Source organism: Alkalispirochaeta americana (assembly GCF_900156105.1).
In the GTDB taxonomy this organism is placed as follows: domain Bacteria; phylum Spirochaetota; class Spirochaetia; order DSM-27196; family Alkalispirochaetaceae; genus Alkalispirochaeta; species Alkalispirochaeta americana.
This window is the reverse complement of sequence record NZ_FTMS01000012.1, coordinates 1-57,421: the sequence shown is the minus strand read 5'-3', so window position 1 is coordinate 57,421 and position 57,421 is coordinate 1. Positions and strand designations below refer to the sequence as shown.

53 protein-coding genes (1 of these 53 cut by a window edge) are annotated in these 57,421 nt (G+C 59.1%); 23 read left to right on the top strand and 30 right to left on the bottom strand.

Annotated elements, in window-relative coordinates; all coding sequences use genetic code 11:
- Positions 1 to 826, bottom strand: the 5' portion of a protein-coding gene (locus BW950_RS09920; protein ID WP_159438776.1) for a S8 family peptidase. 611 nt of this gene lie to the left of the window's left edge; only the first 826 of its 1,437 coding nucleotides appear in the window; it begins with the start codon at positions 824 to 826; its stop codon lies beyond the left edge, outside the window.
- Positions 827 to 873: 47 nt separating this feature from the next.
- Positions 874 to 2,085 (bottom strand): OmpA family protein, encoded by a 1,212-nt coding sequence (locus BW950_RS09915; protein ID WP_076489145.1) that lies wholly within the window; start codon positions 2,083 to 2,085, stop codon positions 874 to 876.
- Between the two features lie 190 nt (positions 2,086 to 2,275).
- On the opposite strand from BW950_RS09915, the gene BW950_RS09910 reads away from it, so the two are divergent.
- Positions 2,276 to 3,364: a DbpA RNA binding domain-containing protein gene (locus tag BW950_RS09910; RefSeq protein ID WP_083943914.1), complete on the top strand. Its 1,089-nt coding sequence runs from the start codon at positions 2,276 to 2,278 to the stop codon at positions 3,362 to 3,364.
- A 52-nt stretch (positions 3,365 to 3,416) separates the two neighbouring features.
- Here the strand turns inward: BW950_RS09910 and BW950_RS09905 are convergent, their stop codons facing one another.
- Entirely contained in the window at positions 3,417 to 4,307 is an 891-nt protein-coding gene (locus tag BW950_RS09905; RefSeq protein ID WP_076489143.1) for a hypothetical protein, read from the bottom strand.
- Positions 4,308 to 4,349: 42 nt separating this feature from the next.
- On the opposite strand from BW950_RS09905, the gene BW950_RS09900 reads away from it, so the two are divergent.
- Entirely contained in the window at positions 4,350 to 5,036 is a 687-nt protein-coding gene (locus BW950_RS09900) for an MBL fold metallo-hydrolase (protein ID WP_076489142.1), read from the top strand.
- 15 nt (positions 5,037 to 5,051) lie between these two features.
- On the opposite strand, the gene BW950_RS09895 is transcribed toward BW950_RS09900, so the two are convergent.
- Entirely contained in the window at positions 5,052 to 5,456 is a 405-nt protein-coding gene (locus tag BW950_RS09895) for a hypothetical protein (RefSeq protein ID WP_076489141.1), read from the bottom strand.
- 126 nt (positions 5,457 to 5,582) lie between these two features.
- Positions 5,583 to 5,939: a TraR/DksA family transcriptional regulator gene (locus BW950_RS09890; RefSeq protein ID WP_076489140.1), complete on the bottom strand. Its 357-nt coding sequence runs from the start codon at positions 5,937 to 5,939 to the stop codon at positions 5,583 to 5,585.
- A gap of 191 nt (positions 5,940 to 6,130) precedes the next feature.
- Between BW950_RS09890 and infA the strand changes: the two genes are divergently transcribed.
- The gene (gene infA / locus BW950_RS09885) at positions 6,131 to 6,349 is read left to right on the top strand and encodes a translation initiation factor IF-1 (protein WP_018526106.1); all 219 of its coding nucleotides are present in this window, start codon (positions 6,131 to 6,133) and stop codon (positions 6,347 to 6,349) included.
- Here infA and BW950_RS09880 read toward each other — a convergent pair.
- The 10 genes from BW950_RS09880 to BW950_RS09835 are packed head-to-tail and all read right to left on the bottom strand — an operon-like array spanning position 6,334 to position 16,433.
- Entirely contained in the window at positions 6,334 to 6,726 is a 393-nt protein-coding gene (locus BW950_RS09880; RefSeq protein WP_234969084.1) for a Smr/MutS family protein, read from the bottom strand. The two genes, infA and BW950_RS09880, sit on opposite strands and share 16 nt — an antisense overlap.
- Positions 6,716 to 8,836, bottom strand: a complete 2,121-nt coding sequence (locus BW950_RS09875) for an SH3 domain-containing protein (RefSeq protein ID WP_083943913.1) — start codon at positions 8,834 to 8,836, stop codon at positions 6,716 to 6,718. Before BW950_RS09875 ends, BW950_RS09880 begins: the two co-directional genes overlap by 11 nt.
- Positions 8,785 to 9,390, bottom strand: a complete 606-nt coding sequence (locus BW950_RS09870; RefSeq protein ID WP_076489138.1) for a tetratricopeptide repeat protein — start codon at positions 9,388 to 9,390, stop codon at positions 8,785 to 8,787. The genes BW950_RS09875 and BW950_RS09870 overlap by 52 nt, the downstream gene beginning before the upstream one ends.
- The gene (locus BW950_RS09865; RefSeq protein WP_076489137.1) at positions 9,387 to 10,376 is read right to left on the bottom strand and encodes a vWA domain-containing protein; all 990 of its coding nucleotides are present in this window, start codon (positions 10,374 to 10,376) and stop codon (positions 9,387 to 9,389) included. Before BW950_RS09865 ends, BW950_RS09870 begins: the two co-directional genes overlap by 4 nt.
- Positions 10,373 to 11,374, bottom strand: coding sequence for a VWA domain-containing protein (locus BW950_RS09860; protein WP_076489136.1), 1,002 nt, complete (start codon positions 11,372 to 11,374; stop codon positions 10,373 to 10,375). The genes BW950_RS09865 and BW950_RS09860 overlap by 4 nt, the downstream gene beginning before the upstream one ends.
- Positions 11,361 to 12,371 (bottom strand): hypothetical protein, encoded by a 1,011-nt coding sequence (locus BW950_RS09855; protein WP_076489135.1) that lies wholly within the window; start codon positions 12,369 to 12,371, stop codon positions 11,361 to 11,363. Before BW950_RS09855 ends, BW950_RS09860 begins: the two co-directional genes overlap by 14 nt.
- A gap of 48 nt (positions 12,372 to 12,419) precedes the next feature.
- Positions 12,420 to 13,319, bottom strand: coding sequence for a DUF58 domain-containing protein (locus BW950_RS09850; RefSeq protein ID WP_083943911.1), 900 nt, complete (start codon positions 13,317 to 13,319; stop codon positions 12,420 to 12,422).
- An 8-nt stretch (positions 13,320 to 13,327) separates the two neighbouring features.
- On the bottom strand, positions 13,328 to 14,356 hold the full coding sequence (locus BW950_RS09845) for an AAA family ATPase (protein ID WP_076489134.1): 1,029 nt from the start codon (positions 14,354 to 14,356) through the stop codon (positions 13,328 to 13,330).
- A 48-nt stretch (positions 14,357 to 14,404) separates the two neighbouring features.
- Positions 14,405 to 15,820, bottom strand: a complete 1,416-nt coding sequence (locus BW950_RS09840) for a bifunctional ornithine acetyltransferase/N-acetylglutamate synthase (protein ID WP_083943910.1) — start codon at positions 15,818 to 15,820, stop codon at positions 14,405 to 14,407.
- Positions 15,777 to 16,433, bottom strand: coding sequence for a bifunctional 4-hydroxy-2-oxoglutarate aldolase/2-dehydro-3-deoxy-phosphogluconate aldolase (locus BW950_RS09835; RefSeq protein WP_076489133.1), 657 nt, complete (start codon positions 16,431 to 16,433; stop codon positions 15,777 to 15,779). The genes BW950_RS09840 and BW950_RS09835 overlap by 44 nt, the downstream gene beginning before the upstream one ends.
- A 65-nt stretch (positions 16,434 to 16,498) precedes the next feature.
- Between BW950_RS09835 and BW950_RS09830 the strand changes: the two genes are divergently transcribed.
- Positions 16,499 to 17,365 carry a uracil-DNA glycosylase family protein gene (locus BW950_RS09830; RefSeq protein WP_200796818.1) on the top strand — a complete coding sequence of 289 codons (867 nt, stop codon included), beginning with the start codon at positions 16,499 to 16,501 and terminating at the stop codon, positions 17,363 to 17,365.
- Here the strand turns inward: BW950_RS09830 and BW950_RS09825 are convergent.
- The gene (locus BW950_RS09825; protein ID WP_076489132.1) at positions 17,326 to 18,477 is read right to left on the bottom strand and encodes an endonuclease/exonuclease/phosphatase family protein; all 1,152 of its coding nucleotides are present in this window, start codon (positions 18,475 to 18,477) and stop codon (positions 17,326 to 17,328) included. The genes BW950_RS09830 and BW950_RS09825 overlap by 40 nt on opposite strands.
- A gap of 141 nt (positions 18,478 to 18,618) precedes the next feature.
- Positions 18,619 to 19,233: an ATP-dependent Clp protease proteolytic subunit gene (locus tag BW950_RS09820; RefSeq protein ID WP_076489131.1), complete on the bottom strand. Its 615-nt coding sequence runs from the start codon at positions 19,231 to 19,233 to the stop codon at positions 18,619 to 18,621.
- Between the two features lie 101 nt (positions 19,234 to 19,334).
- Here BW950_RS09820 and era point away from each other — a divergent pair, with 101 nt between their 5' ends.
- On the top strand, positions 19,335 to 20,249 hold the full coding sequence (gene era / locus BW950_RS09815) for a GTPase Era (protein ID WP_076489130.1): 915 nt from the start codon (positions 19,335 to 19,337) through the stop codon (positions 20,247 to 20,249).
- Positions 20,250 to 20,356: 107 nt separating this feature from the next.
- Here era and BW950_RS09810 read toward each other — a convergent pair whose 3' ends face one another.
- The 4 genes from BW950_RS09810 to BW950_RS09795 all read right to left on the bottom strand — a co-directional run bounded on the left by BW950_RS09810 (position 20,357) and on the right by BW950_RS09795 (position 25,831).
- The gene (locus BW950_RS09810) at positions 20,357 to 22,300 is read right to left on the bottom strand and encodes a methyl-accepting chemotaxis protein (RefSeq protein WP_076489129.1); all 1,944 of its coding nucleotides are present in this window, start codon (positions 22,298 to 22,300) and stop codon (positions 20,357 to 20,359) included.
- Positions 22,301 to 22,546: 246 nt separating this feature from the next.
- A complete protein-coding gene (locus BW950_RS09805) occupies positions 22,547 to 22,741 on the bottom strand; it encodes a YwbE family protein (RefSeq protein WP_076489128.1) in 195 nt (64 codons plus the stop codon).
- A gap of 91 nt (positions 22,742 to 22,832) precedes the next feature.
- Positions 22,833 to 25,304 carry a heavy metal translocating P-type ATPase gene (locus BW950_RS09800; RefSeq protein WP_076489127.1) on the bottom strand — a complete coding sequence of 824 codons (2,472 nt, stop codon included), beginning with the start codon at positions 25,302 to 25,304 and terminating at the stop codon, positions 22,833 to 22,835.
- On the bottom strand, positions 25,301 to 25,831 hold the full coding sequence (locus BW950_RS09795; protein WP_076489126.1) for a Fur family transcriptional regulator: 531 nt from the start codon (positions 25,829 to 25,831) through the stop codon (positions 25,301 to 25,303). The genes BW950_RS09800 and BW950_RS09795 overlap by 4 nt, the downstream gene beginning before the upstream one ends.
- 186 nt (positions 25,832 to 26,017) lie before the next feature.
- Between BW950_RS09795 and BW950_RS09790 the strand changes: the two genes are divergently transcribed.
- The 4 genes from BW950_RS09790 (at position 26,018) to putP (ending at position 31,356) form a co-directional block, all read left to right on the top strand.
- Positions 26,018 to 27,055, top strand: coding sequence for an iron ABC transporter substrate-binding protein (locus BW950_RS09790; RefSeq protein WP_076489125.1), 1,038 nt, complete (start codon positions 26,018 to 26,020; stop codon positions 27,053 to 27,055).
- Positions 27,056 to 27,080: 25 nt separating this feature from the next.
- Complete coding sequence (locus BW950_RS09785; RefSeq protein ID WP_076489124.1) at positions 27,081 to 28,688, top strand: ABC transporter permease; 1,608 nt, start codon at positions 27,081 to 27,083, stop codon at positions 28,686 to 28,688.
- The gene (locus BW950_RS09780) at positions 28,685 to 29,767 is read left to right on the top strand and encodes an ABC transporter ATP-binding protein (RefSeq protein WP_200796817.1); all 1,083 of its coding nucleotides are present in this window, start codon (positions 28,685 to 28,687) and stop codon (positions 29,765 to 29,767) included. Before BW950_RS09785 ends, BW950_RS09780 begins: the two co-directional genes overlap by 4 nt.
- Positions 29,768 to 29,877: 110 nt before the next feature.
- Positions 29,878 to 31,356, top strand: coding sequence for a sodium/proline symporter PutP (gene putP / locus BW950_RS09775; protein ID WP_076489123.1), 1,479 nt, complete (start codon positions 29,878 to 29,880; stop codon positions 31,354 to 31,356).
- A gap of 118 nt (positions 31,357 to 31,474) precedes the next feature.
- Here the strand turns inward: putP and ilvD are convergent, their stop codons facing one another.
- Positions 31,475 to 33,313: a dihydroxy-acid dehydratase gene (ilvD, locus tag BW950_RS09770; RefSeq protein WP_076489122.1), complete on the bottom strand. Its 1,839-nt coding sequence runs from the start codon at positions 33,311 to 33,313 to the stop codon at positions 31,475 to 31,477.
- A gap of 83 nt (positions 33,314 to 33,396) precedes the next feature.
- On the bottom strand, positions 33,397 to 33,879 hold the full coding sequence (locus tag BW950_RS09765) for a DUF4168 domain-containing protein (RefSeq protein WP_076489121.1): 483 nt from the start codon (positions 33,877 to 33,879) through the stop codon (positions 33,397 to 33,399).
- A gap of 169 nt (positions 33,880 to 34,048) precedes the next feature.
- Between BW950_RS09765 and BW950_RS09760 the strand changes: the two genes are divergently transcribed.
- From BW950_RS09760 to BW950_RS09745, 4 genes are all read left to right on the top strand, one after another.
- Complete coding sequence (locus BW950_RS09760) at positions 34,049 to 34,975, top strand: RHS repeat domain-containing protein (RefSeq protein WP_076489120.1); 927 nt, start codon at positions 34,049 to 34,051, stop codon at positions 34,973 to 34,975.
- 3 nt (positions 34,976 to 34,978) lie between these two features.
- A complete protein-coding gene (locus tag BW950_RS09755; RefSeq protein WP_076489119.1) occupies positions 34,979 to 35,668 on the top strand; it encodes a response regulator transcription factor in 690 nt (229 codons plus the stop codon).
- Positions 35,669 to 35,699: 31 nt separating this feature from the next.
- Positions 35,700 to 37,133, top strand: coding sequence for a sensor histidine kinase (locus BW950_RS09750; RefSeq protein ID WP_076489118.1), 1,434 nt, complete (start codon positions 35,700 to 35,702; stop codon positions 37,131 to 37,133).
- An 84-nt stretch (positions 37,134 to 37,217) separates the two neighbouring features.
- A complete protein-coding gene (locus tag BW950_RS09745; protein WP_094336518.1) occupies positions 37,218 to 39,467 on the top strand; it encodes a methyl-accepting chemotaxis protein in 2,250 nt (749 codons plus the stop codon).
- 135 nt (positions 39,468 to 39,602) lie between these two features.
- Here BW950_RS09745 and BW950_RS09740 read toward each other — a convergent pair whose 3' ends face one another.
- Positions 39,603 to 40,910: a hypothetical protein gene (locus BW950_RS09740; protein WP_076489116.1), complete on the bottom strand. Its 1,308-nt coding sequence runs from the start codon at positions 40,908 to 40,910 to the stop codon at positions 39,603 to 39,605.
- 258 nt (positions 40,911 to 41,168) lie between these two features.
- Between BW950_RS09740 and BW950_RS09735 the strand changes: the two genes are divergently transcribed.
- The 7 genes from BW950_RS09735 (at position 41,169) to nfo (ending at position 48,727) form a co-directional block, all read left to right on the top strand.
- Entirely contained in the window at positions 41,169 to 42,545 is a 1,377-nt protein-coding gene (locus BW950_RS09735) for a sensor domain-containing diguanylate cyclase (protein WP_076489115.1), read from the top strand.
- A gap of 95 nt (positions 42,546 to 42,640) precedes the next feature.
- A complete protein-coding gene (locus tag BW950_RS09730) occupies positions 42,641 to 43,933 on the top strand; it encodes a sensor histidine kinase (protein WP_076489114.1) in 1,293 nt (430 codons plus the stop codon).
- Complete coding sequence (locus tag BW950_RS09725; protein WP_076489113.1) at positions 43,930 to 44,565, top strand: response regulator transcription factor; 636 nt, start codon at positions 43,930 to 43,932, stop codon at positions 44,563 to 44,565. The genes BW950_RS09730 and BW950_RS09725 overlap by 4 nt, the downstream gene beginning before the upstream one ends.
- A 108-nt stretch (positions 44,566 to 44,673) precedes the next feature.
- Positions 44,674 to 45,936 carry an ABC transporter substrate-binding protein gene (locus BW950_RS09720; RefSeq protein WP_076489112.1) on the top strand — a complete coding sequence of 421 codons (1,263 nt, stop codon included), beginning with the start codon at positions 44,674 to 44,676 and terminating at the stop codon, positions 45,934 to 45,936.
- A 79-nt stretch (positions 45,937 to 46,015) separates the two neighbouring features.
- Complete coding sequence (locus BW950_RS09715; RefSeq protein WP_076489111.1) at positions 46,016 to 46,942, top strand: carbohydrate ABC transporter permease; 927 nt, start codon at positions 46,016 to 46,018, stop codon at positions 46,940 to 46,942.
- Positions 46,943 to 46,944: 2 nt separating this feature from the next.
- Positions 46,945 to 47,778, top strand: coding sequence for a carbohydrate ABC transporter permease (locus tag BW950_RS09710; protein ID WP_076489110.1), 834 nt, complete (start codon positions 46,945 to 46,947; stop codon positions 47,776 to 47,778).
- Positions 47,779 to 47,854: 76 nt separating this feature from the next.
- Complete coding sequence (nfo, locus tag BW950_RS09705) at positions 47,855 to 48,727, top strand: deoxyribonuclease IV (protein ID WP_076489109.1); 873 nt, start codon at positions 47,855 to 47,857, stop codon at positions 48,725 to 48,727.
- Between the two features lie 51 nt (positions 48,728 to 48,778).
- Here the strand turns inward: nfo and BW950_RS09700 are convergent, their stop codons facing one another.
- Together BW950_RS09700 and BW950_RS09695 are read right to left on the bottom strand one after the other, a co-directional pair.
- Entirely contained in the window at positions 48,779 to 50,050 is a 1,272-nt protein-coding gene (locus tag BW950_RS09700) for a THUMP domain-containing class I SAM-dependent RNA methyltransferase (protein WP_076489108.1), read from the bottom strand.
- Positions 50,035 to 50,241 (bottom strand): hypothetical protein, encoded by a 207-nt coding sequence (locus BW950_RS09695; protein WP_076489107.1) that lies wholly within the window; start codon positions 50,239 to 50,241, stop codon positions 50,035 to 50,037. The genes BW950_RS09700 and BW950_RS09695 overlap by 16 nt, the downstream gene beginning before the upstream one ends.
- 101 nt (positions 50,242 to 50,342) lie before the next feature.
- Between BW950_RS09695 and BW950_RS09690 the strand changes: the two genes are divergently transcribed.
- Complete coding sequence (locus BW950_RS09690) at positions 50,343 to 51,326, top strand: M15 family metallopeptidase (protein WP_076489106.1); 984 nt, start codon at positions 50,343 to 50,345, stop codon at positions 51,324 to 51,326.
- An 83-nt stretch (positions 51,327 to 51,409) separates the two neighbouring features.
- On the opposite strand, the gene BW950_RS09685 is transcribed toward BW950_RS09690, so the two are convergent.
- The 4 genes from BW950_RS09685 to BW950_RS09670 form a co-directional block, all read right to left on the bottom strand.
- Positions 51,410 to 52,906, bottom strand: a complete 1,497-nt coding sequence (locus tag BW950_RS09685) for a tripartite tricarboxylate transporter permease (RefSeq protein ID WP_083943907.1) — start codon at positions 52,904 to 52,906, stop codon at positions 51,410 to 51,412.
- 16 nt (positions 52,907 to 52,922) lie between these two features.
- On the bottom strand, positions 52,923 to 53,456 hold the full coding sequence (locus BW950_RS09680) for a tripartite tricarboxylate transporter TctB family protein (RefSeq protein WP_159438775.1): 534 nt from the start codon (positions 53,454 to 53,456) through the stop codon (positions 52,923 to 52,925).
- Between the two features lie 167 nt (positions 53,457 to 53,623).
- Positions 53,624 to 54,637 (bottom strand): tripartite tricarboxylate transporter substrate binding protein, encoded by a 1,014-nt coding sequence (locus tag BW950_RS09675; RefSeq protein WP_076489104.1) that lies wholly within the window; start codon positions 54,635 to 54,637, stop codon positions 53,624 to 53,626.
- A 281-nt stretch (positions 54,638 to 54,918) separates the two neighbouring features.
- A complete protein-coding gene (locus BW950_RS09670) occupies positions 54,919 to 56,034 on the bottom strand; it encodes a DHH family phosphoesterase (protein WP_076489103.1) in 1,116 nt (371 codons plus the stop codon).
- 206 nt (positions 56,035 to 56,240) lie between these two features.
- Here BW950_RS09670 and BW950_RS09665 point away from each other — a divergent pair, with 206 nt between their 5' ends.
- Positions 56,241 to 56,879 carry a hypothetical protein gene (locus BW950_RS09665; protein WP_076489102.1) on the top strand — a complete coding sequence of 213 codons (639 nt, stop codon included), beginning with the start codon at positions 56,241 to 56,243 and terminating at the stop codon, positions 56,877 to 56,879.
- A 5-nt stretch (positions 56,880 to 56,884) separates the two neighbouring features.
- On the top strand, positions 56,885 to 57,421 hold a 537-nt coding region (locus BW950_RS09660), incomplete at its 3' end, for a DUF47 domain-containing protein (protein ID WP_076489101.1).

Below are 57,421 nucleotides of genomic sequence, written 5' to 3'. Positions count from 1 at the left end.
CTTCACCGTAATGGGAAAAACTGGCCCGGTTATCGTCCCGGTCAAGAGCTCCCACGGCGACCACCTCGGGAAACCGGGCCGGATAATCAACCCGGGACAGGCCGCCCGCCGGGTTGTTTCCCGCAGCAGCCACAAGAACCACATCCTTCTCAGCGGCAAAACGGATCGCCCCGTGGAGAGCTTCCCGGGACGTTCCCCAAAGAGAGGCTATGCCCAAGCTCAGGTTGATCACCCCCGCCGGGCGGGCCGGCCTGGCCCCAGAAGCCCCCGGGCGGCCGCCGGCGGCGTAATAGATCCCCTCCACCAAATCGCTCAGGGAGCCCTCGCCCGTTTCGGAGAGAACCGTCACGGGCAAAAGGGGCACCAGGACCCGACGGTACCCGTTAAAGGCGGCCCCCACTACCCCTTTCTCGTTGCCCCCCAGGGCACCGGCAAGGCCGGCCACGTGGGTGCCGTGATCATGAGGATCAGCAGATGGATCATCCCCGAGGAAGACCGCACCCTCCTCGCTGATAACAGCATGGAGATCCTCGTGGTCCTGATCGAGGGCGCTGTCCACCACGGCCAGGACCACCGGAGAAACCCGACCGAGCGCCTCCCGCTCTGCCACCAGCCGCCACGCCCGGGGAGCGTTGATCCGGTCCAGGTGCCAGAGCTCCCCCTGCTTATACCGAACTTCATCGGGCTCCACCGAAACAGGCGTTCCCGAAAACTGATCACCCGCAGAAAAAGGGAGGTCCCGGCACCCGCCGATCCCGGGAAGAAGCAACACGAGGAAGATCCATGGAAGCAGAGCCTGGGCGGGGCGATCAGGATTCAGTCTCACCCCTTTAATATACGACGCAGGAAGGGACCGAACACCCCCCGGAGGGGCTAATTCTCCAGAATCGTGATCTCCACGCGGCGGTTTCGGCGCCGCCCCTGGGGAGTATCCTCGGAGGATATCGGATTCCGGGCGCCCTTGCCCTGGTACAACAGTTGTTCCCGGGTTCGAACCCCCCGGCCCAGGAGAAACTGCCCCACCGCCTGGGCACGCTCTTCGCTCAATCGCTGACGCCCCTCTTCGGTACCGGCACGGGCGGTATGGCCCGTGATAAGCACATCCCGATCGGGGTGGTCCTTGAGGATCTCCGCCAACCATTCAAGTTTTTCCAACTCCGAATCCATAATCTCTGCCGAGTCGGGAGCAAACCGGATGTCCTCCAGGGAGATCGTCACCCCCTGCTGATCGGAGCGAACCGTGGTGTCCCTCACGTTTCGATCGCGCATCGATTGCTCGATATCGTCACGAAGACGGTCCCGTTCCAGAGGGGGCGCGTCCAGGACCCGCCCATCGGCAACTCCCCGCAGCTCCACTCTGGTCCCGTCTGCAAACTGAATAAAATGGGTGTAATCCTCTTCGTAATAATGGGGTCGTCCCGCCACCTCATCCCAGAGGAGCCGCTGGCTAAACTGGCCCGTCATGAGGCGAAGTTCCCGGGCCTCGGCGGTCTCCCGGGAGGGTCGAAAAAAAACGCTGTACCGAATAAGCACCTCGGGAAAAGAGGCGCCCTCGAACTCCCGCATGCCCTGGTAGGTATAGGAAACGCGAATGGGCAAAACCAGGGGATCCGAAACCCCCAGGCCCTCCCGAAAATCGTAGACCTCCTGTCCGGGCATCTCCCAGGTCTCGCCCGGCAGAACCGCTCCCTCGGGAAAGGAAGGAACATCCCGCACCTGGGGGATGAAGGAGGAAGCAGGCACCTCCTGCGGTCCCAGGGGATGCTGGATAAAGGAGACCTCCTCTTCCCGGTCCATGGCAAAGATGGAGGTTCCCAGGTCGGTCTCCTCGGAGATCTGGTAGTGTCCGTGGACCCGCCAATCCTCCTCCAGACGAACCCGGAGGCGAGTGAGAATTTCTGTCGTGCCGAGAGATTCACCGTTCAGAAAAATCTCCTGGCGATTTACACCCACAATGCGATACTGCTCGCCTGGCCGGTGGGCGTAGCGAAACAGGCGCGCTTCCTCAGCGGCCAGAACCGCCGATCCTGTCCATCCAAGGACCAGAATCACCCAGACAACCCGGGAAAATCGAGAGACCATCATACATCTAACGGTCGGCTTCAGGGCTGCCTTTCTTGATGGACCTGACCAGGGTTTTCTGCAAAGCCCCCTCTGGTGACCACCTGACAGGGCTCATAGCTGCTCATATGACAGCCCTCCTGGCAGTACACCTGTCAGGAGACAGCCCTCGGGGCCGTGCAATTCTTGACAAAGCCTGCGCTAGACACATACCATGCCATCGGTGAACGTTGCAGAGGCGCATACATTACCATGGATCGGCGGTCGTGCCGCAGTACTCACCGCTCCCGAGGGTGAGTCAGAGCAGGTACTCCCGGCGCTCCTGCCCCGAAGGACTCGCTGGAGTCTTCGGGACAAGTTCGTTCTTGTTCTCTCCCGAGATGAGGAGTGGCTGAGGAAGGCCCGGACCCTGATCGAGACACCCGCTGGAAATCCCCAAGGGAGACCCGGCGAGGTTTCCCGGTCATCACCGGAGATTTCCTTTGCCACACCCGGGATGATCATTGACGGAGTCCGCCGCCAGGAGGTCGATCTTTCCGGGATCACCCACCTTGTAGCGCATGTGCCTCCCGACGAAGAGATATCGTTTTCTGCCGATGTGGGGTTTATCATCTCCCGCATTCGCCGCCGCCCCCGGACGGTCCTGATCGCCGAAAAACCCCTGGCGGAAGAGGCCCGCCGTCGGCTGCCGTACCACCGGTGGAACGCTCTCGATCTTCACCGATTACATCGACCCCCGAAAGGAAGTGCCCCTATGGCGAGATACAAAAACATCAGAAACCCCGAAGAACTTCAGCAGACGGTCAAGGCGATCATCCAGGACATCCATGACGAGGCTGACCCCCTCGAGATGAACGATTACCGCCGGTTTATCAAGAAAAACGTCTCCATTTTCAACCGGGCCTATTTCACGGCATGGCTCCTGAAGCAGCTCACCGAATCAGGCCGCGGAGGCTATCAGCCCCGGACACGCCCCGCCCAACCGAGACGGACCAAAGGGGCCGAGAAGGCCAGCGCCAAGTTCGTCGAGAGCCAGGATGGAGGCGACCCCATCGAGGGAGACACCCAAACCCTCTTTGTGAGCATCGGCAAAAACCGCAGGGTCTTCCCCAAGGACTTTATCGCTCTCCTCACGGAAATCGACGGCATAACAGGCGAGCAAATCGGCCAGATAAAGATCCTCGACAGCTACTCCTTTGTAGAGGTCAATACCGATGTTGCCGATCGTGTAATCTCCCAGTGTAACGGCCTGGAGTACCGGGGCCGAAAACTAACGGTCAACTACGCCCGAAGCAAGAAATGATGATCCCGCCAGAGATATCAGCCTCCAGGGATATCAGCTTCGGAACATTCGGCTAGGGAGCAAAGAGCGTGATCGCCAGCACCAGGGCGATCACGCCGCTGTTTATCCCCACCCCCAGAGCCAGAATACTCACCGCCCCCAGCTCCCGAAGCCACACCCAGGCACCCACCCGGGCCGAGACCTCCTCAAACCCGCAAAAACGGGAGGCATCACGGATTGCCCGTCGGCGTCGCGCCTCCTCCCAGACCTTCCGGTACAGGTAGTACCCTCCCGCTCCGGGAGGCATCAAAGGCGTAAGGGGAACCAGGGCAAGAACAATTGCAAACCGGGCGGCTTCCGGCGCCACCGGCAGAGCCGCCAGAGCTACCAGCAGCTGAGCCAGAAACCCTCCCGTGAGCGCACCAGGTGTCACGGCGTTCCAGTATTCGTTGCGTTGTCGCCCCGCCCAGATCACCCGTTTTAAAAGCCCCTGGGGGGAACCTTCGTACATTATTATCAGAGGGAAGATCCCCTGCCGTTGACGAAACACCATTTGCCCCGATTCCTGCCGGGCAATGCCGGCAACATAGAACTGGGTTCCTTCGGCGAGGGCCAGCATTTCGTGCCAGAATACCGCCTTGGGAGGTTCTTTCGGTCGCCGGGCGCCACGACCCCGACCGGGAAACAGAAACAGGGGGGTATCTTCCACAACGACCCCCACCGAACCGGCTCCGGAATCGAGCCACAGAAGGTCTTCACCCTGAAGCGATTCCAGCCGCCCAAAGAGCTGATACCACCCCTCCTGGTGAGTGTCGCTCAGGAGCAAGGGGAGAGACGCGCCACGAGAAACGGCATGCCGAAACCGTCGCCACCGCCGCCGAACCCAAAATGCCCCCGCCCCCGGGAGAAGAAGATAGAAGAAAAGCGCCGTGAGGGCGGCGAGAATCGCATATTGGCTGGCCATCACCGTTGAATCCTCCTCGCTATTTTGCTACCTTGAGGCATCATGCTCACACATCGCGTTATCGTCGGGTCCATGTTTACCAATACCTACATTGTCGCCACGGGAAAGAAGGAGTGTCTTCTGATCGATCCCGGGGCTGAAGGCGCTACGATCATCAAACGTCTGGAGGTGATGAATCTTGTGCCCAAGGCAATTGTATTTACCCACGGCCACATTGACCATACCTCGGCGACCGCAACAATCCTGCAGCACTATGCCGAACGGGGCCACGAAATTTCCCTGGGGATTCATCAGGATGACCGTCCCTTTCTCGGCGCTGACGGCCACCAACGCAACCAGGATCTCTTTTCGCACTTTGGAGAACTCGCCCTGGAAGCCTTTGACAGCTTTGAACAGGAGGTACCCGAGGCGGAGTTTTGCTTCTCTGAAGGGGATCACATTCTGGATACCGATCTGGTGGTGCTCCACACGCCGGGCCACAGCCCGGGCAGCAGCTGCTTCTACAGCGAACCCCGGGGAATTCTTTTTACGGGGGACACCCTCTTTTTTAATACAATCGGCCGAACAGACCTTCCCGGAGGTGATCAGGATCAGGTCCTCAAGGCTGTGACGGAGCGCCTCTTTGAACTCCCCCCGGAGACACGGGTCTTCCCTGGCCACGGTCCCCTGACAACAATAGAGCGGGAGGCCCAGAATAACCCCCTGGAAAGCAAGGGCGCCACGATCTGATCCGATGGCCCCGGCTCACGCGCTTATATCGACGAGGAATCCCTGGGCCAGGTCCGGAACGAGCGACCTGCCCTCAATGCCCCGAAGGAACTCCTCGGTCATCTCCGACAAGAGTTTCTCCTGTCGCTCAAGAGAATCGGTTATGTCCATGTCCTGGGCAAGAACCGCCTCCTGAGATCCCCGAATCCGGGTGATCAGCGCATCCAGAGCCCTGAGCCGCGAGAGCGGGTGGCCCTGATGGCCCTGAAGGGGGGGGATGCCCCGCACGTGTTCCAGGCGGGTATACATTGAGCCCGTTACAGGGATCGAGACCGGATGAGACCGCAGGCTGGCCCGTACCAGATCGGTCAGCGGAACCGTGCCGTTGCGAACCTGCGCCGCCTGCGCGGTGGTGTGAGCAAGAGCCTGTGAAGTATCCATACCACGCCTCCCTGATATATATATCGGAAGAGACGCGGCCTCAATTTAGCCTGATCCCTCGGGACCAGCCCGTTTCTTTGTGTACCGGCCAGGCAATCTGCAGACACCATCGGTGTCTGCGGAAGCTTACCGGTTTCTGCGTTCGATCTCGCTCTGGTATTCCACGCGATAGAGCGCATAGGGGATCGCTTCAAGACGCTCCCGGGGAATGGGCTTTCCGCTCTTGAGGCAGAGACCGTATTTCCCGCTGTCGATTCGTGCCAGAGCCGACTCGATCAGCCGGAGCTTCTTTAATTCCTGATCGCCCAGGGCACTGAGAATCTTTTTATCAATATCATTGCTTGCAACATCAACCAGATCCTTGGTATCGCTTGAACCAGCCATCGCCCGGAACTCTTCGTCTTCCGTAACTAACTGGTGCAGAATCTCGGACCTCATAGTCTCGAGCCGTTTTTTCATTGTTGCGACAAACACTTGGTCCATGGGAGCCCTCCTGGAATCTAAACGACAAAGTCCGATGAAATATAAGTATGGAGCAAAAAAAGTCAAGACCTTCTCGATCAATCCCGGGCCAGCCACATTGACACGGCCCCGAAAAGCGCCTACCATGGGTCCAGTTCGTATCTCGTTCGCCGAGAGCAAATTATAGAAAAGAATACAGGCAAGGAGTTGCTGTGGCAAAAGAAGAAGCCATTGAGGTAGAAGGAGTTGTCAAGGAATCGCTCCCCAACACCATGTTCCGGGTTGAGCTGAAGAACGGTCATGTCATCCTCACCCACCTTTCAGGCAAGATGCGCAAGCACTACATCAGAATTGTACCGGGAGACCGTGTAAAAGTCGCACTCTCGCCTTACGACCTCACCCGAGGCCGGATCATTTATCGCGAACGCTGACGGACGATCGCCCAGGTTGCACCCGTACCGCCCTCCTGAGCAGAGGGGGTTCCCGTGGCACCCACCGACCGATCGGCCTCCAAATAGCCCTGAACAAGACGTCGGAGCACCCCGCCTGTCTCTCCGTGTGTTCCCTTTCCGTGGATTATCAGCACTTTCCTGATCCCTTCGGCCCGGGCGGTCGCCAAGAAACGCCCCAGCGAGAGCCGGGCCTCTTCCTGGGTCATTCCGTGGAGATCCAGTGTTCGCTCAACCGGAAGACGCCGTGGAGCAAGCCGTTGTCGCAGATCCTCTTCCTCATCCATGTCCTTCATGCCTGTCGCCGATGCGCAGGGGGGATACCGCTGAAGGTACAGTTCCATGGGGTCAGGCTTCATCGTCTGCTCCTAAACGCCATATATCCAGTTTTGGGACCCACCCGGATAGTCCGGATCCGGTCCGTATAAGATAAAATTGATCGTAGGATAATTCAATCTTTACCGGTTGGGCCGGCTGGATTTCCACCCAGGGGTCGGCCGATTCATCGGGAATGCGACGGACCGCCACGGTTGCCGTGGCCACCCCTTCAGGGGCCTTCTCTGCCCCCAAAGACCAGACAAGCCCCGCCAGGATAAATACACCGGCCATGAGCAGACTCACCAGACCGATCGACCTCCCCAGGGATGACCGCTTCAGCAGGAGCATCCAGAAGAGGGTCCATACCGCAAAAAGCGCGAGAAAGAAGAAATCCGGCCGTACCGCCGCAGGGAGTTCCAGCTGGTCGGGAATATCAAAATAGAGGCTGGCCTCCTGCAAGGCCTCGCGGAATGCGCTTTTTTCGGGAGCAAGACGGGCTGCACGGCGAAGGTGGTACACCGTCGCGAGGGCGTTATCGGCCTGAAGGGCCAGAACGCCTCTGTTGAAATGCAGGCCTGCGTGGTTGGGATGGTCCTGAAGCTCAAGATCGTAGAGAACACCCGCCACATCGGCCTTACCCTGGGAGAGGAGCTCTTCAGCGCGAAGGAGGCGCCGTTGGTTCAGCAGGGGAACGATGGTTCCTGCCGAAAGAAAGAGAAACCCGCCCAGAACCAGGGAGATCGCCCCCGTTCGGGATACTCCCCGCCCCTTCCCCCCACCACTCGAGCGAACCGAGAGGAGCCGGACGACTGCAAATACCAGAGGACCCAGAAGAAAGAAAAAAAAGGGCCAGACCAGATCTCTCAGGCGATACCATCGAGGTTGCTGCAGCTCCGCCAGAGAGAGCAGATTCAATTCGGGGGACTCCCGGTCGCCAACTCGCTCTTCAGACTCCGAGAGCAACTCCAGAAAAAAGGTCCGGGGAGAGACGGTGTGAACCACGGCAGTTTCAGGATCGAGGTACGAGAAGGCGCTCACCGTGATAGAGCCACGGCCTTCTTCCTCCAGCGGCTGGAACCGGAGTGTTCTGGTCCGGGTTCCCCGGTAGCCCAGTAGCGACTCGGTGTCGGGGAGAACATCACTGGAATCATTCTCGTCCACCTCGGAGAGCCCCACGAGAGAAACCCGGGGGAAATCCAGGACCAGCAGGTTCCCCTCCCCCTCAATATGCATGACCAGCTCTCCCGTCTCGCCCTCCCGCAGAAGCTCCCTGTCCAGGGAAAGGGAATAATCAAAGCGTCCCACCGCTCCCGTGAGGTCAACGGCGGGAGGCAAGGGCTCCACGGGAATCTCCAGAGCCGTTGTATGGGCTGTTACCGCCAGAGCTTCCACAGAGGCGGCTGGAAGGACGACCTGGCCTGACGAGGTCGGTGTGAAAAGGAAGACCGCCACGGGAATGGTGAAGAGTTCTACCCCCGCCACGGACTGGGTTACGACGCGCCCCACACCGCTGATCTCCTCAAAGAGTCCTGTTTGAGGAGGACGGACGTTGATCGACTCAGGGTAGGTAAAGGAATCGATCCCGGTTATCTCCAGCACAACCGGCACGCTTTGCCCCTGAAAGACGCGATCCTGAAGGAGTCGCCACCGTGCGCCGAAGGGGACCGATGCTCCTCGCGAGGGGGCCGCCTCCACAAGCAGGGGGGGCACAAACCAGGGGCCCTGGTCGGTCTCGATCATGACGGAATCGATGATAAAGCGCCCGGCCTGGCGGGCTATCATCTCCAAACGCACCTCCACAACACCGTCGGGACGGGAAATCAGCACAGGTATCTCCTGAACATCTATCCCCGGGGGAAGCTCCGGAAGAACGAGCCGCACTTCTTCAGGAGAAACCTGATCGAGAAAGACCTGGGCAGAAAAACGCTCCCCCAAAACGACCTCGTAGCGCCGGGGGCCGCTCACGGTAAGAATTCGCTCGTCCTGAACTCCGGGAAACCCCAGGATCTGTTCCTGGGCAGAGCTATCCCCCTTCGGAACAACCACCCCCGAGAGAAACAGTACCAGAAGAAAATACCCCACCCCTCGCCGCAAGGAGATCACCAATCCTGAACGTCCGGCGATACTCGGGTTTCCTGATTTGCCCGCCATCGTTGCTCCTCTCTGCGCTTGATGTAGTCCAGCATCCGGTTGGTTCCGGCACCGCCCGGAGAGATCCCCGAGGCGGGACCGGCCCGTTCCGTCAACCCGCCCGCACCGGTGAGGTCCGCCTCAGCGCTGAGACGCTCCAGGGTGAGCTCAAAGTTTTGTTTTGCCGCGACACTCGAGGGGTTCACCTCCAGCGCAATGCGGAACTGACGCCGGGCCTCGCGGTATCGCCCTTGTTCGAAATAGTAAACCCCGCTGTTGAAGCTTGCCCCGAAGAGCAGTTCCCGACTGTCGCTCTCCCGGGAAGAATCCCAGCGTTCCAAAGCGGCCTCGGATTCTCCCAGGTAGTGATAGACGTTGCCCAGGTTATAGGAAAGCCAGGGGCTGTATTCTGCCGACTCCTGGGCCCGCAGATAGCTGACAATGGCCGCTTGATACTCTCCACGGCTTACACTGTAGTTCCCTCCCAGGGCAAGGATGTGAGGCCGATGAATGTTGCAGCCCGGCAAGGAGAAGATAACCACCACTACAACCACCAGGGCTCTTGCATGTTTCACAGAAGATCCCTCCACCGAAAACTCTGAACAAGAATCATTACCACGAGTAATCCCAGAGCAGCCAGGACAAAGAGGTGATAGCGGTCCACCGAAACCTGCCGGAACAGAACCGACACGCCCTCACCGCTCAGGTGTTCCAAATCCTGGACCAGGCGATTCACGATGGTAGTCTCGGAAATTGAATAGGCCTTCCCCCCCGTAACCGAGGCGATCTCCTCCATTCGCCGGGAATTCACCCCCACAATGACAGGATCGCCATGGCCGTCACGGAGAACCCCTCCATCGGTGGCAGGAATCGTGCCACCCGCAGGCGTTCCCGTGAGAACGGTAAAAACCGGGGTACCCCGATCGCGGAGATCTTCCAGAACCTGTCGACTGACCCCCAGATCGTGCCCTCCATCGCTGAAGAGCAAAATCACCCGATGCCGGGGGGTCCCCCCGGGGAAGAGATCTGCCGCCGCAGGAAGGGCTTCGTTCAAATCCGTTCCGGGGCTGGTAACCAGGGAGGGCGAGAGGTAGCTGATCGCCAGATCGAACGCTGCAGGATCCCCCGTGAGAGGAACCAGCACCGAGGACCCTCCCTTGAAAACAACAATACCCTTGGATGCCTCGGGAAAGCGCGAGGCCACCGACCGGGCCACTTCCCTGGTTCGAGCCAGCCGGGAAGGCAACACGTCTTCCACAAGCATGCTGTTGGAAACATCCACCAGGAAAACCAGTTCAAGGCCACGGCGTTCTTCCTCCACCGAGCGGCTTCCCCACTGAGGCCCCCCCAGGGAGACCACCAGCAGCGCCAGCGCCATGGTAAAAAGGACCGCTGAAATGAAGTTCTTCAGGACAAGTATTTCCAGAGCATCCTGGAGCAGCTTGCCCCCCAGATAGGCCGTCAGAGCCTCGCGGGAACGCCAGGCCGCAAAGAGCAGAAGTCCCATCACCAGAGGAACCCCCAGGAGAAGCCACAGATACACCGGATACAGAAAGGTCATGGAGCACTCCCGATGAGAAGACGCCGCAGAAACACATCCAGCACCAGAAGGATCACTGCCACAAGCAGCAGAATCTGGTGTTGGGGATGACGGTGAACCTGAACCCGCACACGGCGCTCCGAGGTTTCAACTGTCCCGATCGCGTTGAAGACCGCCTCGAGGGATCCTCCGCTGGAGGCAGAAAAAAACCGCCCCCCCGTCAGCTCGGCAATCCGGCGAAGCGATTCGGGATCATAGCCCTCCCGCACCGTACCGCGGTAGGTTCTGCCATCCTCGGGGTGCCGGAATTCGATTTCGGCCTCTCCCTCGCTGCCTACACCGATGGTATGAATACGAATTCCCGAACGGCCCGCCACCTCGGCAGCCGCTTCGGGAGATATCTCACCGGCGTTGTTTACGCCATCGGTAAGAAGGATAATCACCTGTTCCTGGCCGTCAGAACCGTAGAGATGAAGCGATGCCAGAGCCAGGGCCATTCCGATGGCAGTACCGTCACCGTACTCCATGAGGGAGGCCTCTTCGAGGGAGGAAATTACCAGATCGTGGTTCAGTGTGGGAGGAACCCGCAGGGCAGCCTCCAGGGAAAAGGCCACCAGGCCGATCTGATCGTTTTCACGCTGCTCCACAAAGCGGCGGGCCACGGACCGTGCGGCTTCGAGACGGTTCACGGGCTGCACATCCCGGGCTGCCATGGTGGGAGATACATCCAGAACCAGCATAATATCCAGTCCCCGGGTCAGAAAAATCCGCTCTCGCACCGTTTTCGTCGGCCCCGCCAGGGCGATCACCAGAAGAACCAGCGCGGTCCAGAAACAGAGATGCCCCAGCCGCATGAACACCACCCGCCCCGTCAGAGGAGCACGAAAGCCCTCACCACCGGAGAAGGTAAACGGGAAGATCATCCGGCTTCCCCGACCGCACCAGAAATGGCGCAGGTAGACCAGAACCGGAAGAACCAGGAGCAAGAGCAGATATCCCGGTCGGTCAAGAACCCACACGGGGCCCCTCCTTTCCCGGGTTACGACGTTCCCGGTAAACCCGGCTGGCCAGATCCCGCAACCGCTCCAGATCACCCTGCCGGTCCTCCATTGTCACAGGATGATCGGCAAACTTTACCAGATCACCGAAGCGAAACATCTCCATAAGGGGCTCCCGGACCTCCGGGGGCACCCCCGCCTGCTCCAGTCTCCCGTTCATCTCACCCGTGGTGGCCGCCCGGAGGGGTGCAGAAAAATGGCTTGCAAAGAAGACCCGGGCCTCATCGAGGAGGCGGATGTAGTATTCCTTTCCATCGATCTGGGTGAGATCGGCCTGGAGCGTTCGAAGATTTCGCGAAATCCTGCGGTACGGGCGGTTCTCGCGGTACCTTTGAACCAGGAGTCGCAGCCACCGGCGCAGCCCCTTGCCCGTCACCAGAATCAGCAGGGGAATCAGGATCACCGCCGAGAGCCCCAGAGCGATCAGCAAATGCGTGCCGGGCAACACAAGCGGGTCCCGAATGGGGGCAAGTTCGCCGGCCCCATCCTGAAGAAGGGAAGAGACCAGAACACTGATCCCCGAGAGCTCCAGAGCTCCCAGCCCGAGGGGGGGGAGCTGTCGGGTTCCGGTGAAAAACGGCTGAAAGACGATGCGGGCCTCAAAGCCGTCGGCACGGTGTACGATCGCCACGGAGTGAATCGTTACGGCCTCCGACGAGGGAAGAGGATCCGGCACGGTCAGATTGAGGGTCTCGCTCGTCCTCACCACCACCCGGGCCTCAACCATGTCTCCCACGTAGAAGGTCTGGGGCAAAAAGACAACCTCGGCGATCGCCTGGGAGGCGCTTGTCGGGGACGATGGTGTCTGGGCACAGAGGGCTCCCGACCCGGCGCACAGAAGCGCCAAAAGAGCCAGAAAGACCGGGAGGCGCACTCCAGAGGCAAGACCGCTCCACCGTCGTCCCCCCTCGTGTCCGGGCGGCAGCCTGTTGCTGGATGTTGACTCACCAACAATCACGTCGTCCCCCTTCGTGTCCGGGCGGCAGACCTGTTGGAGTGAAGGGTTTCATCGCCCCACACTCCTTCGCCGGAAGAAGGAGATCAACCGGTCCGCCACGTTATCCACAGAACTGACCTCAATCGCCGAAATTCCCCGGCGGTGGCATTCCCGAATCCACTGTTGCCGGTGCTGCTTCCAGAATTGCTCGAAGGCAAAACGGAATCGCCGGGACCGGCCGTTCAAAAAGAGCGTTCTCCCCGTTTCGGCGTCGGCGGCGGTTACCATCGGAAAAGAGGGGAGGGATTCCATCACGGGGTCGCCGATTTTCAAGGCGATCACATCGTGGCGTTTTGCCGCCAGGGCTAACTCCCGTTGATACCCCGAGGTCTGAAAATCGGATATGATTACCAGGATTCCCCGGCGCTTCAATGATTCGCTCACCGTCTGGAGCGCATCGGCCAGGTTTGAGCCCTTTCCCGAGGGCTTGCTGGTTATAATCTCCTGAAGCAGGCGCAGGGCGTGGGTTCTTCCCTTGGCAGGAGCGATCCAGCCGTCGATCTTCTCCGAGAAGAGGGCTCCTCCCACCTTGTCGTTGTTTTGAACCGCCGCCAGGGTGAGCAACGACGAGGCGATCAGGGCTACCTCACGCATGGACCGGTCAGCCGAACCATAGCTGAGAGACTCCGAGATATCCACCACCAGGAAAAGGGTCATCTCCCGCTCTTCCCGGAAGGTTTTGGTGTAAACCTGGCCGAAACGCGAGCTTACGTTCCAGTCGATCAGGCGGGTGTCATCACCCTCCACGTACTCCCGAACCTCGTCGAACTCGATCCCCGTTCCCTTGAAGACCGATCGGTAGTTTCCTGCCAGGAGGCTCTCCACCAGGCGCTGAGCGACGATTTGAAGTTGCCGGAGCCGCGCCTCGCTGGGGAGGTGCTCCAGGGGGTTGAACCGCTTCTGGGGCATAATCGCGATCAGGGAACCGGAACGGTCGAGAGAAGCATATCGACCACGTCGTCGCTGCTGAGATCCTCGCTGTCAGCCTCGTAGGAGAGGACCAGCCGGTGACGAAGAATGTCATGGGCCACGGCCTTCACGTCTTCGGGGATCACGTAGCGCCGCCCCTCCATCACGGCCCGAACCTTGGCGCAACGGTAGAGGTAGAGCGTGGCGCGGGGAGAGGCCCCGAACTCGATATACCGCAAGACCCCCATGCCGCGCCTGTTTCCATCGTCCCGCGTGGCGGTAACAAGCTGGACGATATAATCCTCGATGCGGTCATCTACCGTCACGGCGCTGATGGTTGTACGCAACTTGGCGATATCCCCCCGGAAGAGCGTTCGCTGGAGCTCTATCGTACGGGGAACACCTACGCGTTTGAGGATTTTCCGTTCCTCTTCGCGTGTTGGATAATCCACGTGGAGCTTCAGCATGAACCGGTCCAGCTGGGCCTCCGGCAGAGGGTATGTTCCCTCCTGCTCGATCGGGTTCTGGGTTGCCAGGACAAAAAAAGGTTCTGCCAGCTCGTAGCTGGTATCGCCGATTGTAACCTGATGCTCCTCCATCGCCTCGAGAAGAGCGCTTTGCACCTTTGCCGGGGCCCGGTTGATCTCGTCAGCAAGAACGATGTTCGTGAAGATCGGGCCCTTGCGCGGAACAAACTCCCCTGTTTGCTGACGGTACACCATAGTTCCGATGAGATCTGCAGGAAGCAGATCAGGGGTGAACTGGATACGCCGAAAACCGGCATCCAGCACCTGGGCGATCGATTTGACGGTAAGCGTCTTGGCGAGCCCCGGAACGCCCTCCAGGAGGACGTGGCCTCCAGCCAGCATTCCCACCAGCAGCCCGTCGATCATTGTGGTTTGACCGACAATTCGCCTCTGCAGTTCGGCGCGGACATTGTCGATCAGTTCCCGGGCGCGTTCGACCTGGCTGTCGAGCTGCTCCTGTTTGTAGTCTCTTTGTTTTTCATCGATATTCTTTTCATCAATACGCGACATAGTACACTCTCTCGGGAAAGTTCCCTTCAAAATTACGTCCCGACGTGATCACGTCCGGTAATCGGCATTGACCCGCAGATATTCGTCGCTCAGGTCGCTTCCAATCACCCGGACATCCTCCCGGTCATCTCCGGGAAAGTCAAGAACGATCCGTACAGTTCCCCGATCCTGGGGAACTCCTGCGAGCACGGGGTCCATCGCCGTAGCACGCAGGGACGCGCAGAGCAACTCCTCCGTCTCCTGGTCCAGAAGAAAGGCCCCCTGGCGATAGACCTCCCGACCGGCGATGGTCATCACCAGCCTGGAGGTGTCCATAATACCTTCCCGGTCATAGCGGGATAACCCGTCGCCCAGGGCCATGAGTATTCTTCCCACGTTGGGATCGTTTCCGAAGATCGCCGTCTTCACCAGGGGTGAGTTTACCACGTGGCGCCCCACATTGCCGGCCAGGGAAGATGAAGGAAAGCCTTTCAAAACGACTTCGATCACGTGGGATGTCCCCTCGCCGTTTCGCACAATCTCCAGCGCCAGCCGGTCTGCCAGGGGCTGCCAGGCCGCCTCAAGCTCGGCCTCACCAACAGAACACCCCGAAGCGCCGTTGGCCAGGGCCACCACCATGTCGCTGGTGCTCTGATCGCTGTCCACGGAGAGGCGGTTGAAGCTTTTTTCTGTTACCCGTCGGAGCACCCGGTCAAGCATGTCCGGCGGAACCGCTGCGTCGGTGACAAAGAAGGCGAGCATCGTGGCCAAGTGGGGCTCGATCATGCCGGCTCCCTTGGCAACACCCAGAATGACCGGTCCGCCACAGGCATCTGTGCCATCACGATCTGTACCATCACGATCTGTACCATCACGATCTGGACCATCAGGATCTGGACCATCAGGGTCCAGGGAAGTCCATGCGGCTTTGGGATATCGGTCGGTGGTCATGATCGCCTCGGCAAAGCCACCGGCTCCACAGGCTCCTTGGGAGAGAGAGGGTATTTCCCGGAGCATCTCTTCCAGGGGAAGACCCCATCCGATAACCCCCGTGGAGACCGAGAGGACTTCCTCCCGGGGAAGAGAGAAGGCTTCAGCCGCCGCAGCAGCAACCCGGCGTGCCGTCTCGAGCCCTCCCGGCGCCGCTACGTTCGCCACTTTGGTGTTCACCAGAATTGCCCGCACCACACCCCGGGCGAGTCGCTCCCGGGTGAGAACCACGGGAGCCCCGGGAAAGCGGTTTGAGGTGGTCACCGCAGCAGCCGAGTACTCTGGACCCTGATTGTGCAACCAGGCCAGGTTCATCTCGCAGGGTTGCGACGCCGGGCGCTCAACGGGTACAAAGGAGAGCCTCCGCCGGAAGAAGCCAAAGCCCCGGGGGACCAGAGCGGTTCTGTCCAGCGTCTCCCGCCAGGACTCCCCGGCACGGGCTACAGGCAGATCAACCATGGCGCTGCTCGCACGCCGAAGGTTCATCCAGGGCATTCAGCAGCCCCCTCAGCTGACGGGCTGCCTCCCGCAGAGCAGTCTCGTCTCGTTCACGCACTGCCCCGGAAGGAACCAGAAAACTCCCCCCGCAGGCGATCACCGAAGGAAGGCACAAATAGGACGCGAGATTATGAAGGCCTATCCCCCCGGTGGGAATAAACGAAACCTGGGGGTAAACCGGCGCCAGGGCCTTTATGAGATTCGGTCCGCCCCCAGCCTCGGCGGGAAAGAACTTGAGAATCCGTCGCCCCTGGGCAAGCGCAACCTGCACCTCCGAGGGCGTAAAGACCCCCGGGATATAGGGAATCCCTTTCTGATCGGCAAAAGAACCCACATCCGGAGCCAAACCGGGAGAAACCAGAAAGCGAGCCCCCGCAGCACAGGCGACCTCGGCCTGCTCCCGGGTAAGGACTGTCCCGGCCCCGACCACCGCTTCCGGCACCTTCCGGACCAGGGCCTCGATATTATCCCGGGCAGCCTCGTTGCGAAAGGTTATCTCGACCAGGGGAAACCCCTCATCCACCAGGATCGCCGCAGCCCAGACCGCATCGTCAGGCGCGGGCGGAGCAAAGACGGCGACGACCCTCGACGTTACCAGAAAATCCTGCATCGGCAAACTGTACTCGCCCCGGTGCGGTTGTGCAAGAACCTTCTCCCACCCTAGAGTGGTCAGCTATGGCAGAAATCTGTGAGGAAAATATCAACGAGGCAAAGAGCCCCGAATCACCAGGGCTGGTAATATACAACCGCTACCGCCGTCTTTCGGAGGAACTGGCCCTCCTCTCCCGGGAAATAATGGAAGCCCTGCCCGACGTGGCAGCCTTGTATAACCCTCTGGAATACGCCGACGCTCCCTGGAGGGAATACCTTACACGATTTTGTACAGGGCCAAGACAGATCGTCTTTCTGGGGATGAACCCCGGCCCCTGGGGAATGGCCCAAACGGGAGTTCCCTTCGGGGAAATCGCCGCTGTCCGGGACTGGATGGGAATTAGCGCCCCGGTGCAACAGCCCCGGACTCCCCACCCCAAGCGGCCAATCGAGGGGTTTTCCTGCACCCGCAGCGAGGTAAGCGGACGGCGCCTCTGGGGACTGATGCAGGAAACCTACGGCACGGCCCGGGAATGCTTCCAGAATCTCCTGGTCTTGAACTTCTGTCCCCTGGTCTTCATGGCAGAAAGCGGCCGCAATATCACCCCGGACAAGCTGCCGGCAACATACCGCACCGCCCTGGAAGAGGCCTGCCTTCGGGCCCTGACCGATAGCCTTCAGGTTCTGAAACCACGCTATCTCGTTGGAGTAGGAGCTTTTGCAACAGCCCGCCTGAAAGGGATTCCCCCACGCCCGGAGGTTCAAAATCCCGCACCGGAGGTTGTCCAGATCCTGCACCCCAGCCCGGCCTCGCCTGCAGCAAACCGGGGCTGGGCCGAAGCGGTCTCGGCCCAACTACTCGCTGCCGGTGTCTGGCCCCCCCAAAGGGCTAACCCCGACAGAGCTGAACCTCAAGGGGATCGAATCAGCGTGAGCAACAGCGGCAAGTGATCCGAGACCCCCCGGGGGTCATCCTCCCAGCTCAAGGGCCGTCCCCGGGAGTCGCAACCGTCACGAGGACAGGGCACGGAAAAGGCAGAAAATCGCAGGGCACTATCCTGGGAAAAGAGCGAGGGCGAGAGAAACATGCTGTCGATTCGCTCCCAACGGTTGATAAAATAAAACGATCCCGGCGCGTCTATGTCTTCCCAAAGGTTTACAAAAACGGGGCGATCCAGGAGAGAACTGCTCAGGATCGCTTCCCTGGCCGAGGAGTCCCAGATGAGGTGATCGCCCTCACGAATCCACTCCGGAGTAACCCAGGACGGGTGATTACCCTCTCCGGCGGCCAGTTCCCGGGCCAGAGCCAGAAGCTCCCGGGCAGGCATCAAAGCCGTGGGGTAGGATCTCCCCGAGAGCTCGAACTCCAGGGGACGCTCGTTGAAATCTCCCGCTACCAGAAGGGACAGATCGGGCTCCTCCCGATACAGCTGCTCTACCCGCGCTGCCAGAAGTTGCGCTGAGGCGCGGCGCAGAGGTTCTGTGGCCGGAGCGCCACCGCGTTTACTCTTCCAGTGGTTGCTGAAAATCACCAGATCTGTTCCGGCCAGATCGATCCTGGTTTCCACCACGGGCCGCAGCGGGGGAAACTCCCCTGCCCGGGCCAGGTGTGTTCGGGCATCCCGAATGGGGTACCGCGAGGCAACGCCGATCCCGATAGCGGCCCCGGGCCCCTTGGCAAAGACGCGGTAGGGAGCGTGGACATCCACCAGGTGCCGGTCCATGAGATCATCCAGAACCTCCCTGTTTTCGATCTCCAGAAAGATAAAAATATCCGGCCGGGGACGCAACGCCTGCAGAGCCTGGGCTATCCGTTCCTTTCGCCGGTGGTAATCCCGCTCCGTCCAGCCACCGGCAGAGGTGAACTGATGATACTCTGACCCCTGATCGACCGCGTCAAAGAGGTTTTCTATATTCCAGGAAAGAATGGTGATGGTGTCATCATCGGGCAGGATCAGCAGACACCCCAAGGCTGTGGCCAGGGCGGGCCCAAGCAGGATACAGCCCCAGGAGACCCCCCGAAAGCGCCCGGTCAGGTGCTTTAACCGTGTACATACCTTCATACCCGGCGAGACACCCCGGGGAGGATCGGTGCTTCACCCTTCGGGGAAAAGTCTCACCCCGATCTCCCGGGCAGGCCTCCCCACCGACCTTGCCACCGAAACATCCTCCGTGCCCCGGAGCCAGGCCTGCGAAAAGATCCGCTACATCTCCGAGCGGTGTGTCACAATCCTCGAGACCAGTCCGTACTCTACGGCGTCTTCAGCGCCCATCCAGTAATCACGATCGGTGTCTTTCTCGACCTGCTCCAGGGGCTTCCCCGTCTCCTGGGAGATCAGCAGGTTGATCCGGCCACGCATCTTTTCGATCTCCCGGGCATGAATCTCGATATCCGTAGCAACACCCCGAATTCCCGAGAGAGGCTGGTGAATAAGATAATGGGAGTTGGGAAAGGCCAGACGGCGCTCTTTCTCGGCAGCCAGAAGAATCAGAGCGCCTGCGCTGGCGACAAGGCCGATTCCCACGGTCCAGACCTGGGGGGTTACAAAGCGAATGGTATCAAAGATGCCGTACCCCGCATCGGCATCGCCACCGGGAGAATCGATAAAGACCCGAATCGGATCGTCCCCCTCCTGTTCCAGGATCAGGAGCTGCCGGACCACCCGCTCGGCCAGGTCCTTGTTGATCTCGCCGGAAATGAGGATGGTACGAGTCTTGAGCATTCGATCCAGGAGCGGCGGCTGATCCCGGTTGTTTTCCCGGGAGTCCTTGTCGGCCCCCTCCTGGTCACAGCACTGATTGATGTTGGAATTCGGCATGAATATCTCCGTATAATGTGGTATTTCTGCAATTGTACTTTCCCCGTGAATATACTATTAAATGAGGGATAGATGCAAAGAGCAACAGAAACGAGTGTACAATGAATAGCGAAAGCGGAAAAAGCGGGTTTGTAGTGGTCCTGGGGCGCCCCTCCACGGGAAAGTCCACTCTGATCAACAGAGTTTGTGGCGAAAAGATCTCCATCGTCTCGCCCGTACCCCAGACGACACGCAACACCATCCGGGGAATCTACACGGAGGAGCGAGGCCAGATCGTCTTTCTGGATACGCCAGGCCTTCACCAGGCCGAAAAAAAGATCAACCTCCGCATGCGCGATCTGGTGACAGAGTCGCTGGAAGATTGCGACGCCCTGATCTACACGGTGGACACCACCCGCCTCCCCGGCGAGGAAGAAGAGGCCGTTGCGCAGCTTGCCTCTTCCCTGGACGTGCCGCGAATCATCCTGCTCACCAAGATGGATCATCCCGAAAGCAATCCCGCCCGGATTGTGGAGTTCCTGACAACCCATGCCCTGGCAGATCTCCCCCGATTCCAGACGGGCGGACTCCAGGAAGAGGCAACAGAGGATGGGTCCCGCCCCCGGGAGATAGAGGATCTCCTGGCAGCGATCTTTCCCCTTTTGCCCGAAGGGCAGCCCTGGTACCCCGGTGATCACTATACCGATCAGCCCCCCCAGTTCCGCATCGCCGAGATCGTGCGGGAACAGGCAATCCTGCGGACCCGGCAGGAGGTCCCCCACGCGATCTACGTGGAGGTGGCCGACCTGGAACAACGCCCCAAATACCTCTGGGCCCGGGTCTTCATCTTTGTTGAACGCCCCACCCAGCAGGGTATTCTGGTAGGGAAAGGAGCCGCCACGATCACGGAGATCCGCAGGGAATCCCAGAAGATTCTGGGCCGCATCTTCCCCATGCCGGTGCGCCTCGCTCTACAGGTAAAGGTGCGCCCCCGCTGGAGACGGGACGACAATCTCCTGAACTCCCTGATCCAGTAGCCGGGTCCGGGGGCCAATAGCCAGCGTCCGGGGGAACACAGCTCCCCCCGGGAGCCTCTGCCGGGGCTATCCCGGAGGAGAGGCGGCCGGGTGCGGGAACCGCAGGTTCACCCCTGCAACTGATTCCCCGGGGGAGTGAACTCCAGCTCAGCCACCGGCCGGTGCGCTTCGGCAGCAACCTTGAAGAAGGCCACAATTTCCTCCAGCTGGTCTGCCTGGACCAATAGTTCCCCTGCGGTCGTGGCCATTTCCTGCACCTGCGAAGATTGCTCTTCACTGGTGCTGGCCAGCTCTTCAGCAGAAGCAGCGTTACGCTGAACAACCTGGTCCAGCTGGTTAATCGCATCACTCACCTGCCGGGCACCCGAGCTCATCTCCCGATTGGACGAGGATATCTCCTGCACCAGCTCTGCCGTTTTCCGGATATTCGGAGCAAGCTGGTCGAGCATGGCCACCGCTTTCTCGGCTACCTGGACGGAGGTCAGGGAGAGGGTGCTGATTTCCTTGGCGGCAATACTGGAGTTCTCGGCCAGTTTACGGACCTGAGCGGCAACAACGGCGAAACCCTTGCCATGCTCCCCGGCCCGGGCAGCCTCAATCGCAGCATTCAGCGAAAGCATATTGGTCTCGCGGGCGATATCCTCGATTATCACGATCTTCTCGGCTATCTGTTTCATGGCTTCCAGCGTCCCTGCCACCGATGTCCCGGCGTCCCCGGCCTCAGTAGCAGCCTGGAGAGCGATCTGCTCAGTCGCCTGGGCGTTCTCCGCACTCTGCTGAATGTTGGAGGCCATCTCCTCCATCGACGCAGATATTTCCTCAACCGATGCGGCCTGCTGGCTTGTATCCTGACTTAACTGCTGCGCCGTAATTGCCAGCTGCTCCGAACCATCAGCCAGATTTTTTGAGGCATCCCGGAGCCCGAAGCTGCCCGAGCTAACAGCCGAAGCAGATTTCCTGATGCCCTGAACTATTTCCAGCAATTTGTACTTCATGGTGTTCAGGGCACCCACAAGATTACCGATCTCATCCCGGCGTCGGGAGAAATCGTTTGACAGATCGCTCACAAGATCACCATCGGAAACAAAACCAGCCATCGAAACCGCCGATTGCAGCGGGGACGATACATGCTTCGCAATGACCAGCGAAATGATAATCATGATGGTCACCGCCACCAGCAGAAGCCCCACAAATATACGGGCAATATTCATGAAAGCGGCATTCATGTCAGAATGGGGAATGGCAAAGGCCACGGACCAGCCCGGTGTATCGGCCACAGGGGAGAAAACCGCATGGTACCGGGTCCCCTCGGGGGTCCGGTAGTCCATCACTCCTCCGAGACCCCGCTGCATTTTCTCCCCGATCAATTCGAGACCATCGTACCGGGGTGCATCGAGCACATTCAGCTGCATCCGAAGATCAGCATCGGGATGACCGACTACCAGCCCTGATCCATCCACAACAAAACCGTACCCGCCCTCACCAAACTGTATCTCTGATACTACCCGGGATACTATATCCAGGGTTATCACTCCCCCGAAAACTCCCGCCAGCTCCCCATCGTGGTCACGAACTTCGTGTGCAACCGCCACAATGGCAGAACCATCGGCCAGGCTGATAATTGCGTTGCTCACCGCCAGGGGCTGTCCTTCATGGACGATGTCCCGAAAATAATCCCGCTCACTGACGTTAGCTACAACACCGTGGCTTGTCGGGGCGTTTCCCTCAAGATCACTGAAAAACACAAAATCGTGCTCCGGATTGAGTGATTTGTGCCGTCCGCGCAGATACTCCTCTACAATATCACGATCTGCCCCGCGGACAATATCGAGATTACTGTAGCCGCGAATCTCGTTCACGTGCCCCTGCACCCAGCGACTGATTTCAGCCGATCGCGCGGCAACTACATCGCTGGTAAGGCTATCGATGGTGCGCCTTTGAACAAGCTGCACCTGACTGAGCAACACTACAGCCATTATCAGAAGCAGGACTGCCGCTGCCCCGCCGAACAGTACCGCCATACGCGCCCGCAAGCTTCGAAAGCCCTTCATAATCGCCTCCCTGTTTAAAACCAGAGCATCTGGGCATAAGACAAAAGCGCTCTAACACCCCCTGCTAAAAGTGTAGTACATCAGAGACGGTTCTGTGTGGAACGCTCCGTAGTTTCTGGCCGATAACGATCCTCCGGAGTTATGCCTCCGGAGTTATGCCTTCGGCCAGGGAGAAAGGGCAGCATGAAGAACTTCCGGGAGAGCTGAGGAGGCCTCAAGCTCAGCCCCCGGATTAGGCAGAACCCCTCAGTCCAGACACTGCTTGACCCGTCCCACCTCGCCGGAGCTGAGCTTTACCTTGATCCCGTGGGGGTGCGTGGCCGATTTGGTAAGAATGCGCTCTACAATTCCCTCGGTGAGTTCTCCCGTGGCCTGGTGGTGCTTCTGGACCACCGCCACATGCTGGCCGGTTCTGATAGCAGCCCGTCGTGTTCCATCCATATCTGTCTTTCCTTTCCTTCGATCGGTTTCTTCGATTCCCCGGGCGCCCTGATCACCGGAGGCGCCACCTGATTAGTGGCGGTGCCCCTGATTACCGGCGATACCGGAAAAAAAGGAGCCGCAATCCGTTCAGCGAGACCAGCACCGTCCCCCCCTCGTGACCAACCACCGCCAGGGGAAGGGGCAAGTCAATGGTATACACCGCAGTGGCCATCATGAGAATCAGGGCCAGAGCCACCGAGAGATTCGTCACCAGCGTCCGGCGGGTTGCCCGGCTCAAGGCGATAAGGTACGGAATATTTTCAAGCTTGTCCGAAAGCAACACCACATCGGCCGTATCCAGGGCGACATCGGTTCCAGCTGCTCCCATGGCGATCCCCAGCCGCGCCCCGGCCAGAGCCGGAGCGTCGTTTACACCATCGCCCACCATGGCCACAGGTCCCAGGTCCCGCTGAATCTGGTGAATTACCGCAAGCTTGTCTTCGGGCATCAACTCGGAGTAGACCTGATCCACACCGGCCTCGGCGGAAATTGCTGCAGCGGTGCGGGCGTTGTCGCCGGTGAGCATCACCACGCGGCTCACCCCTGCCCGACGAAGCTCTTTTACAACAGCAGGAGCCTCGGGTCGCAGGCGGTCCTGTACGGCAAGAACACCTAGAGGTCTGGAATTGTCCCCGACTGTACGCAGGACGATCGCCGTCTTTGCCTGATCTTCCAGCTCCTGAACCCGCTCGTGCAAACGGCTTCGTTCCCAAGACGGGATCTCCACGTCCTCAAACGACCCGGGGCTCCCCAGTTGTACGAACACTCCTTCCACCATACCCCTGACACCGATTCCCGCCTCGTTACGAAACCCCTCAACCGGAGGAATATCCAGCCCCTGATCCCGGGCCGCCTCCACCACAGCCGCAGCAATCACATGCTCGCTTTGAGCTTCCAGGGCTGCGGCGATTCGCAGAACCTCCTGGCGGGAGAGTTCGCTCACGGAAAGAACATCGCTCAGGCGGGGTCGGCCCTCGGTGAGGGTCCCGGTCTTGTCGAAGGCCACCACCGATATGGTTCCCGCCTGCTCCACGTGCACCCCCCCTTTAAAGAGGATCCCCCGCCGGGCACCGTTGCCGATGGCCGAAAGAATCGAGGCGGGGGTGCTTATGATCAGTGCACAAGGGCTGGCAGCGACCATGAAGGTAATTGCCTTGTAGACACTCTCTTGCCAGGACATCGCCAGAAAGAGAATCGGCACAGATGCCGCCGCCAGGGTGGCCACGATGACCCCCAGGGCATAAATTTGCTCAAACCGCTCCAAAAAACGCTCGGTTTTTGCCTGGTTCTCTCGAGCCTCCTCCACCAGAGTGATAACTCTGGCTATGGTAGATTCGGAGCTGGTCTTTCGGACCTCAAGAATCAGGGCGCCGTCCTGATTTATCGTTCCTGCCAGGACTTCATCGCCGGGCCCTTTCTCCACAGGGATCGATTCCCCGGTCACGCTGGACTGATCGACCCCGCTGGCTCCTTTCAGGACCATTCCGTCCAGGGGAATCCGTTCACCGGGACGAACCTGAATGTACTGGCCTACCCGGACCGACTCCACAGGAACACGCTGCCCCCGGGGGTCTTCGGGATCAGCCACCAGAAAGGCACAATCGGGGCGCAACCGGGCAAGGCTTCTTATGGCATTTTTGGTACGATCCAGGGCGTAATCCTGCAGGACGTTGGAGAGCGAAAACAGGAAAAGCAGAAGCCCTCCCTCAAAGGGTGCTCCGATGCCGGCGGCCCCCAGAGCAGCCAGAACCATCAAGAGATCCACGTCGATCTTGCGGTTCCTCAGGGTTTCCAAACCTGCCCGGAGGCCAAAATACCCTCCCGCTGCGTAGCACACTCCGTAGGCAAGAAGCGTTGGCACAGCTCCCAGCGAGAGAACCCTCTCCAGGACAGCCCCCGTGATGAGGGAAACCAGACTGACCGCCACAAAGAGAGGCTCCCGGGAAAAGGCCATCGCGGGATCGCCTGGACCGACCGGATCTTCCGAAGGGATCTCCCGGTCTCGCCAGGGCGAGAGGTTCACCTGAAACACCCGTTCCTCCACCGGCTTGCCACCAGGGCACTCCTCCGGTTCAGAAGTCGAATCACTGTCGGACCGGGGGGGAGAGATCGTCATAACTCCCCCCCGGTAACTCACCGCCTCATCTCCCAGGAGCGAGAGGGCCGGACAGGTCGCGGAATCACACTGGTCTTTCCGGCGGGCGCGACGCTGGCTTGCCAGCAACTGTTGCACACAATACCCGCAGCCGCGCCGGAGCTGCCGTTGCTCCCGATCCCGGCAGAGAGCCCGCCGTTCGTTCAGCGTGTGGGCCAGATCATCCCAGAGCGCATCCTCCCGGGAAGGATCAAATTGAACCGGATCGTAGCGGACTTCCAGTCCCGGGGCCGCCGTGTCGTAGCGCAGGGAGAGAATACCCGAACGCTCCCGGGCAACCCGATGAAGGACAAGACAGCAGCAACGCTCTTCCAGAGGCACGGGACATCGCGAAACCTCAGCCGAAGTATCATGGATTGTGCTCATGAACTACTCCCCGTGCCAGTCACGTTTGCGGCTTTTTTCTCCCCAACAGCACAGGATGATTTGTTGTACGGGCACTCCCGGGGATCCTCGCACTCCAGGCACTCACTGTAATAGACAACCCGCCCGCTCAGAACTTTGGAGCCCACCGAAGCCTGAACCTCCGCCTCCAATTTGTGCACCACCTGACTCTCGAGATCGCAAATGCGGTGACAGGTGAGACAAGCCAAATTGATATGAGGAGCGGTGTTCACCTCAAAATGAATTGCATCGTCTCCGGCAGACCCCAAACTGGTAATCCGTCCGATTTTCACCAGGGCATCCAGAGTCTGATAGACCGTGGTGAGACTCAAGGATGTAAAATCCGGTTTCAACTCCTCGTACAACGCCTGGGCAGTGGGATGATCGTCACGCCTGGCCAGAGCCCCGCAGACGGCGGTTCGCTGTGGGGTCAGGCGGTATCCGGCGACGCGCAACCCCTCCAGAAGCTCCCGGGAGATGGTCTGGGAAAGGTCTTTTGTTCGGGCCATGGGTCACTCCATAATGAGATCAATATTGTAACAGCTATTAAATTGTAATCATTACAGATTGACCCGTCAAGCCTCCGTCAGGGTTCTTCCGTGAGCCGCTCCGGCCTCTGCGGATAGTTGACTTTTACAGTAATAATAAGTAGCCTTGCCTAACTTTACCTCGTCTTCACACAAGGAGTACCGACTATGACAAGGCAAAAAATTTTCCTGCCGCTTCTCCGAAGCTTCGCGGGTATCCTGTTATGTCTCGGAGCAGCCACGCCGCTTTTTGCCCGCGCTTCATCGGAGCAATCCCAAAGCATAACCCTTTATTCCGGTCGGGGAGAGAGTCTGGTGGCCCCTCTGATCGAGGAGTTCACCAGGGAAACAGGAATTGTTGTGCACACCCGCTTCGGAGGAACCTCGGAACTGGCCGTTCTTATCCAGGAAGAGGGAACCCGCTCACCGGCAGACCTCTTCTGGGCCCAGGACGCGGGAGCCCTGGGGGCTCTCTCGCGGAGAGGCCTCTTTCGATCCCTGCCCGAGGATATCCTGAAAAACCTTCCCGAGATGTACCGAAACAGCTCCGGAGACTGGGCAGCAACCAGCGGACGGGCCCGGGTCATCGCCTACAACCCCCAGGTCCTGGGAGACCTTCCCCTGCCCGAGACCGTTTTCGAGCTCACCCGCCCCGAATACTCCGGCAGCGTGGCCTGGGCTCCCACGAACGGCTCGTTTCAATCGTTCCTCTCGGGGATGAGAGCTCTTCACGGCGACGAAGCCACAACCCGGTGGCTTTCGGAGATGATCTCCCAAGGGACCCAGTCCTATCGGAATAACACAGCGATCCTGGAAGCGCTTGGGGCAGGCGAGATAGCCCTGGGGATCACCAACCACTACTATCTCTTGCGCTTTCTTGCCGAAGACCCCGATTTCCCCGTACAGCAAGCTTTTTTCACCGACGGTGACATCGGAAACCTGGTAAACGTGGCGGGAGTCGGAATCCTTGATTCGGCACAAAACAGCTCCGGGGCCGAGGCATTCCTGCGGTTCCTGCTTGAACGCAGCGCCCAGGAATACTTCACCTCGCGAATTTACGAATATCCCGTGATCGACGGAATTGGCCGAAATCCCCGACTCGAACCGTTCCAGCGACTTATCCAGGCAAGCCCCAGCCTCAACCTGGATGCCCTGGAAGATCTGGAAGGGACGCTCTCGATCATGCGCCGGGCCGGAGCTCTCTGAGAGTTCCCCCGGAAGGAGAAACACCATGAGATCCCGGGGGAGCGCCAGGGCTCCATTCCTTCTCTACCTGCCTCCTGGCATGATAGCTCTGGCCATGGTGGTGCCCCTGGGGTATCTCCTGCTTCGAACCCTCGAAGCAGACCCGGGGCATCTGGCAGACTTGATCTGGCGGGGGCGCTCCTGGATTCTCCTGCGCAACACCCTGCAACTTACAGCTGCTGTCGTTGCGGGCACCACAGCAATATCCCTCCCTCTGGCCTGGTTGCTGACACGGACAGACCTGCCGGGAGCAAAAACGATCACCATTGCTGCGGTGCTTCCCCTGGCGGTGCCCGGCTACGTCATGGCCTACGCCCTGCTCAGTCTGGGCGGACAGAACGGGCTTGCCGCCTCCCTGGGCTTTCCCCTGCAACGCCTCTCTGGTCTGGCCGGTGCAGCTACCGCTCTGACGCTCTACGCCTTTCCCTACACCTTCCTTAACCTTCGCTCGGCCTTTCTTTCTCTGGACCCCGGTCTGGAAGAAGCGGCCCGAAGCCTGGGCTATAGTCCCTGGCGAGTCTTTTTGCGGGTTACCCTTCCCCTGATCATGCCCGGGCTCATAGCCGGGTCGCTGATAGTATCGATTTACACTCTGGGAGACTTTGGTGCCGTGGCGCTCATGCGCTTCGAGGTCTTCAGTTTTGCCATATATACGCAATATGCCAGCGCCTTTGACCGCTCCTACGCAGCCGCTTTGGCGCTGATGCTCATGGCCCTCACGGCCCTTCCCCTGGCTCTGGAAGCCTGGTTCCTGAAAAACCGTCACCTGGCCCGAGTTGGCTCCGGCGTCTCCCGTCAAGTTAACCGGGTTTCCCTGGGCTGGTGGATGCCCGGAGCCCTCCTGTTTGTCGGGGCAATCCTGATGGCGTCGGTGGGGCTGCCAGCTCTCATACTACTCCACTGGATGAGGTTGCAACCGCCCTGGGGAGAGCTTCCCCGCGTTATTACGGCCTTCGGGAACAGTGTCTCGGCAGCTCTTCCAGCTGCCCTGGTGGCTGTCGCTGCAGCGGTGCCCCTGGCGTATCTCCGGGTTCGATACCCCTCAGGATGGTCCCGCGCGGCAGAGCGGATCGCTTTCACGGGTTATGCCGTGCCTCCCCTTGCGCTCGGCCTGGCCATGGTATTTTTCTCGCTTCGGGCGGTGCCCGGTCTCTATCAGACAAGAACGCTCCTGGTCATTACCTACGGCCTCAATTTCCTTGCCCTGGCAATAGGGCCAATCCGGAACGCTCTCATGGCCGCCCCCAGAAATCTGGAAGAAGCTGCCCGAAGCATGGGACGGTCTCCGGCGGCTGCCTTTTTCCTGGCTCTCTTTCCGCTTTTGCGAAAGGGAATTTTCGCCGCCCTCACGCTGGTCTTTGTCATGGTCATGAAAGAACTTCCCCTGGCGGTTCTCCTGGCTCCCACAGGGTTCACAACCCTCAGCACGGCCGTTTTCTCAAGAACCTCCGAGGCACTTCTTGCCGAGGCAGCGCCCTACGCGGCGGCGATCGTTCTCTTCTCGAGTCTTTTTGTGGGCCTCATGATCCGCGGGGAATCTCCACAACCCCGGGACCAATCACCCCGCGAACCTTCACAAGGAGGATCTCCATGAACCACCTGGAAATACAGGGCCTTACAAAACGATTCGACCTTTCGTCGCCTCCGGCGGTGCATGACGTGTCGTTCCAGCTCAAAACAGGAGAAATCCTGGGGCTGCTGGGACCCAGCGGATGCGGAAAAACCACCACACTCCGCATGATCGCCGGGTTCACCCCTCCCGATGGGGGAGAGATCTTCCTGGAAGGCGCCTCCGTAGCGTCCCTTCCCCCGGAACGGAGAAGGATCGGGTTTGTCTTCCAGGACTACGCGCTCTTTCCCAACAAAACGGTCCTGGACAACGTGATCTTTGCCCTGCACCGGAAAAAGCGCCCCCTCCGAAAGAACCGGGCCCGGGATCTTCTGGCCCTGGTGGGGCTCTCCCGGGAAGAGCACCGGTTCCCCCACGAACTCTCGGGAGGACAACAGCAACGAGTAGCCCTGGCACGAACTCTGGCAGCCGAGCCGGAACTGATCCTTCTGGACGAGCCCTTCTCCAACCTCGATGCGGCCCTTCGGGAAAGCACCCGCGCCGACGTGCGCTCCCTTTTGAAATGTGCCGAGATGAGCGCCATTCTGGTTACCCACGATCAGGAGGAAGCCCTTTCCTTCTGTGATACCCTGGGCGTGATGAACGCGGGGACGCTCGAGCAAACAGGAACCCCCGAAGAGATATACCTGAATCCCCGGACTGCCTTTGTGGCGCAGTTTCTGGGCAGGGCGAACCTGCTGCGCGGCACCGCCACAGGCTCAACAGCCCGGACCGATCTGGGCGAGATAGCCATTCATCCCGCTACGGACGGGTCGGTCCTGCTCTCGCTCAGGCCGGAACACCTCACGCTCCTGCCCCTCACCGAAGCAAACTCCCCCGACGATCCGCCCCGGATAACCTCCCGGGAGTTCCGGGGCCACGACCTGACCTACCGGGTGAAGTTCAGGAACCGGGAGTTTCTGGTCCACACCGATTACACCTGCGATTACCCTCCCGGGAGCGCCGTTGCGCTGGCTCCCCGGCGGCCAGGAGTCGTCCTGCAGGAACCGGGGCTCTGTTTTCGGGGTCTCTCTCCGGGAACTCCCCGGAATTCTTCGGGTTGAAACGGACCATCCTCTCCCGATAGTATTCGTTTCTCTGCATACCTATACATTCATCAGGGTTTGGCAGAAAGAAAAACGAAACCAGGCGGCACAGATCAGAGGGGGTGTTCATGGCAGAGGCCAATCCGGCGATTGTAGTAACGTTTGTATTATATCTCGTGCTTATGATGGCCGTGGGGGCCGTCTTTTACCGGCGCACCACAAACCTCTCTGACTATATTCTGGGGGGGCGCAAGCTCAATTACTGGGTCACCTCCCTGAGCGCCCAAGCCTCGGACATGAGCGGCTGGCTTCTCATGGGGCTGCCCGGCTACGCCTACCTGGCCGGGCTGGAAGCGTTCTGGATCGCCTTCGGCCTCGCCCTGGGCACCTACCTGAACTGGCGCTTCGTGGCGCGACGCCTTCGGACCTACACCGAGATTTCCGGCGATTCCATCACCCTGCCGGACTACTTCGAGAGCCGTTTCCGGGATAGCACCAGGATCCTGCGCATCGTCTCGTCGATCTTCATTCTCGTCTTTTTTCTTGTCTACACGTCGTCGGGCTTTGTCGCCGGAGCGATCCTTTTCAGCGCTATCTTTAATCTGCCCTACACCACGGGGTTGCTGATCGGGGTGGTGGTGATCATCGGGTATACCTTTCTGGGCGGGTTCACGGCGGTCTCCTGGACGGATTTCATCCAGGGAATCCTCATGTTTTTTGCCATCACCATCGTGCCCTTTATCGGATTTGGTCTCGCCGGTGGTCCGGGAGAAACCTTCGAGGCGGTTCGTCTGGCCAACCCGGAGTTTCTGAACATCTTCACCGCCACCGACGGCTCCCCTCTGGGAATCATCGCCATCGTCTCCCTCCTGGCCTGGGGCCTGGGCTACTTCGGGCAACCCCATATCCTGGCCCGGTTCATGGCGATCCGCAGCGCCGACGAGGTTGCCCCGGCGCGTAAAATTGCCTCGACCTGGGTTGTGATAAGCCTTACCGGAGCCGTTCTGGTGGGTCTCATCGGCATCGCTTCGGGGGAGGTCTTCATGCCTGCCGACGCCAACGCCGAGCAGATTTTCATCCATCTGATCGATGGAGTCATTCCTCCCCTCCTGGCAGGGATCTTCCTCTCGGCTATCCTTGCGGCGATCATGAGCACCGCCGACAGTCAGTTACTGGTGACTTCCAGCGCCCTCACGGAAGACCTCTATGCGGTACTCCTGCGAAACCGGGCCAGTCAGACCGAGCTGGTCTGGATCAGCCGTTTTTCTGTAATAGCCGTGGCGATCATCGCGTCGCTCATAGCTGTGGACCCCGAGAGCACCGTCCTGGGACTGGTAAGCTACGCCTGGGGCGGCTTTGGCGCTACCTTTGGCCCAATTGTGATTCTCTCGCTTTTCTGGCGCCGCATGACCCGGAACGGAGCCCTGGCAGGGCTGGTTGCAGGAGGCTTGACAGTTATCGTCTGGTATAACCTTTCGGGGGGAATCTTTGATCTCTACGAGATCGTTCCGGGATTTCTCTTCTCCCTGGCCGCAATTGTCGGGGTCAGCCTCCTGGGAAATCCCCCGGAGGCGGAGATCACCGCCGAGTTCGACCAGGTCACCTAGGGCTCGATACGCTCCTGACCCTGTCGATCTCCTGTGATACATATCCTGGTGAGGGGCTCCTGCCGGAGGCCCCTCACCCCTGCTCCGGCTTTTCACCCGGACTGGTTCATCAAAACGATCAGGAACCGGGGATAATCCTCACCGCACCCTTGTGGGCACTCTGGGCAAAGCAGGCATAACTCCGAAGCGCCACCGACACGGGGCGGTCACGATGCCGAGGCGTGTACGCCGCCGGACCGCGCCCGTCCTCCTCGGCCCGGCGGAGCGCCAGCTTTTCGTCGCTCACGGCCAGATGAATCCGGCGTGACTCGATATCGATCTCGATCCTGTCTCCGTCGCGGACCAGTGCAATCGGGCCGCCCCCGGCCGCTTCGGGCGAAACATGGCCTATCGAGAGGCCGCTGGTACCTCCGGAAAAGCGCCCGTCCGTGATCAGCGCGCAGACCTTGTCCAGTTTCATACTCTTGATGTAGCTCGTAGGATAGAGCATTTCCTGCATCCCCGGCCCTCCCCGAGGGCCTTCATAGCGAATGATCACCACGTCGCCAGCCTGAACGGTTCCCTTTAAAACTGCCTCCACGGCCGTATCCTGGGATTCAAAGACCCGGGCCGTCCCGGCAAAGGAAAAAACCGAGGGGTCTACACCGGCCGTCTTGATAATACAGCCTTCGGGAGCAAGGTTCCCGAAGAGCACCGCAAGCCCGCCCTGGGAGCTATAGGCGTGCCCGGTATCGCGGATACACCCCTCCCGACGATCCAGATCGAGGGTCGGATAAGAAGAGGAATGGCTTCCCATGACAAGATCACCCCGTTTTCCCCCGGGAGCAGCTGCGTAGAGATCTTTTGCTTCGGCCGACGCCGTGGGGCGCATCACATCGTAACGATCAAGAGCCTCGGCGAGGGTCAGGCCGTCGGCACGCTTCACGGAAGTATCCAGAAGGCCCTGCCGGTCCAGTTCTCCCATAATTCCCATGATTCCCCCGGCCCGGTTCACATCCTCTATGTGCCAGGCACTGGAGGGGGAGACCTTGCAGAGGTTCGGTGTCGCGCGACTCAGGCGATCGATATCCTTCATGGTGAAGTCCACGCCTGCCTCATGGGCGATAGCAAGAATGTGGAGTACCGTATTCGTGCTTCCTCCCATGGCAATATCCAGAGTCATGGCGTTTTCAAACGTTGCCTTTCCCGCGATGGATCTGGGCAGCACCGAGGCATCACCCCGGCCGTACCAGGCATCGCAGAGCTCCACAATCCTCTGTGCGGCCCTGTCAAAGAGTTCCTTCCGTTTCCGGTGCGTGGCAACCACCGTGCCGTTCCCCGGCAAGGCCAGCCCCAGGGCCTCATTGAGACAGTTCATGGAGTTGGCCGTGAACATCCCCGAACAGGACCCGCAGGTGGGGCACGCGCTCTCCTCAACCTCCTGAAGCAGCTGGTCATCCACAGAATCATCGGCGGCCATAACCATGGCATCTACCAGATCATATCCCCGGCCGTGGGCACGCCCCGCCTCCATGGGACCTCCCGAGACAAAGATAGCAGGAATGTTCAGGCGCATGGCAGCCATGAGCATACCAGGCGTTATCTTGTCGCAGTTGCTGATGCATACCAGCGCATCCGCCTGGTGGGCGTTCACCATATATTCCACGCTGTCGGCGATCAGGTCCCGGCTCGGGAGAGAATAGAGCATTCCTCCGTGCCCCATGGCAATACCGTCGTCGATGGCGATGGTATTAAACTCTGCGGCAAAGCACCCGGCAGCCTCTATCTTTCGCTTTACCTCCTGGCCGATCTCGTGAAGATGAACATGACCGGGAACAAACTGGGTAAAGGAGTTCGCGATAGCGATAATTGGCTTGCCGAAGTGGTTCTGCTGCATTCCATTGGCCCGCCAGAGGCTTCGAGCCCCTGCCATAAGGCGACCATAGGTGGTTGTAGTGCTGCGTAAGGGCTGTTTCATAAGGAATTATGGCCGGGAAGGGGGCGATCGGGTCAAGGGGAGGACGATCCCTCCGGGAGAGCTCTCCCGGAGGATCCACAAGGTTAGTTCATCGATCCCTGCACGCGCTCCCACAGCTGTTCATCCTGCTGGATCGCCATGACGATCGCGTTAAAACGTTCCACATCCAGCCCCTGCTCTTCCACGATTGACGCCATCTGCATCTGCAGATCCTGCTGGACGGCGGACAACTCCTGCACAATGGCGCTGTAGCTTTCGACTTCTCCCTCCGAGGCATCACCCGGAACGTCGCCGGTGGTATTCACTGAATCATGAATCTCGCCAAACCGCTCCTCTCCCAGAGAAGAACCACCCACGATGCGCTGCATATCCTGCTGAATCTCTTCCTGGGCACCCTGTATTCCCTGGAGAGCCTGGGCAAATTGCTCAATTTCGGCACCGCTCACATCAGCAGCTGGAGCAGGCTGTTCTGTCTGGGCACTAATGCCCCCGACAACTCCCAGGGCAAGAACCACCGTCAGGGCTGTAATAAGGGATTTCCCGGTCATCGCTCTCATACTTCTCATACTTCTCATACTTCTCATAATCTGAACTCCTTTCTAACTCGTTCGAGACATAACCTACCAGATCGCCTTCAAGGCCCCCGCCACAGCGTGTCAAGATTGCGTCAAGATGGAGAGCAAAAATCCGCGAACTGATGATACGAAGTGATCACACCTGTTAAGATACACCTCTATGAAGCTGACGATCGCGGTTCTTCTTATGCCGCTCCTCGCCTCTACCGCTGTCCAGGCGGGAAACTCCACCCCCCAGGACCCCCGATGGGAACCCCGGGGGCCGGTTCGGGAGGTTCTGGAATACACCAGTGAGGATGAGGAAGAGAGGCTGATCAACCAGTACCATTTTAACCGCCGGGGAAAGCTGAAAGAGCTTGTCCGTTACATTCCCAACCCCGACGAACCTGTAACCCAGACTTTCTCCTACAACGATCAGGGTTTGCTGGAACACTGGCTTGCCCGGGGCCCCTCGGGGCGCGTTCTCTGGGGATACCGCTATCGATACGACCAGGAAGGTACGCTCCTGCAGGAAACCGAATACGGTCAGGGAGAAACGATATCGGGCCAGCGGGTCTTTACCTCCCAACGCGAGGGTGAAACGGTCCGGGTAGAGGAATCAGCCTACGACTCCTCGGGAGAGGTCCTTTGGTGGATGCAACGGCTGCGAAGCACCGGGAATCCCGGAGAAGACTGGTCCCTCTACTATCCCGATGGACGAATCATAACCGAGGGCTCCCGTCTCTACGATTTGGAAGGCCGAATTATCCGCGAAGAGGAACGGGATACCACAACCCAGAGCAGCATCACCACCACCTACCGGTATAGCCAGGGGGATCAACCCACCCGCATCGAGGAAAGGAACCACGACGAGACCCTCCTGCGAAGGGAAGAGTTCCAGTACGACCAGTTCGGGAACCCCCTCCTGCACAGGATCAGCTCCGCCTCCGACGAGAGTCACACCACACGATACTACCAATACAACTACGATGATCACGGAAACTGGATCTCCAGAATCACCTGGAACGTCAGGACCAAGGAAAACCAGCTCAAGGCGGTGACCGAAACGCGCACAATCCGTCGATTCACCTATAGAGAGGAGGAGTAATCCATGGCTCACATCATCATCGTGGAAGACAACCAGAACATCCGGGAGGCTGTTTCGCAATATCTTCAGCTTGAAGGGCACCAGGTTCTCGAGTTCCCGGGGGTGACAGGGGTGGCGGAAGCGATCTCGTCCCGGTCGGTCGATCTGATCATTCTGGACATTATGCTCCCCGACGGAGACGGCTTTCTCCTGGCAAAACGCCTGCGAGCCCAAACATCGGCTCCCCTGCTCTTCCTCTCGGCGCGAGACGCTGAATCGGATCGGATCACGGGCTTTGAAATCGGAGCTGATGACTACGTTGTCAAACCCTTTTCCAACAAGGAGCTGGTTTTGCGCGTCCAGGCCCTTCTCCGGAGGGGCGGATCGCTTCCGGAGGAACAGGGAGAATCGGGCCGCTGGACCCATAACGGAATGACCCTGGAACTGAACCGGGAAACCCGGATCGCCCTGCTGGAAGGAGAACCTCTGGCCCTGACCACAGGCGAGTGGGAAATCATGTGGTACTGCGCCACCCGGGCACCCCGCGTTGTCTCCCGGGAATCGATCCTTTCGAACTGCCTGGGGCATCTTCACAACGGCTCCGAACGAACCGTGGACACCCATCTCTCAAATCTGCGAGGAAAACTGACAGATCCTGACTGGTTCGAGACGGTCCGAGGCTACGGCTACCGCTTTACAGGAGAACCCCGTTGAAGGAGAACTCCTTCGTGAGGAGAGCCCGCCCGTGAAAACACTCTTCGGCCGCACTTTTCTGGGCATGGCAGGGGCGCTTTTGCTTCTGAGCATTGTTCTGGGGGTGATCTTTATGATGGGCCTTCGCCGATCGGTGACCCTCTGGAACGTCAACAAAACCCGCCACCTCCAGAGCACCTTCTCCCGGGAAATCCTGCGCGTGGTCCGTGCAGAAGGAACACTTCAGGAAGAACGTCTCTCGCCGGCCCTGGGTCGATTCCTCACTCCCGGAGTTTCTCTGGTAATCCTGGACCCTCAGAGAGAACCGGTTTTTGTCTATCATCAGGGAGCACGGATCGATCCGGAGGATACAAGAAATCTGGACCCTCTTTTGTCGACCCTGGGAAAAACACGGAATCCTGCACTGGCCGTTTTTGATCAGGAACATCTGGTGGCCTATCTGTCCGTGGACACCCTGGGATTTCGAAGCGACCTCTCGAACCGGCAATTCATTAACTCCCTGGTTCTGACGGTGGCAGTGGCACTCCTGCTCTCCCTGGCGCTGGCCCTGGTGGGGGCAGGGTTGATTTCGAGGCATCTCACTGCCCAAGCCAGCAGACTCGCCACCGGACTGGGTGATCTGGCCTCGGGGAGCCGTCATGTCTCCTTTCCCCGGGAGGGCGCCCAGGAGCTTCGGGCCATAGCCGATGCAGCCCGAGCCTTGCAGGATCAACTCACCCAGGCAGAGCAGTTGCGCCGGCAGTGGATGCAAGATATTTCCCACGATCTCAGGACGCCTGTCTCCGCTCTGGCATCCCAGCTGGAGGGGATGATCGAGGGGGTGCTGGCACCGGCGCCGGAACGACTCCGGTCGCTTTTCAGCGAGGTGCACCGGGTGGAAGAGCTGGTTCGGGCTTTGCGGGAACTCAGCTGGGTGGAATCACCGGAGCTCTCCCTGGAGGAAGAACCAGTCCGTCTGGACCAGCTTGTCAACACCGCCACGGAGCGAATTGCCCACCGGAGAGAGAGGAACGATCTCTCCAATACTCCAGAGGGGGATACCCCACGGCACGATCTATGGACCCTCGATATACCCCCCGCTTTGTGCCGGGGAGACCGAAACCTTCTGCTTCGAGCACTGACAAACCTGCTGGAAAACGCACTGATTCACGGTGATCCACACAGGCCTGTGACGGCGCGAATCACCGAGACCCCTCGGGAAGTTCATCTTTGGGTAGAAAACAAGGGATGGATTCCCGAAAAGGACCGGGAGCACCTCTTCGACCGTCTCTATCGGGGCGATCGAAGCCGGTCGTCTCCCGGATCTGGCCTGGGCCTGGCCATCACCAGGGCCATCGTGGACCGCCACCAGGGAAGAATCACCATCAGCCAGCAGGAAGAGACCGTTGTGGCCCATCTTGTGCTCCCTCGGGCAACACCCCCGGAAGCAGGCTCCTCCCCGCCGGAATTTCCACAGGACCACTGAAAATAATAAAACAGCGCAGTTCCACAAATTAATGAATTTTTTAATTTGCACATTCGTCATTGTGGTGATAACATATTCTCACCTATGGCTATGGCAGTTTTTTTCGGGGGTCTGGCCCTTCTCCTGACGGGAGGGGCTCTTTGGATGCAGGGAGGAATGGCGGAACCGCTCCTGGCGGCGGCGGCGTTGCTGTTTCTGGGATACGCCCTGGTGCGGCAACGCCTCTTGCGGCGGGAACAGGCCGATCTGGTAACTCATATCAGGGAAGCCGTAACCGAATCGGCTCAACCGCTCTCGCGGCTGATTTGGGATGTGGCAAAGGGGAGACTCAACACCTCGCCACCACAAAAACCCCGGCGCTGGGAAACAGGGAAGCAAGGCCGGGGAGGTTGCGCCGTCGCCCGGGAGGCCTACAACGACCTGGTGGAACAACTGTCGGCCAGCACCGATGCGGCAACATCCCTCACGGCGGTCCCTATCAAACGCCTGATCTACACCGGCATTGACGATTTTGCCCACGGACAGCGGGCGGCACGTCTGATCGGCGAACTCTGCGGCGGCAAGGGACGCGTGGCCGTAGTGGCCGTAGACCACTCCACCAACTACTCTGTCCTGCGGGAACGGGGCTTTACCAGCACCCTGAACACGGAGTTTGCCGGGGTGGATCTTGGTCAGGTGATCTACAGCGGGCGCAATGCCGAGCGCGCCATCACGGGAATCTGCGAGGTCCTGCGCACGGATCCCTCCATTACCGCTGTATATCAGTTGGAAGAAGCCTCCACCGAGGCGGTCTTCAAGGCCATCCAGGAACAGTTTCCTCCAAACCGGACAATCCTGGTGGGCCACGGGCGCAGGAAGGATTTTCTCTCCTTTTTCGAGTCAGGACACCTCGACGCGACCCTCACACAGGACCCCTATCTCCAGGGCTTCAACCCCATGGTCCACATTTACAACCATCTGGTGAGCGGATGGAAACCGGAGACGCCTCGTCAGTTTATTGTCCCCAAAACACTGAATCAGGAAAACTACCGCGCCATGCTGGCAAACCCCATCGACAGGGAGGATCGCGCAGCCCTCTCCCCGAAGCGTCCCGACCGCCTTCTGAAAATCACCTATCTTCTCCCCAAGAACTACGACTTCTGGAATACCGTGGAGCTGGGAGCACAGGAAGCACAACAGGAACTGAAGAATCTGGGAGTACAGGTTACGGTGGCCCTCCCCGATGACCCTTCCAAACCCTACGACCTTGAGCAGTGGCACCGCATGATTCGCCGGGTGGCAAAAAATGGTGCCCACGGTCTGGTAGTTCCCGTTTTCTCCGACCAGCTGATCCCAACCATCAACGAGGCTGCCGATATGGGGGTTGTTGTGGCAACCTGCAACCAGGAACCGGCGTCGTTGAGGGAGATGATCTTCTCTATCCGGGACCAGGCCCGAATCGTTGGCTCTGCCGCCGAGGATCTCTCGGCTGGTGCTGACCGGTCAGGAAAGGTACTGAAACGGGTGGAAGCCGCAGCAACGAGCCTCAAAGAGCAGTCCCTGACGCAGGAACGGGCGAGTCACCGCATTACCGAAGCAAGCTCGGAACTCCGTTCTGCCCTGGAAGGGATGGCAGAAACACTCCCCGAGATGGTCTCCCGGGCAGAGCAAATCCGGGTAGCCTCCGAAGAGGGAGGAACAACCATTAACCAGGGAATCGCCGAGACCGACAAAACCGTCACGACCATCAGCAATACTGCCAGCGTTGTAGAGAAACTCGCCGGGCGCTCCCAGGATGTGTTGCAGTTGATCCAGGCAATCAAGGATATCGGCGATCGAACCCATATGCTTGCCATGAACGCCGCCATCGAATCTGCCCGGGCCGGCGAGGCTGGCCGGGGGTTTGCCGTAGTGGCCGACGAGATCCGCGCCCTCTCGGCCCAATCGTCCCAAACGAGCGACCGGATCGAAACCCACCTGGGAGAAGTGGTAGAGAATATCCGGGAGGTCTCTTCCACGGTAGACACCAGCGTCCAGTCGATCCAGCGAAACAGGGAAACCTCCAAACGGATGGAGGAGGTCTTTCAGTCAATTCTCTCCCAGATGGAGCACAACACCACCACCATCAACTCCGTTCGGCATCACCTGGAAACGGTGCGGGAGCAACTTCAGAAGGTAGATCTCTCGACGGAAGAGTTTGAAACAGGGTTGAAGAACCTGGTCACCGACATCCGGGAGGTAGAAGATGCCCAGAAGGAAATATCGCAGGCCATGGACGCCGTCTTTGCCTGCAGTCAGTCCCTGGCATCCTCCTCGTCGGCCCAGCAGACCATGTTGAGAAGTTTCGAGGTCTGATCCGGGTGGGCGGCCCCCCAGGTGAGCCCGGACCGTTGCGCTCCGCCGAGGCACCGTCCCGGGCTCCCGCCGCCCCGCTTCGCTATGTCCGGTTCTGCGCAGCAGGGCGATCTCCCGGCAGGATTCAATAGGACTTCAATAGGACAAGGTTATTCCTCCCCGGAGATACGAGAGGTTTTCCGACTCCAGAAAGATCCGTATCGCCTCGGCGGGACGAAATGCCAGCCCCGCCCCCCAGTGCGCGTCTTCGTCGTCCACATCGTAGGTTGCTGCCACGTGAACCGCTACAGCCTCCTGGATCACCCACCAAAAAGGATACCACCCCAGCCTCGCCTGGGCGTAATCGGTTCCTGCATAGAGGCTGTACCGCGTGTGGAGCAGTGCCGGGATGAGGATATCGGCCACCACAAAAGGACCGGCAAGCCAGGCCCCCTGCTCATCCCACTCTCGGTCCTTTGCCCCTCCCAGAGAAGCTCTTCCGAACCCTCCCAAACCGATGGTGGTGCTGGTAACAAGCCCGGCCCGGGACAAGACCTGGACCATGACCCGCCCCGTGAGTTCCACGGCCACGTCCGATTCCTCGGTATCGTAGATTCCCTGACCGTCCAGCCCGACCTGGAAAAGCCTTAGCATCGTCTTGTCAACCGAGAAATCTGCTGCCCGCTCGTCTTCCGACCCGGTATAAGCCAGGTTGATCTCGATCGCCCCGGGCAGGTACCCCGTGGGAAGCCTCCGCTCGCGGCTCATGAGGGAGTGATCCAGAAAGTCCCGGTACCGATCGGCCCGCATGCGCCGGTCAGCCAGGCGAACCTGATCCCGCATCTTGTCCAGCTCGATCTCTTTCTGGCGCTGCACAACCCGGGCCTCCTCGTCGCGCAGGGCCTGAAGTTGCCGTTCCCGCTCGGCCTCGCCCATCTCTGCCATGGTACGCGCCCACTCGGCCAGCTTCACTCGATATTCCTCGTGGGTTGCGCGTATTTTTGCGTACCAGATCCCGCTGGCGGGATGGCGCCAGGCCTCGGGTCGAATTCCCGATATTATCGCCTGGCTTCTCACCTCTGATTCTACCTTCTGCAAAAACTCGGAGCCCTCGCGAGTAGCAACTTCCCGATCGATAACCCGGGCATCCACTTCGGTGGAAAGATTTCCGGCAAAGTCCACGGCAGCTGCGGCCTCTGCCTGCGCACGGCTTTGAGCCTCCCCTACCCCGACGATAGACCCGGGATACTGGTCCTGAAGCTCCCGGAGCTTTCCTTCCTGAATAAGCTGCACCCAGGAGGGGGTATCCACCTCCTGGGGGATATCCCGGGAGACCTCCCGGGCCCCCTCTCCCACTTCAGACCCTTCGGCTGTTTCCGAAGATGATCGCTCGAAGATTCCCCCGGGGAAGACAAAGCCTCCGGCCACAAGAAAAATTATTCCCACCCATATACACCGTTTCACCAGACCCTCCTTATATCCTGCGCAGCACCCACAGGCCCCTGCGCAGCATCTCTTCATGCTGTGGTTGCGCAGTACTCCGCACACACCTTATGGCTGTAGCCGTTGCTCTCGGCCGGACAGCGACGGTATTCGCATTTCGCAGCCAGCAATCCGCAAACTTTGCATCCACCTTCTTATTTGTTGTACATTATTACGATGGAGTCAAATGACTTGAAAGCAAATGATCCAGGACACCGAAGCACCGGAACGGATTCTATCATGCTCTGTTCAACCGGCAGAAGTGCCGAGGCCAGAGAGCCTCTGCTGCAGCAAGCTGTGGACGCTGCAGACCACGGCATCTACATTACCGACTCTGAGGGAGTTCTGGAAATGGTGAACCCCGGATTCTGCCGCATCGCCGGCTATTCCCGGGAGGAGCTCCTCGGAAAAAACATATCAGTTCTCAAATCGGAAAAGATGGCCCTGGAGTATTACCAGCGGCTCTGGAAGACAATTCTGGCAGGGGAATCCTGGCAGGAGGAGATTATCAATCGCCGCAAGGACGGCACCCTCTACTGGGCCTTCCAGATCATAAACCCCGTCACAGACAAAGAGGGAAAAATAACTCACTACGTGGGGGTACAAAACGACATCACCGAAACGCGACGACTCCGAAAAGAACGCGATATAGCCCTGGGCGAACTCGACGCCATCTTTTCGAACACCCAGGACGCGATCTTTCTCGTCGATGTGGACCACGCTCCATCCCGGGAAGATACGCCCCGAAAAACAGATTCCCGGCCCCAGGCGGTATTCCGTTATCGCAAGCTCAACCCGGCCCACGAGGAACTGACGGGCTTTACCACCGAAGCGGTGCGAGGAAAATCACCGGAAGAACTCCTGCCCCCGGAAACGGCCCGGACAGTCTCGCGCTACTACCGAATCTGCCTTGAAGCAGGGGCACCCCTCACCTACGAGGAAACCCTGGCTCTTCCCGCGAGCACCCGGACCTGGCAAACCAAACTGGCCCCAATATACCGGGAGGGCAAAATCGTTCAGCTCGTGGGCGCCTCCCGGGACATTACCGAAGAAAAAACCCTTCAGGAGAAACTCCGGACTCTCTCCGAGCAGGATGCCCTCACGGGCATCGCCAACCGGCGAAAGATCCAGGAAGAACTCTCCCGGGAGATGACCCGGGCAATACGTTATACCAGTCCCCTGTCGGTCATTATGGCCGATCTGGATCACTTCAAGGCGGTAAACGACACCTTGGGCCACGATGCGGGAGATAGTGTCCTGAAAGCCGCCGCTTCGGCCATGGCCGAATCCCTCCGGCCCAGCGACCACCTTGGGAGGTGGGGCGGCGAGGAGTTCCTCATTGTTCTCCCCGAAACCGACTTGCCCAGCGCAACCACCCTGGCCGAGAGAATACGCCAGCACGTGGCCGGTCTTGCGATAATCCCTGATCACCCCGTAACGATGAGTCTGGGAGTCTCGACCCTGGAAGAACTCTGCACCCCGGAAGAACTCCAGTCTCATTCTGATTCCACTCACCTTCAGGCCCTCCAGGAGAAGCTCCTTCAGCGAGCTGACAGCCGCCTGTACCTGGCAAAGGAATCTGGCCGAAACCGGGTTCAGAACCGGGATGCCCCGTGAGGCGGCCCCCCGGGGATCAATCTTTTCTTGATGGCAATTTTCGCCGTTCACGGTTTTCGTTGACAGAATCAATCCGGTGGCTCTAGGCTACGGCTGTGCAGACCCAGCGAGTTCTCCTGAGCTTCACAATCCTTCTCCTCTACGTTGCGGCGATTCCTCTGTCGAACAGGGTGGGTGAAGGACTCCCGCCCCAATGGATTAACTATACCGTTCCATCGATCCTTCTCTGTTGCTCCCTGGTGATCCCCCAGGTAAAGCAGGAGATAGCCGAGGTAATCCGGCTGATCCTCCTGGGAATTCAACTCGCCCTCACCTACGTTATCCTCCAGCCCCTGGGAGATGCACTCCTGCTGGACGTGATCCTTCTCATGGCCGCAGCAATGTCGGTCGCTCTCTACGGATCGGTTCCCACGGCCCTCACCCTGGGAGCCCTCCTCCTTGCCACCCTTCTGTTCCGCAGCCGCCCCCCCAAGGTCTGGGACATGGCGGTTCAGCAGCCCCTGCCCCAGGATGTAGCCATGACAGCCGTCATCGTGGGCAGCGGCTTTCTCACCGCCTTTGCCGCTGCCCGGGGCGATACCCAGCGACGCAAGGTTCTGGCCGATGCCCGCTACCAGAACCAGACAATCCGCAAACTGGTAGAGGCCAACATGGAATACCAGCGCTATGCCCTGGACATCGAACAGAGCGCACGCCAGAAAGAGCGGGAGCGGATAACCCGGGAAGTTCACGATGCTGTGGGCTACGCCTTTACCAATCAACGCATGGTCCTGGAGGCAGCCATCGTGCTGATGGACCGAAACCGCGAGCAGGATCGGGACCGCCTGGCTTCGCTGGTACGCGATGCCGCCCGATCTCTGGCTGAAGGATATCAGGAGGTTCGCGCCGCGCTTCACCGCCTCCGCCGGGTCGAACGGGGACACCAGACCCTGGAGACACGCCTACTACACCTGACCCGGCATTTCTCTGCCGTTTCTGGGGTGACAATCACGCCCCGGATTCTCCTGGGCCAGGGCCAGATGCCCCCACCCCTGGAGGAGATCTTCTTCCGTTGCGCCCAGGAGGGCATCACCAACGCCTTCTGCCACGGCCAGGCCACAGAGGTAACGCTTATTCTCCGGGCCGACCGGGAGGGATTCTACCTCACCGTCCTGGACGACGGCAGGGGAAGCGGCGGCTCCATTCAGGAAGGAATTGGCCTGCGGGGAATGCGGGAACGCCTGGAACCCTGGGGAGGGACCCTCCAGACCAGCGCCATGGAACGGGGCTTTTCCCTCCAGGTATACCTCCCGCGACCCCCGGCACACCGGCCCCCGGCACACCGACCCCCGGCACACCGGCCCCTGCCAGAAACACCACCCGCCGCATCGGAGGGAACCCGGCCGTGAAAGTTCTTTTGGTGGACGATCAAAAACTCTTTGTAGACAGCATGAGGGCGATTCTGGAAACCCTCGATGAAGAACTGGAAATCGTCGGCACCGCATCGGACGGGCAGGAAGCGCTCCAGCAAGCCGACCTCCTCCGGCCGGAACTGATCCTGATGGATGTACGCATGCCCGTCCTGGACGGAGTGGAGGCAACGCGCCGCATCTTGCTGCGGCACCCCACCATCCGAATTATCATGCTCACCACTTTTGAAGACGATGAATATGTGCAAACAGCGATCTCCCACGGGGCGCGGGGGTATCTGCTGAAATCCATTTCCGCCACGGAACTGGTTACGGCCCTGAAGGCCGTGGCAGGCGGCATGGTCGCCATAGACCCCCACGTGGTCGCCGGGATGGTCAAATCCCCCCCTGCGCTACGGCCATCCCCTCCCCCCTGGATAGATGCCTTAAGCCGCCGGGAGAGGCAGATCCTGGGGCTTATCCTCCAGGGCTACCACAACCGGGAGATCGCCGAGACGATCCACGCGGCGGAGCAGACCGTCCGAAACTACGCAAGCCGCATCTACGACAAGATCGGTGCCGCTGACAGAGCAGAAGCGGCCCGGATAGCCCGGGAATCAGGACTCTTCTAGCCACAGTCGGTACAAATCGAGTACAGAACCGGTATCTCCGTACCCTTGCGGGGGAACACAGAAGGCCCTACCATGATAAGCGATCAAACATCCTAAAGGAGGATCCGTATGAAGAAAATTGCCATGGTGGGTCTGGCGCTCGTAGTTGCCACAACCCTCTTTGCCGGAGGAGGACGGGAATCCCGGACTGCCGAAGGTTCCGTGGGGCTTACCCTGGGATCGTGGAGAACCGATGACGTTCAGCAAATCAACCGCCTGATTGCAGCCTTCAACGAAGAGCACCCGAACATCGCCATCCGCTTTGACCCCACCAACCCCCCCGACTACAACGCCACACTCCGTCTCCAGCTGGAGTCAGGAACAGGACCGGACATCTTCTATGCCCGAAGCTACGCCACGGGCCAGGATCTGTTTGCCGACGGCTACATGCTGGATCTGAGCGATCAAGCCTTTATCGCCGCCGCCTACGATGAAGGAGCCCGGGACCCCTGGCAGACACCCGACGGCAAGCAGTTTGCCATGCCTCTCATGGCAGTCTCTCACGGCGTGTACTACAATGTGGATCTTTTCAACGACCTGGGAATCACCCCTCCCGAGACTTGGCAGGAGCTCCTGGAAACAGCCCGAAAAATTGCCGACGCCGGATATATTCCCATCGCCAACGGCCTTGCCGACGAATGGGACATCACCGAGGTGCTCTGGATGAACATCGCACCGGCCTTCCTGGGCGGCCGGGACGCTCGCCTTGCCTATGAAGCGGGAACACGACCATTCAACGACCGTGCCATGGAAAGCGTCTTTTCCGCCGTGGCCTCGCTGGAACCCTTTCTCCCCCGTGGATACGAGGCAATCAGCTACAACGACAGCAAAGCTCTTTTCCTGCTGGGTGAAGCAGCCATGTGGTTCGACGGATCCTGGACGGTGAGCGAGTTCGAGGCCTCGAACCCTGACTTTACCTGGAGCGTCTTTGCACCACCTCCGCCGGCAGGCGCCACGCCCCACATCACCTTCCACCCCGATGCGGGAATCGCCGTGAACCCGGCAAGCCCCAACGTGGAGGCTGCCCTGACCTTCCTGGAATGGCTCTCCGGCCCGCGAGCCTCGGCGGTGCTGGGAAACGAACTGGCCGGATTCTTCCCCATGGTAAAGAACCCGCCAGCTCTGGAAAACGAAAAAGCCAACGCCTTCCTGCAACTCAACGAAGGGCGGGAACTGGATGTACGCTTTCCCTGGCCCCGGCTGATGTCGGGCGATCCCAGCGCCTACTCCCTGATACAGCAGGGATCAACCGGCGTGATCACCGGCCGGATAACCCCCAGCGAAGCGGCCCGGGCGCTTCATCAGGGTGTTACGAGCTGGTATACCCCCTAGGTTCTGCTTCCGTACAACCTGCCCGGCGGACCCGCACCATCGCGGGTCCGCCTCTCTAAACCACGAGGAGTAACAGACCATGAGACACACCCGCAGCGCCCTCCACCCCCACTGGTCCTGGATGTGGTACCTGATACCGGCGCTCTTTTTCTACTCTCTTTTTATGGCCTGGCCCATGTTCAAATCTCTGGAACTCAGTCTCTACACAGGAAGCGGCTTCAACCTGGATACCTTTATCGGTTTCGATAACTACCGCCGGCTCTTTGGTCAGGGCGTGGTGGCAGAGCGATTCTGGGGAGCCTTCAGGAACACCTGGGTCTTTTTTGCCGTTCATATGCTGGTGCAAAACTCCCTGGGGTTGGTCTTCGCCACAATCCTGAGTTCTGCCTCCCTGCGCGGAGCCCAGATCTACCGGACAATCATCTTCATCCCCGCCACTCTGGCCATCGTTGTCACGGGATTCCTCTGGCGGCTCCTCCTGAATCCCCAGTGGGGTTCGGTGAACATCATCCTCACCAGTCTTGGTCTGGACGCGCTGGCTCTGCCCTGGCTGGGTCTGGAATCGACTGCCCTGGTCACCATCTCTCTTGTATCGAGCTGGCAGTGGGTGGGAATTCCCACCATGATCTTCCTCAGCGCCCTCCAAAACATCTCGGAGGATCTTTTTGAGGCTGCCGAGATAGACGGAGCCGGAAGCTGGACGACCTTCTGGCGAATCAAAATGCCCCTGATCTGGCCCATCATGGGAGTTGTCTCGATCCTGACTTTTACAGCAAACTTCAATGCCTTCGACGTGGTTTTTGCCATGGCCGGAGCAAACGGACCCCCCAATTTTTCCACAGATATCTTGGGAACCTACTTCTACCGGGTAGGCATAGCCGGCCAGCATCCCGTGGGAATTCCCGATATGGGGCTGGGTGCCGCCGTGGCATCGTTCATCTTCCTGGTGCTCTTCGTGGGTGTTCTGGTGATCCGCAGCGTCTTTCGTGACAAGGAGGAACTCTAACCATGGCAAAAGTACACGTCCGGGGGCAGCAATTCTGGTCCCACCTGGTCCTTCTCACCTGGTCAGCCCTGGTGATCATCCCCCTCTGGATCATGGTGGTGAACTCCTTCAAGACAAAGCTGGCGATTTACCGAAGACCCTTTGGCCTGCCCAGCCCCTGGACCCTCCAGGGATACCTGGCAGTTTTCACGGGCTCCAGTTTTCCCCGTTACTTTCTGAACAGCATTATGATTACCGCCACCTCGATCGGCGTAATCCTTCTCTGCGCTTCTCTTGCCGCCTACGCGATCGCCCGGTGGAACAGTCCTCTCTCCAAGGGAGTTTTCCTCTTCTTCCTGGCGGGCCTCATGGTGCCGATTCGAATCGGCAGCATCAACCTGCTCATCCTGATCAGGGATCTGGGACTCATGGACCAACTGATCGGTCTGCTCCCCATCTATGTTGCCATGGGGATGCCCGTGGGAGTTTTTGTCCTGACCGAGTTCATTCGCACCGTTCCTGCCGAGCTTACCCAGGCTGCTCACATCGACGGAGCCAGTCGGCTTCGCATCTTCCTGCAGATCATTCTGCCCCTCACCCGTCCTGCCATGGCCACCGTGGCAATCTTCAACCTGGTGGTGCTCTGGAACGATCTCTGGTTCCCCCTGATCTTTATCCGCTCCGAGAGCCGCAGAACCCTTATGTTGGGAGTAACCAGACTCTTTGGTCAGTATCAGACGGACTGGACCAGAATACTTTCAACCCTGACCATCGCGACGATCCCTATCGTCCTGCTCTATATCCTGATGGCCCGGCAGTTTATCCGGGGACTTACGGCCGGAGCTGTGAAAGGTTAACCCGGGAGAAATCACCCCGGGGCACGGGAAAAGCCGGGCGGGTGATTTTTCCCGGCTCCTGTGCGATCATGAGGGTATGAGACAACGATCAATTACCCTGGGGGCCCATGTGAGCGCCGCCGGGGGCGTCCAGAACGCTCCCGGAAACGCCCGGGCCATTGGAGCGGGAGCGTTTGCGCTCTTTACCCGGAACCAGCGGCGCTGGCATTCCCCTGGTTATACAACGGAAACAATTGCCCTCTTCCGGCAGGCCCTGTCAGATCAGGGATTTGCACCGGAGAGCGTTCTTCCCCACGCAGGATATCTCATTAACCTGGGCTCCCCCGATGAAGAAGTTCGGGAGAAGTCCATCCGGGGGCTGGCAGACGAGCTGGAGCGAACAATCCAGTTGGGTCTGGGGTTGCTGAACTTTCATCCGGGAACATCCAAAGGCCAGATGGATGAGGCCGCCACGTGCAGACGAATCGCCGACGGGATCGATCAGGTCCTGCAAGCCGTGGAAGATACCCGAAGAGCCCCGGCGCGGCTCGTTCTGGAAAATACCGCTGGCCAGGGAAGCAATATGGGAGCCACCTTCAGCCAACTGGCGCAGATCATAGAAGCCAGTGCCTTTCCTGAACGCCTTGCGGTGTGTGTGGACACCTGTCACGCCTTTGCTGCGGGGTTTGACATCCGCAACGCCGCCGGGTGGGATGCCCTCATGGCAGATCTGGAACAAACCCTGGGGCTGGAACGCCTTGCAGGGCTCCACCTGAACGATTCCCTGGGAGCCTTGGGGAGCAAGAAAGACCGGCACCAGCCCATCGGGGAGGGTGAAATCGGCCTGGAGGGGTTTCGGGCGATCATGCAGGACCAGCGCCTGGACGGGCTTCCCCTCATTCTGGAGACTCCCGACCCCGATGGATGGGCCCGGGAGATAGAACTCCTCCTGGAAATGGCCCGAAACTGATCTAGCCTGGTCAGGGGAAGAGTCCGGCGTCTCCCGGCAGAACCTGTGAGCTCAGGCCCTTCGTCCCGGAGCGTTTCGCCCCGGGGGAGAGCCTCGCCGGATCTCGAAATGATAGAGCTCACAGGCTATTCCCCCGTTATAGAGGGGCCTTCGCCCCAGAATGTTCAGACCTGTCCGACGGATCAGTTTCGGCTCAGAACAGAGGATCCAGGCAGAACACCCCTGGAGGTGTTGCCGGAGAATCTTTCCCAGATCGCTGTAGAGCACCCCGAGATCGGCCGGATTAAGCCGTTCCCCGTACGGCGGATTGGTTACAAGGGCGATCTCCCCCTTCTCGTTGATGCGGGAGCGCCCCCGGGGAGAGTCTCCAAGACTCTCCCGGGCCTGGAGGATCATCTCCGGGAGAGTCTGCCGGACATCACCAGACCGGAAAGAAATACGAGGTTCCATCCCTGCCCGACGGGCGTTCCGGCGGGCTATCTCCACCAGGGAAGAGTCCAGATCAGCTGCAAAAATCGAGGGTCGCCCCGGCGAAAGGGATGAGCCGGGAGGAATCCTGGGCGGATCGACCCCGGGCCACCCTTCCAGGGCAAAATGTCGCGACGGCCCATGAGGGGGAAGCCCGGCCGAGAGCAGGGCCGACTCAATCGCAATGGTGCCGGACCCGCAGAAGGGATCCACCATCACCCGGGGGCTACCCGCCTCCAGAAGCATCGCCGCAGCGACGGTCTCTCTCAGGGGCGCATCCCCCGCTTCCCTGCGGTATCCCCGCTCGTGCAGAGGTGATCCTGCTGCATCAAGCGAAACCGATGCATAGCCCTGGGCATCTACAAAAAGGACCACCGGAACATCGGGAGTTTTTCGGTCCACCGAAGATCGCCTGCCCTGATTTTCTCTCCGCTGGCGATCAACAATAGCATCCTTCAGGCGCATCGCCAGAAACCGGTGATCCCCCAGAACCTCGGACCGGGTAGAAGCAGTAATGGCAAAAGTTGCCTCAAGGGGAACGATGGTCTCCCAGGGACAGGAACTCATCTGCCGGTAGAGATCATCGTAGCTGCGCACATGAAAGCGGTCCAGGGGAAGAAGAAGGCGAGAGGCCGTTCTCAGGGACCGGCAGAGCAGATGGGCCTCCTGGAGCGACGCATCGATATCCACCGCCCCGGCCCCCTGGAGTTGACAGGAAAACCCCAGGGACTGGACCTCCCGAAGCAGGATCGGCTCCATCCCTCCTGCGCAGGTCGCCACCAGACGGGACGTCCCGGGCATTCCGCTCTTTCCGGCGGGGGAGGATTTTTTCTTCAGAATCACCTTTCGCTGCATCGGTAATCATCCTTTCCGGACTGGTCATTCCCCGGCAGGTCCTCTCCCGGGGAGGCCTTTTCCTGCGGATTTTTTCCTTGGGGGGTTCTTTCCTGAGGAATCTCCCCTCCATCCCGGCTTTTCCGGGAGCTTTTCTTGAGAACCGTCATGAAGATGATTCCGACTCCGATAAAGATCAACAGTCCTGGCATTCCCCGATTCTATCACCAGAGCAGCCCGGGAGGCGATATCCCTGAAAAAGATTGTCTTCTTTGATAGACTTTATTCTGCTAAAGGAATGAAAAGATTGTCTATGCACCATTGGTTAAAACACCACACAGGTCTGCCACTGCCCGGGGCGTGGCTGATTGTTTTTCTGGCCTCCTTTCCGGGCCACCCCGCCCCGGCCTCGCCCGGCCTTGCCCCGGTGGATAAATCCTTCCTGGACTATCAGGATACGGAACCCCTCTCACGCCCGCTGGACGGCGTGGCGCAACTGGCGTCGTTACTGGCCGCGTACCCTGACCGGATAGACCGCAAGGAATACCGAAACGGTGATTGGGCAATACGGGTAAACGGAGAGTGGATCTACTGGGCCAATGGCAGGCTTCTGCCAAAAAAAGCCCGATTTTCCTGGGAGCGCTTTGGCCGCTACCCCTTTTACACGTACGAGACGGGCCCCCTGGAGATTCCCCGGGTTGAGGCAGACCAGGAGGCTCGTCTCAGAGCGCTTCTTGCAGAGCAGGAGCTGAATCCACCCCGGCGACACAGAGCCTTCCCGGGAGCGCTCTACGGGTTTCGCACCGCCCAGGAAGCCCGGGCCTCGATGGTTCGCATGATCTTTCTCGGGCACTCGATTCGGGTTCACCCCATGATTCTTGAACCACTGGAGCGCGTCCACCAGGAGATTAAGGCTGCACGGGAAACGGATCGGGACGTCAGGAGCTTTCTCGACGAGTTGCTTCGGATCGAAGCGTTTTTCTGGCGCCCCATAGCAGGAACCCAGACGGTTAGTTATCACGGCTTCGGCGTTGCCCTGGATCTTATTCCCCGCTCCTACTACCGCCGCAACGCCTACTGGCGCTGGTCGGCCCAGGCAGGAATCGAAGACTGGTGGAATATACCGGAAGAGCGGCGCTGGACCATTCCCCAGACAATAGTGGAGATCTTTGAAAGCCAGGGCTTTATCTGGGGCGGCCGATGGCTTCTTTTTGACGCCATCCATTTTGAATACCGGCCCGAATTATTTCTGCTGGCAGAAAAACAGGGGCGGCCCCCCGAAGAGGTCCGCCCCTGAAGGGGGAAAACAGAATCAGAAGGAACTTCTCCTGGGAGCACGTCACTCCCGGGACCGGATCACCCAGAATCAGCCAGCCAGGATCAGAATCTGCTATCTGCGGCTTTCTTTTCTTCCATTCGCTTTTTCACGATCGGAGCCGCTACCGCCGCTACAGCAATGGCGAGCATGATCAACGTCAGCGGGCGCTTGTAGAAGCTTTCTACACCTCCGATGATCAGGGCCTGACGGAAGCTCAGCTCGGCCAGGCTTCCCAGAACAATCCCCAGCACAACCGGTGCAGGGGGATAATCGTAGCGCCTGAATATCCAGCCTATTACACCAAAAACCACACATACCACCACGGAATACATGGAAGAGGTGACGGCATAGCTACCAACGATGGCGAAGGTGAAAATGAGGGGATAGAGCAAGGTCTTCTTCAGGTCTGTAACCCGGACAAAGAGGTTGGCCCCCACAAGCCCCACCAACAGGATAAAGGCGTTGGCCATAAACATGGAGGCAAACATGCCGTAGACCAGTTCAGGCTCTTCCACGAACATTTCCGGACCCGGGTTCAGACCGTGGACCAACAGAGAACCCAGCAACACCGCCGCTGTTGCACTCCCGGGAATACCCAGGGCCAGCAAGGGAACAAGGGCCCCGCCTGCGGAAGCACTATTCGACGATTCGGCGGCGGCTACGCCTTCCGGAGAACCCTTCCCGAACTCTTCGGGTTTCTTGCTGCAGCGTTTTTCCACATCATAGGAAATGAATGCAGCAATAGTCCCTCCCGCACCGGGGAAAATCCCTATAATGGTGCCCAATACGCCGGAGCGGACGATGTTTTTCCACACTGTTAAATAGTAACGGACCTTGGGCAACTTATAGGCCAGCTTGTCGAACTTTTCTCCCTTGCTGTAGTGTTCAATATTATAGAAAAGCTCACCCAGCGCAAAAAGCCCGATGATTGCAGGAATCAGGGAAAGGCCATCGAGGAGCCGCATATCTCCGAAGGTAAACCGCCGCGTACCAGCTATGGGGTCCATACCAATGGTGTTTAGCAGCAAGCCAAAGACCACCGCTACCAGCGCCTTCTGCCAGTTTTTTCCGCCCATCGTTGCCACCGTGGTGAGACCCAGTATGGTTAGGGCGAAGTACTCGGAAGGCCAGAATTGCAAGGCCACCCGGGCCAGGGGCTGGGCAAATGCGATAAGTACGACCGTCCCGATAATACCACCAAAGACCGAGGCATAGAGTGAAATACCCATGGCTTCGCCCACACGTCCGTTTTTGGTCATGGGGTAGCCATCGAAGGCGGTTACCGCCGCCGACGGTGTACCGGGTGTATTGATCAGAACCGCCGAGACAGAGCCTCCGTAGTTCGCTCCCTTGTACGCCCCCAGGAGCAGAACCATGCCCAATACGGGCTCCAGAGTGAAGGTCATGGGCAACAGCAGCGCCACCGCCATGGAGGGCGATATCCCGGGAATGGCACCGAAAGTAACACCGGCAAAAACGCCTAGCAGGCACAGAAGAATGGCCATGGGCGTAAACATGATGCCAAAACCGCCGCCCAGGTTTGCAAGAATATCCATCATGATGGTAAAACCCTTTCTAACCGAACAACCCGGTAAAGAGCGCCCCCACAGGCAGGCGTACGTAGAGCAACCGGGCAAAAAAGAAGTAAGAGAAGATCACCCAGCACACAGGTACGGCGATCAGTTCAATCTTGTTGCGCGAATCCAGAACCCACATTACCACCACCAGGAAAATCGCCGAACTGAGGTAATAGCCGATGTAACGGAAGGAAACGAGGCTCAACACAAGCACACCGAAGACGATGCCCAGGCGCCAGAGATTCCCCCGATCTTTGTCAGGCACTTCTTCACCTTTCAGCATGGGAATAAAGGCAAGAAATGAAACCGGAATCAGCACATAAAACCAGAACCGCGGGACTGTGGCCCCGGTGGTTGCGACCCCTGAAAAACGGGGTACGGGGAACGAAAAAGTGATAACGTAGAACAGCAGGCCAATCCATAGAATGGAGGCCAGCACCAGAATTTGTCCCGTATAGGGCCGCAGTTTCTTGAAGGGCCTTATCAAAAGCCAACCAAGTGCAAGTACGATACCTAAAAAGACCATTTGCATGAGCAATCCCTGCCCTGCAAAAAACCTGCCTATCTCTACCAATCGAGAACCCTCCTTCATAGGACGAGGGACTAGCCACCCGGTCTTTTCCCGGCTAGCTGTCCCTCTTCTGCTTAGCAGATGCAGATGTGCCCCTGTTGTGTTTCCACAACAGGGAGAAGCAACTCTTACAGGTCGAGCTGGCCTAACCAGTATTCGGTGACCTCGACCGTTCTGTCTACAATCGCCCTGAAATCATCTCCAAAAACCGCCCGGGGGGCTATTGCATTCTCGGCATTGAATTCCTTCCACCGGGGGTGATCGTAAATTTTTGTTACAAGATCTTCCATCCACTCAATCATGGCCGGGGGGGTTCCTTGCCTCACAGCAAGACCACGCCAGATGTGTTCGTTGTTCAACTCGGGGTAGCCCAGTTCAGCAAAGGTGGGGGAATCTTCAAAACCGGGCATGCGCTCAGGAGAGGCGATTGCCGCCACCCATAAATCCCGGCCCTTCGCGTTGAAGGGGTTGCCCATCTGCACATCGGCAGAGCCGCCCAGTACTGCGGCTGCACCCAGGGGACCCGATACAAAGGGCACAGCGGTAGCCTCAACGCCGGTGGCTTCCCATATCATCAGAGCTTCAAAGTGCTTGTTTGCACCCAGCACGGGCACTGCCCATATCTGATTACCCCTCTTTTCCCGTGCCTGCTTGATAATCCCCTCGAAGTCCATACCGGCATCCCGATCGCTCTTTCGAATAATAACCGCAGCGGGGTCTTTCTGTATTTTAGCAAGCCAGTGGTACCCGTCAATGTATACACTGCGGTCAAAGTCGTTGGAAACCACGTTGTTGACGTTTGACATTGCCATGGCAAAGACGGTGTAGCCGTCGGCGGGCCGTGCAAGCACTGCATTGGAAGCATTCATGGTCGCCCCACCGGTAACATTTTCCACCACGAAGGTTGCATCAGTGAACTCGCGGGCGATATCAGTCATGAGTCGAACAGCAACATCGGTACCACCACCAGAACCCACGTGGGTAATGATCGTAATCGGACGAGTTGGTTTCCACTCCGAGGCCTCTCCGGCCGCCGATGCCGACGCAGCCTCTTCCCGGGCGCAGGCGCCCAGCATGATCAACAGACCCAACACGGCCAGTGCCGCAAAAAATCCCGATTTTTTTCCCATTATCTTTCTCATTTTGATAGTCCTCCTCATTATTTCCTCTCCACGATGCCTGGATCAACCTGACTGATTGGATATCTGATTTCGTGCATCGATCCCGCCGTTGCATAGCTCACCGATCATTCCCCTGAAATCCCGGTACGCAACGCCATCACTCTCCACGAAATTATGACTAACAGTACGCCTAAAGCCCTGGTCTGTCCAATAAAACATCTCGATAGGGTATAATCGATATTTTTATACCCTATCATGCTCTCATGTCGGGGCCATCCGCCCCGATTTCAGCCTGCCCGATTTCAGCCAAACCGCTCCTGGAGAAGGGGCTGGAGTTTTTTCCGGGAAATTCCCAGATTTCCCTGACTGAAGCAGCGAAGCCCCAGGTCCGAAGCAACCTCCTGAAGGGATGGCGGGGTAATATCCGCCAGGTCAAGCCCCTTCTCGTTCAACAGGGCTTCCAACTGCTGCAACCGCTCCTTCTCCGGAACCAGCAGGACAAGCTCCCGGGTAAAACCGGGAGCGGTGTAGGCGATCATCGCCAGGAGCATATCCAGACCCCGGGCGTCCCGGTATGCCTCAAGCCCCTGGGCCAACTCGCTGTCCCGGGCCACCCAGTCTTTCACAGGGAGCAGAACCGACGAGATCCCGATGCGGTTTTCACCGATCTGCCACTCTTTGTAGTCTTTTCGCAGGAGGTCCCGGGTCTCCAGATCGGAAACGTTGAACTTCTCCCGCTGCAGCACCTGAAAAAGATCATCCTGACTCTGCTCCGCCCGGGGAAGCAGGAGATCCACCATGGCTTGATCGTCGGGGGTGGTTCGCTGAGCGGCAGGATCAAGATTGACGGTATCAAGCAAAATGGTTCCCACCAGAAGGCTCGCAACGTCTTTCTCCAGAAGCTCCGGTGTGTTGCGGGAAATCTCACGGGCAACCAGGGTAGCAGCCGATCCTGTGGGCTCGATCAACCGGACCAGGGCGTCGGAAAAGAGCCCCTCGTCGGCGTGGTGGTCCACTATCTCCCGGACAGCGTCGGCCAGGTCACTCTGGTTTCCCGCAAGACGGTTGTGATCGACCAGGGTGAGTTCCAGCCGCCCCGCCCGATGAAGTCCGGCCAGGTCGATCTCGTCGATAAACGAAAGGAGAGCCGGATCAATTCCCGCCTGACGAAGCAGAAAAACTGCCTCAGTCCGCAGTTTGTAATCTCCCCGGGGAATATTGATCACCGGTATGCGAAGATCCGTCTCCTCCGGGCCCGATCGATAAAATGAGTACACCAGGGCCGAAACCATGGAATCAAGGTCAGCAGCTTCGTTCCCCAGGACGCAATGAAGGGTCTCTCTTCCTGAAGAGATTTTTTCTTTTGTTTTCGCCAGGCCCTGCAGAAAGCTGGACCAGGAGCGGGGTAAATTGGACATATCGTCTCCTCCTTCGAATCATTCCTGTGTTGATGTGTGGGGGTTATGGTCTGTCAGGGCTCGCTCTCCTGTCAATCAAATGATCGGTGAAGCTGTAAAAAGTTGTTTATCTCAAGAAGCAACGATTTTAATTGGCCCTTCTCCTGGTCCCTGTGCTAGGGTTTGACTCAATTCGAGAATATTTTCAGACGAAGGAGAACCATACCATGGCAGACGTGTTTGCACAGAATAAAGCCACCAGTGCGGCCGACGCAGAGAAAATCGTTCCCCGGGCGGAGTTTCGGGTCTTTGAGCAAGGAATCATTGAGCACGTGAAGAGCAAGATGTGGAACGGCAAGACCGTCCTCTTCAAAGCCCGACGCATGCCCCTGGAGACCTATTTTCTTTCGGTTCACACCAACGAAGCCAACGTCAAAGTCCGTGACGGGCTTCTGGATATCAAGACCAAGGTAGGCGAGACTCCCGAAGGATACGAGATTTTTCAACCCCGTGGAAAGTTTCAGTTTCCCGTTCCCCAGGCCGACGTGGCAACGATTCTTTCGCACCTCAAGGCAGAGATCGCCCTCACCCAGGAGAATTACACCATCGAGGACTTTATTGCCCTTGTGAAGGAAAGCCGGGACCTGACAGCTGTCACGGTGGAGAAAATGCGCTATGGCTTCACCATCGACAATATCATCTGCGAATACGCCCAGGTCTGGCTCAACGGGGCTTTGGTAGAAACAGCCTGCTGCGAGAGCGAGGACTACGAAGGGATGAAGCGGGTTGTCGAGGAGCTGGGTCTCTCGGAGAAACCCAACACCAACTACCTGAGAGCTGCAAAACAGGTTGTGGGGATGGCGTGACAGCGATGGGGAAAAAAACTGTAACCGGGGGGATCTTCGCCTCCCGGGCAAAAACGCTGGAGCTGGAGATAGAACAATTCCTGGGGCTGGTCGATCAGAGCGCGCTTCTTCTGGAAGAGGCGGTGAAAAAGTACATCCAGGGAGATCTGGATCTCTTTGAAAAACAGTTCGGCGAGATAGACCGGATCGAGCGCGATGCCGACGACCTGCGCCGCCAGATCAAGCACCGGCTTTACGCCGAGATGCTCATCCCCGATTCCCGGGGAGATGTCCTGGGACTCCTGGAGACCACCGACAGCATCTGCGATGTGGCCAAGCGGGTCGCCACCCATTTCAGCATCGAGAAGCCCGAGATCTATCCCTTCCTGAAGGACGATTTTCTGGAACTCACCGAGATATGCCGCAAAGCCGTGCAGGAGCTCACCCTGGCTGAACGGGCCTTCTTCCGCGAGCTCTACCGCGTGACGGAGCATCTGGATAAGGTCCACTTCTGGGAGCACCAGGCCGACGAGGTGGAGGACCGGCTCAAGCGCAAGGCCTTC

Excerpts from the sequence above, each read along its gene's own strand:
- BW950_RS09915 (WP_076489145.1), bottom strand. The coding sequence starts at position 2,085 with ATGATGGTCTCTCGATTTTCCCGGGTTGTCTGGGTGATTCTGGTCCTT.
- BW950_RS09910 (WP_083943914.1), top strand. The coding sequence starts at position 2,276 with ATGCCATCGGTGAACGTTGCAGAGGCGCATACATTACCATGGATCGGC.
- BW950_RS09905 (WP_076489143.1), bottom strand. The coding sequence starts at position 4,307 with ATGGCCAGCCAATATGCGATTCTCGCCGCCCTCACGGCGCTTTTCTTC.
- BW950_RS09900 (WP_076489142.1), top strand. The coding sequence starts at position 4,350 with ATGCTCACACATCGCGTTATCGTCGGGTCCATGTTTACCAATACCTAC.
- BW950_RS09895 (WP_076489141.1), bottom strand. The coding sequence starts at position 5,456 with ATGGATACTTCACAGGCTCTTGCTCACACCACCGCGCAGGCGGCGCAG.
- BW950_RS09890 (WP_076489140.1), bottom strand. The coding sequence starts at position 5,939 with ATGGACCAAGTGTTTGTCGCAACAATGAAAAAACGGCTCGAGACTATG.
- BW950_RS09880 (WP_234969084.1), bottom strand. The coding sequence starts at position 6,726 with ATGAAGCCTGACCCCATGGAACTGTACCTTCAGCGGTATCCCCCCTGC.
- BW950_RS09875 (WP_083943913.1), bottom strand. The coding sequence starts at position 8,836 with ATGGCGGGCAAATCAGGAAACCCGAGTATCGCCGGACGTTCAGGATTG.
- BW950_RS09865 (WP_076489137.1), bottom strand. The coding sequence starts at position 10,376 with ATGACCTTTCTGTATCCGGTGTATCTGTGGCTTCTCCTGGGGGTTCCT.
- BW950_RS09850 (WP_083943911.1), bottom strand. The coding sequence starts at position 13,319 with ATGCCCCAGAAGCGGTTCAACCCCCTGGAGCACCTCCCCAGCGAGGCG.
- BW950_RS09845 (WP_076489134.1), bottom strand. The coding sequence starts at position 14,356 with ATGTCGCGTATTGATGAAAAGAATATCGATGAAAAACAAAGAGACTAC.
- BW950_RS09840 (WP_083943910.1), bottom strand. The coding sequence starts at position 15,820 with ATGCCCTGGATGAACCTTCGGCGTGCGAGCAGCGCCATGGTTGATCTG.
- BW950_RS09835 (WP_076489133.1), bottom strand. The coding sequence starts at position 16,433 with ATGCAGGATTTTCTGGTAACGTCGAGGGTCGTCGCCGTCTTTGCTCCG.
- BW950_RS09830 (WP_200796818.1), top strand. The coding sequence starts at position 16,499 with ATGGCAGAAATCTGTGAGGAAAATATCAACGAGGCAAAGAGCCCCGAA.
- BW950_RS09825 (WP_076489132.1), bottom strand. The coding sequence starts at position 18,477 with ATGAAGGTATGTACACGGTTAAAGCACCTGACCGGGCGCTTTCGGGGG.
- BW950_RS09820 (WP_076489131.1), bottom strand. The coding sequence starts at position 19,233 with ATGCCGAATTCCAACATCAATCAGTGCTGTGACCAGGAGGGGGCCGAC.
- era (WP_076489130.1), top strand. The coding sequence starts at position 19,335 with ATGAATAGCGAAAGCGGAAAAAGCGGGTTTGTAGTGGTCCTGGGGCGC.
- BW950_RS09810 (WP_076489129.1), bottom strand. The coding sequence starts at position 22,300 with ATGAAGGGCTTTCGAAGCTTGCGGGCGCGTATGGCGGTACTGTTCGGC.
- BW950_RS09805 (WP_076489128.1), bottom strand. The coding sequence starts at position 22,741 with ATGGATGGAACACGACGGGCTGCTATCAGAACCGGCCAGCATGTGGCG.
- BW950_RS09800 (WP_076489127.1), bottom strand. The coding sequence starts at position 25,304 with ATGAGCACAATCCATGATACTTCGGCTGAGGTTTCGCGATGTCCCGTG.
- BW950_RS09795 (WP_076489126.1), bottom strand. The coding sequence starts at position 25,831 with ATGGCCCGAACAAAAGACCTTTCCCAGACCATCTCCCGGGAGCTTCTG.
- BW950_RS09790 (WP_076489125.1), top strand. The coding sequence starts at position 26,018 with ATGACAAGGCAAAAAATTTTCCTGCCGCTTCTCCGAAGCTTCGCGGGT.
- BW950_RS09785 (WP_076489124.1), top strand. The coding sequence starts at position 27,081 with ATGAGATCCCGGGGGAGCGCCAGGGCTCCATTCCTTCTCTACCTGCCT.
- BW950_RS09780 (WP_200796817.1), top strand. The coding sequence starts at position 28,685 with ATGAACCACCTGGAAATACAGGGCCTTACAAAACGATTCGACCTTTCG.
- putP (WP_076489123.1), top strand. The coding sequence starts at position 29,878 with ATGGCAGAGGCCAATCCGGCGATTGTAGTAACGTTTGTATTATATCTC.
- ilvD (WP_076489122.1), bottom strand. The coding sequence starts at position 33,313 with ATGAAACAGCCCTTACGCAGCACTACAACCACCTATGGTCGCCTTATG.
- BW950_RS09765 (WP_076489121.1), bottom strand. The coding sequence starts at position 33,879 with ATGAGAAGTATGAGAGCGATGACCGGGAAATCCCTTATTACAGCCCTG.
- BW950_RS09760 (WP_076489120.1), top strand. The coding sequence starts at position 34,049 with ATGAAGCTGACGATCGCGGTTCTTCTTATGCCGCTCCTCGCCTCTACC.
- BW950_RS09755 (WP_076489119.1), top strand. The coding sequence starts at position 34,979 with ATGGCTCACATCATCATCGTGGAAGACAACCAGAACATCCGGGAGGCT.
- BW950_RS09745 (WP_094336518.1), top strand. The coding sequence starts at position 37,218 with ATGGCTATGGCAGTTTTTTTCGGGGGTCTGGCCCTTCTCCTGACGGGA.
- BW950_RS09735 (WP_076489115.1), top strand. The coding sequence starts at position 41,169 with ATGCTCTGTTCAACCGGCAGAAGTGCCGAGGCCAGAGAGCCTCTGCTG.
- BW950_RS09720 (WP_076489112.1), top strand. The coding sequence starts at position 44,674 with ATGAAGAAAATTGCCATGGTGGGTCTGGCGCTCGTAGTTGCCACAACC.
- BW950_RS09715 (WP_076489111.1), top strand. The coding sequence starts at position 46,016 with ATGAGACACACCCGCAGCGCCCTCCACCCCCACTGGTCCTGGATGTGG.
- BW950_RS09710 (WP_076489110.1), top strand. The coding sequence starts at position 46,945 with ATGGCAAAAGTACACGTCCGGGGGCAGCAATTCTGGTCCCACCTGGTC.
- nfo (WP_076489109.1), top strand. The coding sequence starts at position 47,855 with ATGAGACAACGATCAATTACCCTGGGGGCCCATGTGAGCGCCGCCGGG.
- BW950_RS09700 (WP_076489108.1), bottom strand. The coding sequence starts at position 50,050 with ATGCAGCGAAAGGTGATTCTGAAGAAAAAATCCTCCCCCGCCGGAAAG.
- BW950_RS09695 (WP_076489107.1), bottom strand. The coding sequence starts at position 50,241 with ATGCCAGGACTGTTGATCTTTATCGGAGTCGGAATCATCTTCATGACG.
- BW950_RS09690 (WP_076489106.1), top strand. The coding sequence starts at position 50,343 with ATGCACCATTGGTTAAAACACCACACAGGTCTGCCACTGCCCGGGGCG.
- BW950_RS09685 (WP_083943907.1), bottom strand. The coding sequence starts at position 52,906 with ATGATGGATATTCTTGCAAACCTGGGCGGCGGTTTTGGCATCATGTTT.
- BW950_RS09680 (WP_159438775.1), bottom strand. The coding sequence starts at position 53,456 with ATGCAAATGGTCTTTTTAGGTATCGTACTTGCACTTGGTTGGCTTTTG.
- BW950_RS09675 (WP_076489104.1), bottom strand. The coding sequence starts at position 54,637 with ATGAGAAAGATAATGGGAAAAAAATCGGGATTTTTTGCGGCACTGGCC.
- BW950_RS09670 (WP_076489103.1), bottom strand. The coding sequence starts at position 56,034 with ATGTCCAATTTACCCCGCTCCTGGTCCAGCTTTCTGCAGGGCCTGGCG.
- BW950_RS09665 (WP_076489102.1), top strand. The coding sequence starts at position 56,241 with ATGGCAGACGTGTTTGCACAGAATAAAGCCACCAGTGCGGCCGACGCA.